The 57,671-nt window shown below is 45.9% G+C and carries 41 protein-coding genes (1 of these 41 cut by a window edge); 11 read left to right on the top strand and 30 right to left on the bottom strand.

From position 1 onward, the window contains the following. From AB4138_RS19350 to AB4138_RS19340, 3 genes are all read right to left on the bottom strand, one after another. Nucleotides 1–133 carry the beginning of a TRAP transporter large permease gene (locus AB4138_RS19350; RefSeq protein WP_136981877.1) on the bottom strand. Its footprint begins 1,229 nt before the window's first position, so only the first 133 of its 1,362 coding nucleotides appear in the window; its start codon is at nucleotides 131–133; the stop codon falls past the left edge of the window. Nucleotides 134–135: 2 nt separating this feature from the next. Then, on the bottom strand, nucleotides 136–891 hold the full coding sequence (locus AB4138_RS19345; protein WP_372307324.1) for a TRAP transporter small permease: 756 nt from the start codon (nucleotides 889–891) through the stop codon (nucleotides 136–138). A gap of 64 nt (nucleotides 892–955) precedes the next feature. Further along, complete coding sequence (locus AB4138_RS19340) at nucleotides 956–1,951, bottom strand: TRAP transporter substrate-binding protein (protein WP_372307321.1); 996 nt, start codon at nucleotides 1,949–1,951, stop codon at nucleotides 956–958. Nucleotides 1,952–2,307: 356 nt separating this feature from the next. Between AB4138_RS19340 and AB4138_RS19335 the strand changes: the two genes are divergently transcribed. Then, entirely contained in the window at nucleotides 2,308–2,715 is a 408-nt protein-coding gene (locus AB4138_RS19335) for a thioesterase family protein (protein WP_121603497.1), read from the top strand. A gap of 30 nt (nucleotides 2,716–2,745) precedes the next feature. Here AB4138_RS19335 and AB4138_RS19330 read toward each other — a convergent pair whose 3' ends face one another. Continuing rightward, on the bottom strand, nucleotides 2,746–3,555 hold the full coding sequence (locus tag AB4138_RS19330) for a 4'-phosphopantetheinyl transferase superfamily protein (protein WP_372307318.1): 810 nt from the start codon (nucleotides 3,553–3,555) through the stop codon (nucleotides 2,746–2,748). Between the two features lie 721 nt (nucleotides 3,556–4,276). On the opposite strand from AB4138_RS19330, the gene AB4138_RS19325 reads away from it, so the two are divergent. From AB4138_RS19325 to pfaD, 4 genes are read left to right on the top strand one after another with little or no spacing between them, the layout of a single operon-like run. Further along, nucleotides 4,277–12,124 carry a phosphopantetheine-binding protein gene (locus AB4138_RS19325; RefSeq protein ID WP_372307316.1) on the top strand — a complete coding sequence of 2,616 codons (7,848 nt, stop codon included), beginning with the start codon at nucleotides 4,277–4,279 and terminating at the stop codon, nucleotides 12,122–12,124. Then, nucleotides 12,124–14,181, top strand: coding sequence for a PfaB family protein (locus tag AB4138_RS19320; RefSeq protein ID WP_372307312.1), 2,058 nt, complete (start codon nucleotides 12,124–12,126; stop codon nucleotides 14,179–14,181). Before AB4138_RS19325 ends, AB4138_RS19320 begins: the two co-directional genes overlap by 1 nt. Then, nucleotides 14,178–20,126 carry a beta-ketoacyl synthase N-terminal-like domain-containing protein gene (locus AB4138_RS19315; protein ID WP_372307309.1) on the top strand — a complete coding sequence of 1,983 codons (5,949 nt, stop codon included), beginning with the start codon at nucleotides 14,178–14,180 and terminating at the stop codon, nucleotides 20,124–20,126. The genes AB4138_RS19320 and AB4138_RS19315 overlap by 4 nt, the downstream gene beginning before the upstream one ends. Before the next feature lie 30 nt (nucleotides 20,127–20,156). Further along, complete coding sequence (gene pfaD, locus AB4138_RS19310) at nucleotides 20,157–21,794, top strand: eicosapentaenoate synthase subunit PfaD (protein WP_372307305.1); 1,638 nt, start codon at nucleotides 20,157–20,159, stop codon at nucleotides 21,792–21,794. A gap of 97 nt (nucleotides 21,795–21,891) precedes the next feature. Here the strand turns inward: pfaD and hflX are convergent, their stop codons facing one another. The 10 genes from hflX to prmB all read right to left on the bottom strand — a co-directional run bounded on the left by hflX (nucleotide 21,892) and on the right by prmB (nucleotide 34,204). Then, the gene (gene hflX / locus AB4138_RS19305) at nucleotides 21,892–23,259 is read right to left on the bottom strand and encodes a GTPase HflX (protein ID WP_017080345.1); all 1,368 of its coding nucleotides are present in this window, start codon (nucleotides 23,257–23,259) and stop codon (nucleotides 21,892–21,894) included. A gap of 293 nt (nucleotides 23,260–23,552) precedes the next feature. Beyond that, on the bottom strand, nucleotides 23,553–24,665 hold the full coding sequence (locus AB4138_RS19300) for an ABC transporter ATP-binding protein (protein ID WP_102384921.1): 1,113 nt from the start codon (nucleotides 24,663–24,665) through the stop codon (nucleotides 23,553–23,555). Nucleotides 24,666–24,671: 6 nt separating this feature from the next. Then, nucleotides 24,672–25,529, bottom strand: a complete 858-nt coding sequence (locus tag AB4138_RS19295) for a carbohydrate ABC transporter permease (protein ID WP_004736059.1) — start codon at nucleotides 25,527–25,529, stop codon at nucleotides 24,672–24,674. Beyond that, entirely contained in the window at nucleotides 25,526–26,464 is a 939-nt protein-coding gene (locus AB4138_RS19290; RefSeq protein WP_010439457.1) for a carbohydrate ABC transporter permease, read from the bottom strand. The genes AB4138_RS19295 and AB4138_RS19290 overlap by 4 nt, the downstream gene beginning before the upstream one ends. Before the next feature lie 181 nt (nucleotides 26,465–26,645). Then, nucleotides 26,646–27,893 (bottom strand): ABC transporter substrate-binding protein, encoded by a 1,248-nt coding sequence (locus AB4138_RS19285; protein WP_017066147.1) that lies wholly within the window; start codon nucleotides 27,891–27,893, stop codon nucleotides 26,646–26,648. A gap of 111 nt (nucleotides 27,894–28,004) precedes the next feature. Continuing rightward, nucleotides 28,005–29,450: an ATP-binding protein gene (locus tag AB4138_RS19280; protein WP_372307302.1), complete on the bottom strand. Its 1,446-nt coding sequence runs from the start codon at nucleotides 29,448–29,450 to the stop codon at nucleotides 28,005–28,007. Nucleotides 29,451–29,495: 45 nt separating this feature from the next. Next, nucleotides 29,496–30,224, bottom strand: a complete 729-nt coding sequence (locus AB4138_RS19275; protein ID WP_017060637.1) for a response regulator — start codon at nucleotides 30,222–30,224, stop codon at nucleotides 29,496–29,498. A gap of 159 nt (nucleotides 30,225–30,383) precedes the next feature. Then, nucleotides 30,384–31,841 carry a protein adenylyltransferase SelO gene (locus tag AB4138_RS19270; protein ID WP_065583674.1) on the bottom strand — a complete coding sequence of 486 codons (1,458 nt, stop codon included), beginning with the start codon at nucleotides 31,839–31,841 and terminating at the stop codon, nucleotides 30,384–30,386. A gap of 535 nt (nucleotides 31,842–32,376) precedes the next feature. Further along, nucleotides 32,377–33,018, bottom strand: coding sequence for a LysE family translocator (locus AB4138_RS19265; RefSeq protein ID WP_017060639.1), 642 nt, complete (start codon nucleotides 33,016–33,018; stop codon nucleotides 32,377–32,379). Nucleotides 33,019–33,271: 253 nt separating this feature from the next. Then, on the bottom strand, nucleotides 33,272–34,204 hold the full coding sequence (prmB, locus tag AB4138_RS19260; protein ID WP_017060640.1) for a 50S ribosomal protein L3 N(5)-glutamine methyltransferase: 933 nt from the start codon (nucleotides 34,202–34,204) through the stop codon (nucleotides 33,272–33,274). 62 nt (nucleotides 34,205–34,266) lie between these two features. On the opposite strand from prmB, the gene smrB reads away from it, so the two are divergent. Continuing rightward, nucleotides 34,267–34,797, top strand: a complete 531-nt coding sequence (gene smrB, locus AB4138_RS19255; protein ID WP_017064096.1) for an endonuclease SmrB — start codon at nucleotides 34,267–34,269, stop codon at nucleotides 34,795–34,797. 111 nt (nucleotides 34,798–34,908) lie between these two features. Here smrB and sixA read toward each other — a convergent pair whose 3' ends face one another. Then, the gene (gene sixA / locus AB4138_RS19250) at nucleotides 34,909–35,373 is read right to left on the bottom strand and encodes a phosphohistidine phosphatase SixA (RefSeq protein ID WP_017064097.1); all 465 of its coding nucleotides are present in this window, start codon (nucleotides 35,371–35,373) and stop codon (nucleotides 34,909–34,911) included. Nucleotides 35,374–35,678: 305 nt separating this feature from the next. On the opposite strand from sixA, the gene AB4138_RS19245 reads away from it, so the two are divergent. Further along, nucleotides 35,679–38,456: an insulinase family protein gene (locus AB4138_RS19245; RefSeq protein ID WP_372307299.1), complete on the top strand. Its 2,778-nt coding sequence runs from the start codon at nucleotides 35,679–35,681 to the stop codon at nucleotides 38,454–38,456. A gap of 303 nt (nucleotides 38,457–38,759) precedes the next feature. On the opposite strand, the gene fadJ is transcribed toward AB4138_RS19245, so the two are convergent. After that, entirely contained in the window at nucleotides 38,760–40,976 is a 2,217-nt protein-coding gene (gene fadJ, locus AB4138_RS19240) for a fatty acid oxidation complex subunit alpha FadJ (protein ID WP_372307296.1), read from the bottom strand. After that, a complete protein-coding gene (gene fadI / locus AB4138_RS19235) occupies nucleotides 40,976–42,283 on the bottom strand; it encodes an acetyl-CoA C-acyltransferase FadI (RefSeq protein WP_017060645.1) in 1,308 nt (435 codons plus the stop codon). Before fadI ends, fadJ begins: the two co-directional genes overlap by 1 nt. Before the next feature lie 552 nt (nucleotides 42,284–42,835). Here fadI and AB4138_RS19230 point away from each other — a divergent pair. The 4 genes from AB4138_RS19230 (at nucleotide 42,836) to AB4138_RS19215 (ending at nucleotide 47,281) form a co-directional block, all read left to right on the top strand. Beyond that, on the top strand, nucleotides 42,836–43,384 hold the full coding sequence (locus tag AB4138_RS19230) for a sigma-70 family RNA polymerase sigma factor (protein ID WP_017060646.1): 549 nt from the start codon (nucleotides 42,836–42,838) through the stop codon (nucleotides 43,382–43,384). Then, on the top strand, nucleotides 43,377–44,105 hold the full coding sequence (locus tag AB4138_RS19225; protein ID WP_017060647.1) for a DUF3379 domain-containing protein: 729 nt from the start codon (nucleotides 43,377–43,379) through the stop codon (nucleotides 44,103–44,105). Before AB4138_RS19230 ends, AB4138_RS19225 begins: the two co-directional genes overlap by 8 nt. Nucleotides 44,106–44,402: 297 nt before the next feature. Beyond that, nucleotides 44,403–45,668: an outer membrane protein transport protein gene (locus AB4138_RS19220; protein ID WP_102503978.1), complete on the top strand. Its 1,266-nt coding sequence runs from the start codon at nucleotides 44,403–44,405 to the stop codon at nucleotides 45,666–45,668. Nucleotides 45,669–45,976: 308 nt separating this feature from the next. Beyond that, on the top strand, nucleotides 45,977–47,281 hold the full coding sequence (locus AB4138_RS19215; protein WP_372307293.1) for an outer membrane protein transport protein: 1,305 nt from the start codon (nucleotides 45,977–45,979) through the stop codon (nucleotides 47,279–47,281). Nucleotides 47,282–47,370: 89 nt separating this feature from the next. Here AB4138_RS19215 and AB4138_RS19210 read toward each other — a convergent pair whose 3' ends face one another. The 13 genes from AB4138_RS19210 to AB4138_RS19150 all read right to left on the bottom strand — a co-directional run. Further along, nucleotides 47,371–48,156: a VacJ family lipoprotein gene (locus AB4138_RS19210; RefSeq protein WP_372146271.1), complete on the bottom strand. Its 786-nt coding sequence runs from the start codon at nucleotides 48,154–48,156 to the stop codon at nucleotides 47,371–47,373. Nucleotides 48,157–48,280: 124 nt separating this feature from the next. After that, complete coding sequence (gene ccmI / locus AB4138_RS19205; protein ID WP_017066363.1) at nucleotides 48,281–49,501, bottom strand: c-type cytochrome biogenesis protein CcmI; 1,221 nt, start codon at nucleotides 49,499–49,501, stop codon at nucleotides 48,281–48,283. Then, nucleotides 49,501–49,992 carry a cytochrome c-type biogenesis protein gene (locus AB4138_RS19200; RefSeq protein ID WP_017066364.1) on the bottom strand — a complete coding sequence of 164 codons (492 nt, stop codon included), beginning with the start codon at nucleotides 49,990–49,992 and terminating at the stop codon, nucleotides 49,501–49,503. The genes ccmI and AB4138_RS19200 overlap by 1 nt, the downstream gene beginning before the upstream one ends. After that, on the bottom strand, nucleotides 49,989–50,540 hold the full coding sequence (locus tag AB4138_RS19195) for a DsbE family thiol:disulfide interchange protein (protein ID WP_017066365.1): 552 nt from the start codon (nucleotides 50,538–50,540) through the stop codon (nucleotides 49,989–49,991). The genes AB4138_RS19200 and AB4138_RS19195 overlap by 4 nt, the downstream gene beginning before the upstream one ends. A 5-nt stretch (nucleotides 50,541–50,545) precedes the next feature. Further along, nucleotides 50,546–52,516 carry a heme lyase CcmF/NrfE family subunit gene (locus AB4138_RS19190; protein WP_017060654.1) on the bottom strand — a complete coding sequence of 657 codons (1,971 nt, stop codon included), beginning with the start codon at nucleotides 52,514–52,516 and terminating at the stop codon, nucleotides 50,546–50,548. Then, nucleotides 52,513–52,995 carry a cytochrome c maturation protein CcmE gene (gene ccmE / locus AB4138_RS19185; protein ID WP_017064106.1) on the bottom strand — a complete coding sequence of 161 codons (483 nt, stop codon included), beginning with the start codon at nucleotides 52,993–52,995 and terminating at the stop codon, nucleotides 52,513–52,515. The genes AB4138_RS19190 and ccmE overlap by 4 nt, the downstream gene beginning before the upstream one ends. Continuing rightward, complete coding sequence (ccmD, locus tag AB4138_RS19180; RefSeq protein ID WP_017060656.1) at nucleotides 52,992–53,198, bottom strand: heme exporter protein CcmD; 207 nt, start codon at nucleotides 53,196–53,198, stop codon at nucleotides 52,992–52,994. Before ccmD ends, ccmE begins: the two co-directional genes overlap by 4 nt. A gap of 14 nt (nucleotides 53,199–53,212) precedes the next feature. Next, nucleotides 53,213–53,953 (bottom strand): heme ABC transporter permease, encoded by a 741-nt coding sequence (locus tag AB4138_RS19175; protein ID WP_102332830.1) that lies wholly within the window; start codon nucleotides 53,951–53,953, stop codon nucleotides 53,213–53,215. Between the two features lie 148 nt (nucleotides 53,954–54,101). After that, nucleotides 54,102–54,770: a heme exporter protein CcmB gene (gene ccmB, locus AB4138_RS19170; protein ID WP_017060658.1), complete on the bottom strand. Its 669-nt coding sequence runs from the start codon at nucleotides 54,768–54,770 to the stop codon at nucleotides 54,102–54,104. A gap of 1 nt (nucleotide 54,771) precedes the next feature. Continuing rightward, complete coding sequence (gene ccmA / locus AB4138_RS19165; RefSeq protein ID WP_017060659.1) at nucleotides 54,772–55,389, bottom strand: cytochrome c biogenesis heme-transporting ATPase CcmA; 618 nt, start codon at nucleotides 55,387–55,389, stop codon at nucleotides 54,772–54,774. 278 nt (nucleotides 55,390–55,667) lie between these two features. Then, on the bottom strand, nucleotides 55,668–56,180 hold the full coding sequence (locus AB4138_RS19160; RefSeq protein WP_017060660.1) for a DUF2802 domain-containing protein: 513 nt from the start codon (nucleotides 56,178–56,180) through the stop codon (nucleotides 55,668–55,670). After that, nucleotides 56,180–56,674: a chemotaxis protein CheW gene (locus tag AB4138_RS19155; protein ID WP_017064109.1), complete on the bottom strand. Its 495-nt coding sequence runs from the start codon at nucleotides 56,672–56,674 to the stop codon at nucleotides 56,180–56,182. Before AB4138_RS19155 ends, AB4138_RS19160 begins: the two co-directional genes overlap by 1 nt. A 72-nt stretch (nucleotides 56,675–56,746) precedes the next feature. Further along, nucleotides 56,747–57,671: chemotaxis protein CheW (locus AB4138_RS19150; protein ID WP_372082571.1), on the bottom strand; the 925-nt coding region annotated here is incomplete at its 5' end.

Here is a 57,671-nt window from a genome sequence, read left to right as displayed (position 1 = left end):
GTGCGACTGAAGCTAATGACGCATCTGAGTGCATCAATAAGAATATTACGCTCGATAAACCGAGGGAAATTGCAATTGGTACACCGACCAACATGAAAGCAATTACCATTAAAAATAGAAATAACATTGCCATGATTAGTCTTCCTTAACGTTAGATTTTGTACTCGACTCATTCGCTTTGTTCTGCGGAGTCGAATTCAATACCGCTGTCGCATCTTCGTCAGAGCCCGCTAGCACGTCTGCTTTCAACGCATCCAGCTCTTCTTCGGCTTCGTGTCCTGCAATCATGCGGTCAAGCTTGCCTGTTACGACTTGGTAAGCAACTTGAGCAAAACGGAACGTCAGCATTGCCATGCCAATCGGCAGCGCCATATAAGGAATAAAACGTGGTAGTTTCTCGTATCGCTCGCCTTCATTCAGCCAGTCAGCAAGAAACTGAAGCATCTCTGGCATTGGAATATCGTCGGTCTCGTACCATGCGCGATCGGTCGCGAATGGGTACCAATAATTCCAAGAGCCGATAAGCAGTAAGATTGAAAATGCTAGGCAGCTTGTCACGGCGATGAGCGCATACACTTTGCGTAGCTTTTCTGGGGCAAGGTTGATGATCACATCAACACCAATGTGGAAGTGTTTTTTAACGCCATAAGATGCGCCCACTAACACCATCCAAGCAAACATGAACACGGTCAGTTCCAGTGCCCATAAGATGTTGTCATTGAATGCGTATCGAAATACCACGTTGGCAAAAGTAAGTAGCGTCATTGCGCCAAGGAAAAATGCGATTAGTGACTCTTCAATCACATCCGTAACTCTTCCGACTTTGGAAAAAAGAGAGGTTTCCAGTGCTGATTCGCTAGAATTTGGTTGTTCCATTTGAGGCTTTTCCATAATTGACTCCGCTTATAATTGTTTTAATAAGGAGTGACGAATACTCGCCACTCCCTTAGCGGTGTTATTGGTTTGAAGCTAACGCTGCATCGATAAGGTCTGAACCGATGTCTTTTTCAAACTTCTTCCATACTGGTTGAAGTGCAGCTACCCATGCTTCACGCTGTTCAGGCGTAAGTGTACGAACCTCACCACCCGCTTCGATGATGTTGTTTTTGTTCGCTAGGTTAACTTTTGAAGATTCTGCGTTACGCGTCTCAGACACTTCTTGAACGATAGTGTCAAGCTGTGTGCGTACATCTTCAGGTAGGTCTTTCCAGAAGTCGTTTGACGTTACAACTAGGTAATCCAAGATACCGTGATTAGTTTCGGTCACGCCGTCTTGTACTTCAAAGAACTTCTTACCGTAGATGTTTGACCATGTGTTCTCTTGACCATCGATAACTTTAGTTTGCAAGCCACCGTACACTTCTTTGAAAGACATCTTCTGTGGGTTAGCGCCTAGTTGTTCAAACTGAGCCACCAATACATCCGATGCTTGAACACGGAATTTCAAACCTTTTGCATCTTCAGGGCTGATAAGAGGTTTGTTCGCCGACATCTGTTTCATGCCATTGTGCCAAAACGCAAGACCTTGCAGGCCACGACGCTTCATCGCGTTCTTCAGCTTTTCACCAGATTCTGAGTTTTGGAAACGGTCAACGGCTTCTACGTCTTCAAATAGGAAAGGAAGGTCAAAAATGCGGTATTTCTTAGTGAACTTCTCAAATTTTGACAGCGATGGCGCCGCCATTTGAACATCACCATTTAACAGGGCTTCCAGTACCTTATTATCATCGTAAAGTGTTGAGTTAGGGAAAACTTGCATACAAGCTTTTCCATTCATTTCTGTGTTTACTCGCTCTTCCAGTAAAGAAGCGGCGATGCCTTTCGGGTGCTTATCGGTATTGGTTACATGACTGAATTTAATCACGATTTCACCAGGGTCACAGTTTGCAGCAGCATTAAAACTTGTGAGCGCCAGAGCAGAGACAGACAGCAGGGTAAGAGGCTTAAACATTATTATTCTCCTTAGTAAACAAAACAGCCCTTCAATGGGAACTGCGTGCTTTCACTAAGGCAATTAGCGCGCCACATTAACACAAACCATTAACAACCCTTTAACCATAAGGCTTCATAATATCTGCCTGCTGCAATCACCAACTCGCTGCAAAAATCAATGGGTGGGAAATGACACATAGAATATTTGTAAATGGGTGGGAGTTGACCAACGCATCACTAATGGATACGGCCGAATGAGGTCTGACCAAGAGCCACATTGCCGATGATGCCTTGAAGTAATTTCGACCTATCCTGTAGAGTGCTGCACAACTTAGTCAGATTTACAGCCCCACTACTTACCAAGAGTTGATACTAATGAGTCAGATCTACCATCACCCAGTACAAATTTACTATGAAGATACCGATCACTCAGGTGTGGTTTATCACCCTAACTTTCTAAAATACTTTGAGCGTGCGCGCGAACATGTCTTGGGTAGCGATAAACTGGCTGAATTATGGAACGAGCACGGACTAGGTTTTGCGGTCTATAAAGCCAACATGACTTTTCAAGATGGTGTTGAATTCGCTGAGATCTGCGACATCCGAACCTCTTTTGAACTCGATGGCAAATACAAAACGCTATGGCGACAAGAAGTGTGGCGTAAAGATGCAACCAAACCTGCGGTGATTGGTGATATCGAAATGGTCTGTTTAGATAAAGACAAGCAACTACAACCCGTGCCTGCTGAAGTATTAAAAGCGATGCTTGGCGAAACGAACTAACCTCATCTTACCTCACCTCACCAAACTCGCTTAAAAGAGATGAGACAACGAAAAGGTTCTCATCTCTATCTGCATGGGTAGCAAATTTCCACCAAGCGTCACGGCAAATCGAAACTGGTTATCCAGCCTTCCTAAACTGCATTGCCAATCTGTTGAAGTATTGTCATTTTCAGCAGCATCCAACCCTACACCGTTATGGACAATGATTCCTCCATGTAACTCTGGTCGTAAACCCGACGAATGAACTGGCAGCGTTTGTTGAGTTAGATTGGAAAAATCGAACGAAAAACTTTTCAATGATGTGGCCAACCCCTTACCTGTCGCTTTGATGTACGACTCTTTCAGTGCCCACAAATCAAAAAAACGTTCTCTTTGAGATACCTCATCCAGCTCGAGTAAATCGTTAATCTCAAATTCCGAAAAGTAATGCTTCATGATCGCCGCGATGTTGGTCGAGCTTCTTGCATGTTCTATATCCACCCCAAGCTGTAGTGGTTGCCCTTTCGTTCGGCAGACAGCAATCAGTAAATGATCTTGACTGTGGCTAATATTGAAATTCAGTCCGGTTTTGTGTTGCTGCTCTGCAATCAAGCTTGGTTTGCCTTTTTCACCATACTCAAATCGCCACTCTTCAGCCGTCAAATCAGAGTAGATCGACAGAACCTCTCGTAAGTAGTTACGAACATAGAGCGCTTGGATCTGAGATGAAGGCATTCGATAACGCTCAACCTTAGCGACTTCATCGTCGGTCAGTTTCTGTTTAAGGCACGACACATGATCAGTACCTTCATCCAAATTGCTTAGAGAACAAAGCCACAAATCAACGACTGGTGTTTCCATCTTTTGAGCACTCACTTCTTAAAAATCACTATTCATAAAGCCATCAATAAAACATCAAAACGAACAAATTTAACTCACCTATGTTTTGAGAGAAACATAGAGAATTTGGGCAGGAAACACCCTTCATATGCGGACTTAAAACTAATTTTTCAAATAATAACAAATTAAAACACAGATCACACTCAGCCTTACGGAACAGTCATCTATTAAATGTTACTTACAAAAATCTGACATAGATCTCACCAAGTCAAAAAATAGAGCATAAACACTAAAAAACTACTCATATCCATTAATTATCAATAAGTTAATTGCATTAAAAATACAAAAAACAAAAGTTCAGTAAAATCATCTGGTCTGAACAGATCATAGTGGCCTCTGGGAGCATTGTATCGGCCACTCACCTCGGGTAGCCTGCTCAACCATTAAACAAATTCACACGTTTTTATTGCGGATACCTGCTTTGCATAAAGCAGTACTTTGGACAGGATTTAAATGGACATTAACCTCACATTCGAATACCCCCTTCACGCATGAAACACGTTCTCAACGTCTGCAAGTCAATGAACTTCGCACCCCCTATTTCAGTCAGGTGGCCAACTTTCGGCAGCCTTACTCTTCAGCTGCGTTTGCCCAAATCTGTTTCAGATTTATTTTCGATTCAATTAAAAGCGCAGCCTCAAAACACGACATCGCCCTCAGTGATTTCAAGTGGAGACTCATAATGAGCCAACCCGAAAAAAATACACCGGAATCAGTCGACGACACTCGACTTAATAAACGTCTTAAAGACATGCCTATTGCTATCGTTGGTATGGCAAGCATGTTTGCGAACTCTCGCTACCTAAACAAATTCTGGGATTTGATCAGCGAAAAGATCGATGCAATTACCGAAGTGCCTGATACACACTGGCGCCCAGAAGATTACTACGATTCAGATCGTACTACGCCAGACAAATCTTACTGTAAGCGCGGTGGCTTCATCCCAGAAGTTGACTTCAACCCTATGGAATTCGGCCTTCCGCCAAATATCCTAGAACTGACTGATACGTCACAGCTGCTATCTCTGATCGTGGCAAAAGAAGTACTTGAAGATGCGAAACTTCCTGAAGGTTACGATCGCGATAAGATCGGTATTACACTCGGTGTAGGCGGTGGTCAGAAGATCGCTCAAAGCTTGAATGCTCGTCTTCAATACCCTGTTTTGAAAAAAGTCTTCAAGAGCAGTGGCATCAACGACGAAGACAGCGAAATGCTGATCAAAAAATTCCAAGACCAATACATCCACTGGGAAGAGAACTCATTCCCTGGTTCATTAGGTAACGTAATTTCAGGTCGTATTGCTAACCGCTTTGACCTTGGTGGCATCAACTGTGTAGTAGATGCTGCGTGTGCAGGTTCTCTAGCCGCAATGCGCATGGCACTGAGCGAGCTGGTTGAAGGCCGCAGTGAAATGATGATCACTGGTGGTGTGTGTACTGATAACTCACCAACCATGTACATGAGCTTCTCTAAAACCCCAGCATTCACTACAAACGAAACCATTCAACCTTTCGACATCGATTCAAAAGGCATGATGATTGGTGAAGGCATCGGCATGGTTGCTCTTAAGCGCCTTGAAGATGCTGAACGTGACGGCGACAGAATCTACTCAGTGATTAAAGGTGTCGGTTCTTCTTCGGATGGTAAGTTCAAGAGTATTTACGCGCCTCGCCCTGAAGGACAAGCAAAAGCACTCAAACGTGCTTATGATGATGCAGGTTTCGCACCGCACACGCTTGGCCTACTAGAAGCGCACGGCACAGGTACTGCAGCAGGCGATGTTGCTGAATTTGGTGGCTTAAACTCGGTATTCAGTGAGAACAATGAAGAGAAGCAACACATTGCGTTAGGCTCTGTGAAATCTCAAATTGGTCACACTAAATCAACCGCGGGTACTGCAGGTTTAATCAAAGCTGCCTTAGCACTGCACCACAAAGTACTGCCGCCAACGATTAACGTATCGGCTCCGAATCCTAAACTGGATATCGAAAACTCGCCGTTCTACCTAAACACACAAACGCGTCCTTGGATGCAACGTGTCGACGGCACACCACGCCGTGCAGGTATCAGCTCATTCGGTTTTGGTGGCACTAACTTCCACGTGGTATTGGAAGAGTACACACCAGAGCACACTCGCGGTGACAAATACCGTCAACGCCAAGTGCCGCAAACTCTGTTATTCAGCGCAGAATCTCGTCAAGCACTGATCAATGAACTTAAACAGGTTTCAACTCAAACTGCAGATGCAGCGTTCAAACTGGAAGCGCTTGCTGAACAACATAATTTGCGTGAAGTTGACGCTAAGCATGCTCGTCTTGGTTTAGTTGTCACTGACCAAGCAGACCTTCAAGCGCAACTGACTCAAGCGATTCCTATGCTTGAGAGCCAAACCAAAGCACATTGGCAGATGCCAAACGGTACTAGCTACCGTGAGTCAGCACTGATTGCTGAAAACGGCACTAGTAAAGTAGCAGCGCTATTTGCAGGTCAAGGTTCGCAATATCTCAACATGGGTCGCGAGCTTGCTTGTCATTACCCAGAGATGCGCCAACAGCTTGCTCAAGCGGACCAAGTATTTGGTCAGCACAAGAAGACGGCTCTGTCCCAAATTCTATTCCCCATTCCAACCTTCACACCAGAAGCAACCAAAGCTCAAGAAGCGGTGTTAACCAACACGGCCAATGCGCAAAGTGCAATTGGTACTGTGTCTATGGGTCAGTTCGACATCATGACTCAAGCTGGCTTCAAAGCAGACATGGTTGCAGGCCACAGCTTTGGTGAACTAAGCGCACTATGTGCTTCGGGTGTTATCTCGCAAGACGATTACTACCAGCTAGCTTTCGCTCGTGGCGATGCAATGGCTGCAACACCTGAACAAGGTGACAGCGGTACTATGTTTGCGGTCATCTTAGACGCAGACAAACTTCCAGCCGTTGAAAGCTGCATCAGCCAATTCGAAGGCGTGAGCATTGCCAACTACAACGCTCCGACTCAACTGGTTATTGCAGGTCCAACTGCGACGGTTCAACAAGCAGCACAAGCGCTAACTGAACAAGGCTTCAAAGCGATTGCTCTGCCAGTATCTGGTGCTTTCCACACACCGCTTGTTGCTCACGCTCAAAAACCATTTGCTGCGGCAATTGATAAAGCTTCATTCAGCGCTCCAACGCTGCCGCTTTACTCAAACGCAACGGGCAAGCTGCACAGCAAAGACGCTAAAGCGATTAAGAAAGCGTTCAAGCAACACATGCTGCAATCGGTTCGTTTTAGCGAGCAAATTGAAGCGATGTATGAAGCCGGTGCACGCGTATTCGTAGAGTTCGGTCCTAAGAACATTCTTCAAAAGCTGGTTGAGAAAACATTGGCTGATAAGAACGAAGAACTTTACGCAATCAGCATCAACCCAAGCCCTAAAGGCGACAGTGACCAACAACTTCGCTTAGCTGCGGTTCAACTGTGCGTGGCTGGTGTTTCATTAGACAACATTGACCCTTACCAAGCTGACATTGCTGAACCTGCGAAGGCATCACCAATGAACATCAAGCTAAATGCAACCAACTACATCAGCCCTGCTACTCGTAAGAAAATGGATCAATCATTGGCTTCGGGCAACGTCACCGAAAAGACTGAGATTGTTGAAGTGAAAGTTGAAGTCGAGAAAATCGTGGAAAAAGAAGTGATTAAAACAGAAATCGTTGAAGTACCTGTGGCTGCTCCTCAAGCTTCAAATGTACAACCGTCAGTTGCTCCAGCACCAAGTGCACAAGTAGTAACAGCAGCTCAGCAGCCACAAGTGGCGCAACCTGCACCAGCGACTATCCAGCCAGCAGCTCAAGTAACGGTTGATGAGTCTTCACTGCAATCGTTCTTCGATGCTCAACAACAAGCAGCAGAAGTACATCAGCAGTTCCTTGCAATTCCTCAGCAATACGGTGACACGTTCAACACCCTAATGTCTGAGCAAGCGAAAATGGCAACAGCAGGCGTAGCAATTCCAGAGAACCTGCAACGTTCTATGGAAATGTTCCACCAGCACCAAGCTGAAACGCTAAAAGCTCACGCTCATTACCTAGAGATGCAAGCACACAGCAACAACTCAGCACTTAATATGCTGACGCAAGGTTCAGTACAAACGGTACAACCAACCTTCGTTGCGCCAGTAAATGCTCAGCCAGTGATTCAAGCTCCAGCTACTCAAACTACTCCAGCAGCTATCGTTCAACAGCCTGTAGCTCAAGTGCAAACAGCTCCTGTACAAGCTGCGCCGGTTCAAAATACAACAGTTCAGAAAGCTCCAGTACAGAAAGCAGCTCCTGCACCACAAGTAGCGGCTCAAGCGGCAGCACAGGTTGCAGCTCAGCCTGTGCTAGTTAAAGCACAACCGGCTCCTGTGGCTGCACCAGTAGCAGTACAATCAGCCGATGCTGAAAAAGTGATGCTAGAAGTGGTCGCTGAGAAAACGGGTTACCCAACGGAAATGCTTGATCTAGAAATGGACATGGAAGCAGATCTTGGTATCGACTCAATCAAGCGCGTAGAGATCCTTGGTACCGTTCAAGACGAAATGCCAAACCTACCTGAGCTGAACCCTGAAGATTTAGCTGAGTGTCGTACTCTTGGTGAAATCGTTACCTACATGAACAGCAAGATGCCAGCATCAGCGCCTGTGGCAGCACAACCAAGCGCAACTGCTCCTGTTCAAGCCGCTAACGGTCTTGATGCGAAAGTCGTTCAACAAACCATGCTAGAAGTGGTTGCTGAGAAGACAGGTTACCCAACGGAAATGCTTGATCTAGAAATGGATATGGAAGCAGACCTTGGTATCGATTCAATCAAGCGTGTTGAGATTCTTGGTACGGTTCAAGATGAACTGCCTACTCTTCCAGAGCTAAACCCTGAAGACTTAGCTGAGTGTCGTACTCTTGGCGAAATCGTTGCTTACATGAACAGCAAGCTTCCGGCTTCTGCTCCAGTCTCTTCACAAGCACCAGTAGTTGCTCCGGCAACAGCTAGCAATGGTCTAGATGCGGCTGTCGTTCAAAAAACCATGTTAGAAGTGGTAGCAGAGAAGACGGGCTACCCGACTGAAATGCTAGATCTAGCAATGGATATGGAAGCCGACCTTGGTATCGATTCAATCAAGCGTGTTGAGATTCTTGGTACGGTTCAAGATGAACTACCGACTCTTCCAGAACTAAACCCTGAAGACTTAGCTGAATGTCGCACTCTAGGCGAAATCGTCGACTACATGAACAGTAAGCTTCCGGCTTCTACTCCTGTAGCAGCTCAAGTATCTGCACCAGCGCAAGCAGTATCAAACGGTTTAAACGCAGAACAAGTTCAAAGCACAATGCTGAGCGTAGTGGCTGATAAAACGGGCTACCCAACAGAAATGCTAGACCTAGCAATGGACATGGAAGCAGACCTTGGTATCGACTCAATCAAACGTGTTGAGATCCTTGGTACGGTTCAAGACCAGCTACCAACCTTGCCAGAGCTAAACCCTGAAGATCTAGCTGAGTGTCGTACACTAGGCGAAATCGTTGCTTACATGAACAGCAAGCTAGACGCTAATGAAGTTCCTAACGCAGCACCTGCTCCAGAAGCAGCTACAGCCGCTGCAGAAAGCACGAGCAACGACCTAAACCCTGCTCACGTTCAATCAACAATGATGGAAGTGGTTGCCGACAAAACGGGTTACCCAGCAGAAATGCTCGACCTCGCGATGGACATGGAAGCAGACCTTGGCATCGACTCAATCAAACGTGTTGAGATTCTGGGTACGGTTCAAGACCAGTTACCAACACTGCCAGAGCTAAACCCTGAAGACTTAGCTGAGTGTCGTACGCTTGGTGAAATCGTTACTTATATGCAAAGCAAGCTATCCGCAGCTGCACCCGTAGCGACTCCAAAAGCTGAATCAGTAACGCCTATCGCAGAAACAGCGACAGCGGAACTTCCTCCACACAATGAGGTGGCGCTAAAAAAGCTACCAGCGGCAGATAAACTCGTCGATTGTTTCTCAAAAGACGCTTGTGTCGTGATCACAGATGATGGTCACAACGCCGGTGTTCTAGCAGAAAAGTTGACCGCTAACGGCATTCAAGTTGCTGTAGTGCGTAGTGCTCTTTCTGTCGCGTCACCTTTAAACAGTGAAATCGCAAGCTACACCCTCAACAGTATCGATGATGCTGGTGTGACTGCAGTTATTAACGACATCGAAGCAGACCTTAAAACGTCGAACAAAGTGATTGCTGGCTTCATTCATTTACAAGCTATCGTTGATACGAAACAAAGCAACGAGCAAGCAGTTAACTTGAATGCAGACTCAAGAGCTTCACTGACGACAGCGTTCTTATTCGCCAAGCACCTAAATGGCCAATTGAATGCCGTTTCTGGTCGCAGTGTGTTCTTCACGCTAAGCCGTATCGATGGTGGCTTTGGTTACCTAGATACTAAGCAATTAGCGAATGCAGAACTTAACCAAGCGGCTCTATCTGGTCTAACTAAGACACTGAGCCATGAATGGTCAAACGTGTTCTGCCGCGCATTGGATGCTGACGCTTCGATTGATGCTCATCATCTTGCTGAAGCAATCACAGGCGAACTGTTCGATATCGATACCAACACGGTTGAAATCGGCCTTAGCCATGCGGAAAACGGTGAATCTGGTCGTGCAACACTGATTGCGACAACACCAGGTGCTGCACAAACCAAAAACACAGGCGCTCAGCTCACCAAGAGCGACAAAGTTCTGGTGACGGGTGGCGCTAAAGGCGTGACGTTTGAATGTGCACTGACACTTGCTAAGCAATGTAAGTCTCACTTCATTCTTGCAGGTCGTAGTAAGCATATTACTTCAGCTGAGCTACCTCAGTGGGCACAAGGCAAGCAAGAGAAAGAGCTAAAACCAGCGGCTATTGCTCACCTACAAGCAACAGGTGACAAACCAACGCCAAAGAAAGTTGATACCTTGCTAAAACCTGTATTGAGCAGCCTTGAAATCAACGCAGCACTTGCCGCTTTCAACGAGATTGGCGCGAGCGCTGAATACCTAAGTCTAGATGTATCGAACCATGAGTCAGTAGCGAAAACGCTGGCGAATTTCGAAGGCATCACAGGTCTGATCCACGGTGCAGGCGTACTGGCTGACAAGCACATTCAAGATAAAACACTTGATGAACTGAACATGGTTTACGGCACGAAAGTGGGCGGGCTAGAAGCGGTTCTTGGTGGTCTTGATAGCAGCAAGCTAAAACTGATTGCGATGTTCTCTTCGGCGGCGGGTTTCTACGGAAACACTGGCCAAAGTGATTACTCGATGTCTAACGAGATCCTAAACAAAGCGGCTCTACAACTGTCTGCGCGTAACCCTCAAGCGAAAGTGATGAGCTTCAACTGGGGACCATGGGACGGTGGCATGGTCAACGCAGCACTGAAACGTATGTTCACAGAGCGCGGCGTGTACGTAATTCCTCTTCAGGCAGGTGCAGAGCTGTTTAGTTCTCAACTACTGAACGAAACTGGCATTCAACTGCTGGTTGGTACGAGCATGCAAGGTTCTGACAACAAGGAAGCTGCTGTAAAAAAGCTTAATGCGGAGTCTGTGCATCTTGCAAAGAGTCCGCTGAATACAAGCATCACTGTGGCACGTCATCTTGATCCAAAGGCATTGCCTTTCATTCAAGATCACTGCATTGCCGGTAACCCTGTATTACCGACAGTGTGTGCCATCCAATGGATGCGTGAAGTCGCAGAGCAACTGTTAGGGGTGAACGTTAGCGTTCACAACTACAAACTGCTTAAGGGTGTGATTTTTGATACTGATGAAGTGCAAGAGCTGAAACTGGTTCTTTCTTCTGATGCTAAATCAAAAGATCAGCTAAAAGCGGTGATCAGTTGCCAAGGGCGACCACAGTATCAAGCTCAGTTGCAAGTTGCCTCTGTGCAAGTATCTGAAGATGTTCAACAAGCGTCAGTAGAACGCTTTGAGGCCAACACTTCAGCACCTGTAACAACGGCACAAGCTCTATACAGTGACGGCACTCTGTTTCATGGACCAAGATTGCAAGGTATTACTTCAGTCGAACGCTTTGACGACTTAGGCTTATTGGCTCAGTGCCAACTACCTCAGATTGAAAACAGCGACTGCGGATCATTTATTCCGAAGCAAGGTTTTGGTGATAGCCAGCCATTCGCGGAAGATTATTTACTGCAAGCCATGCTGGTATGGGCTCGATTGAAATACGGCGCGGCAAGCCTACCGTCTGCAATCGGTGAGTTTGTTTGTTACGCACCGATGCACAATGGCGACCAAGGTTGGCTAGAGCTGAGCGTGATAAAAAGCACGGCTCGTTCGCTGCAAGCTGATATCTCGCTTTACCACCAAGATGGTCGTTTAAGCGCGGTAATGAAAGGTGCAAAAGTCACCATCAGCAAGAGCTTAAATGACGCATTTTTGCCGAAATCTAGCTCAGCAGTATCGAAGAAAGAGGCGACTAAGAACGCAGAAAAGGAGCAATTGTCATAGTGACGGTTCCTTCTAATAAAGCGATGCCATTGCGCATCGCTCTTTTAGCTCAGCCAGCAAACGCGGCTGAGCTTTCTGCCGACTTATTCCTCTCGTTCCCAGACATGATAACTGTTGTGGTTGATGGCAATTTTAATCAAGCACTTAGCCGTGCGATTGAGACTGTAAATCTAGGCACTGCTGTTAAACTCTGTTTGGGTTCTCACTCACCATCATTGTTGATGTTAAGTGCGCTGAATGCTGCTCAGAATAAGATTCACCCACACGCGAATTTAGCGGGCTTTGCCGAAACTCTCGATCTAGATAATGGAGATAGCGTTCAGCTTGCTCTAGAGATGTCACGCCGCCCCGCTTCAGATTTAAGCCATCAACAACAATACTCAACCCTATCTGCTTCGCAGCAGTTTAATGAGTTGTTGAATATGATTGAGGCGATATCGAGCCGTTCATTGCCGAGCTATTCATTACCCAGCCACTATTGGTTCACTGAGCCGAACAAAGCACGTGTTGCTGCGTTAACTTTCAGTGACGATAGCCAAAAAGCCACCAGCCTGATATTGACTCAAGCGACCGGTTTGCAAGAACCAAAGCCACTGCTATCGAGCGAGCGTTTGATGTTTGTGGTTTCTGGCTACGACCAAGCCGAATTGGTTTCTCAGTTAACCTCGTTAAGAGTGGAGCTTCAATGCGTTAGTGATTCGGCAGACAGAGAACTTGCTATCGCCACCCTGATGCATTCAAACCTAAGTCACTTCCAAAGCATTCAACACAATGCTGGCCTTAGCGCGAACATAGTGATTCAAGCGGCTTCAATTGATGCTGCATTGCAAGAAATCACAGCGCTAGAAAATGCGCTGCCAAAAGTAATGGCTGACAATAGCCAATACAAAACTCCGGCAGGCAGTTGTTTCTCTCCAAAGCCTCAAAGCAAAGGTGGTGTTGCATTTGTTTACCCTGGTGTTGGCACGGTTTATCCCGGCATGTTGCGCGAGTTTCACCAACATTTCCCACAGTTATTTGCCCGCTTAGAGCGAGAAGGTGACTTGAAAGAAATGCTGCAGGCTGAAAAAACCTACGCTGAAGACTCGCAAGAAATGTCGCTCAGTGAATTAGCCATTGCAGGTGTGGGCAGTAGTTATCTGTTAACACAACTGCTGTGTGATGAATTCAAAGTGCAGCCAGATTTCGCCTTGGGTTACTCCAAGGGTGAAGCTTCCATGTGGGCTAGCTTGAATGTTTGGAAAAACCCACATGCGCTGATTGAGATGACTCAAACCAGTCCTATCTTCACTACGGCTATTTCTGGCGAACTCACCGCAGTACGTCAAGATTGGCAGCTGAACGGCGACGAAAGCATCCAATGGAATAGCTTTGTGGTTCGCAGTGATGCGCAAGCGATTGAAGCTCTGTTACCAGAGTTCCCACGCGCTTATCTCGCTATCATCCAAGGTGATACTTGCGTGCTAGCAGGTTGTGAAAGCACATGTCGTGCACTACTCAAGAAACTGGGTAAACGTGGTATTGCCGCTAACCGTGTTACTGCGATGCACACCACACCAGCGCTGAGTCAGCATAGCCAAGTGCGTGAGTTTTACACTCAACCACTGTTCGACGATTTGCCAAAGCATATCCGCTTTATCAGCGCAGCAGGTCTACCGACTGGCGCACCAATCAATATAGACAGCGACAGCATCGCCCTTTCGATTGCCGACACTTTCTGTTCGACGTTAGATTTCACCGCGTTGATCCAAAGTGCGCGTCAGCAAGGTGCTCGCCTGTTTGTCGAAGTAGGTGCCGATCGTCAAACCAGCACATTGATCGACAAGATCAATCGTAGCGACGACGTAGCCGACCAGTACTGCACAATCGCTTCCAATGCCAAAGGCGGTGACGATGTTGTCACGCTCATCAAGTGCATTGGTCAGCTCATTACTCATCAAATCCCACTGTCTGTCGAGACTCTTATCCAAGGGCTAGAACAACAGATCACCGCCGCTAAACAATTACGTGGTGTGTCTCAAGGCAGCGCAGTGAATCATCAAGGAGAGCTAGTATGAGTTCTCAATCGAAACCATCTCAATATAAATATCAGGCTCAAAACAAACAGCAAGTGAAGTGCAATAAGATCGCGATTGTCGGTATTGCTAACCAATACCCAGAAGCTGATACGCCAAAAGATTTTTGGCAAAACTTGCTAAACAAAAAAGATTCTCGAACCACATTAAGCGCTGAAAAATTAGGTGCTAAACCTGAAAGCTATCAGGGCGTGCAAGGCGAATCAGACCGCTTTTACTGTGATAAAGGCGGCTACATCGAAAACTTCAATTTCGATAGCAATGGCTACCGCTTAACAGCAGAATCGTTCAACGGTGTTGACCAGAGTTTCCTATGGGCTTTGGACACCAGTCGTAAGGCGTTAGTCGACGCAGGCATTAATTTAAATGCCGGTGTTTTAGAGCGCACAGGCGTGATCATGGGTGCCCTTTCGTTCCCAACCACACGCTCAAACGACTTGTTTCTGCCGATGTATCACTCGGTGGTCGAGAAAGCACTTAAAGATAAATTGGCTAATGACCAGTTTTCACTGCTACCAACCAATGAAACCGCGCAAAACCTCAACCCGATCAATGGTGCTGCAGCGCATAACGCCTCTAAGTTAGTGGCTGATGCGCTAGGTCTAGGCAACGTGCAACTTAGCCTAGATGCAGCATGTGCAAGTTCAGTGTATTCATTGAAGTTAGCGTGTGATTACTTGAACACAGGTAAAGCCGACATGATGTTGGCAGGTGCGGTATCCGGTGCTGACCCATTCTTTATCAACATGGGTTTTTCCATCTTCCACGCTTACCCTGATCACGGTGTGTCGGTTCCGTTTGATAGCAACAGTAAAGGTCTGTTTGCTGGCGAAGGTGCGGGTGTTTTAGTCCTAAAACGCTTAGCTGATGCAGAGCGTGATGGCGACAACATCTACGCAGTCGTCAGCGGTATTGGCTTGTCGAACGATGGCCGAGGCCAGTTCGTATTAAGCCCAAACAGCAAAGGACAAGTCCAAGCCTTTGAACGCGCTTACGAGGCTTCGAACTTATCACCAGACAGCATCGAAGTGATTGAGTGTCACGCAACCGGCACACCATTAGGTGACAAGGTTGAGTTAACCTCAATGGAGCGTTTCTTTGCTGACAAATTGAATGGTTCTAACCCGCCATTGATTGGCTCTGCCAAGTCCAACCTCGGTCACTTGCTGACTGCGGCAGGTATGCCAGGGATCATGAAAATGATCTTTGCGATGAAAGAAGGTGTGCTTCCTCCAAGTATTAATTTGGATAAGCCACTATCGTCGCCAGAAGGTTTATTTGGCTCACAGACTCTGCCAACACAGGTTCAACCTTGGCCAAGTAAAGCGGGCAACTCAGAGCGCTGCGCGGGTGTTTCTGTCTTTGGTTTCGGTGGCTGTAACGCTCACTTACTGCTTGAAGCGTATTCAGACACCAGTCATGTAAACCAGACTTTAGAGTCGGCTTCTCCAAGCCTACAACCGTCTAATTTAAGTATTACTGGTCTCGCGTCTCACTTCGGTTCTCTGCAAAGCATCAATGCGCTAAGCACTGCGATTGAAACCAACGACGATGCTTTCATTGCCTTGCCTAAGAAACGCTGGAAAGGCTTAGACCAACATCCAGAACTACTGAATCAGTTTGGTTTACATGGTATTCCAAATGGCGCGTACATCGATCAATTCGATCTCGATTTCCTGCGCTTCAAAGTGCCGCCAAATGAAGATGACCGTTTGATCTCTCAGCAGTTGCTACTGATGAAAGTTGCAGACGAAGCCATCAAAGATGCCAAGCTTGTTGCAGGCCAAAAGGTTGCGGTTTTAGTTGCGATGGAAACAGAGCTTGAGATGCACCAATTCCGTGGGCGCGTAAACCTGCATAGCCAACTGGCTGACAGCTTTGCCAACATGGGTATTGAGCTAACACAAGATGAATACCAATCGCTAGAAACCATCGCGATGGACAGTGTGATGGACGCAGCCAAGCTGAACCAATACACCAGTTTCATCGGCAACATCATGGCTTCGCGTATCTCTTCATTGTGGGACTTTAACGGCCCTGCCTTTACGATTTCAGCCGCTGAACAATCAGTTGCTCGTTGTATAGACGTCGCGCAAAACCTAATGTCGCAAGAATCGATGGATGCCGTCGTGATTGCAGCCGTCGACCTAAGCGGCAGTGCGGAACATGTGATTCTGAAGAACAGCGTCAGCCCAGTGTCACTTTCTCCAAAATTCGGACAACCACAAGACGGCGGTTGGAATGTGGGCGAAGGCGCAGGTGCAATTGTTCTTGTGGAAGAAGGTCAAGTAGCGAGCAACCAAGAGACAGCTTACGGCAGCATCAACGCCTTGGCCTTTGGCTCAAGCGAGCGTAACAACGCCGTTATTGATGAGTTACTGACTCAAGTCGGTATGAGCTCGAACGATGTTTCTCTGCTTGAGCTTAACCATGCACCAGAATCTTCATCTCATCAGTTTTCGTCTCTAAGTTTAGGGAACACAAAGACTACTCAAGCGAGTCAGCGTGTTGGTCATTGCTCTGCTGCTTCTGGCATGGCAAGCCTGCTACACGGTCTGCTCAACCTTAACCTTGCACCTCTGAATCCGAATATCAGCTCTAAAAATGCGATTGTTGCCAACATCAGCGAAGGACAATGTTCACAGCTGCTACTAAGCCAATCGAGTGTTGAATCTCAATCACTTTCCGTTCGTTTAAGCAGTGAACTGGCAAGTGATGCTAAACGCCAATTGGTTAAGCAAGTGACTCTTGGTGGTCGCGATATTTATCAACATATTGCCCAAACCCCAGTGACCAACTTGGCAACGATTCAACAGAAAGCTTCTGGTAAACAAGCGACAAGAGTAGCGTCGGTTCCAACGACAGCAAGCATTCAAGCAGCCCTTGTGCAAAAAGAGTTAGAGAAGAATGCATTAGCGCAGAACGCGGTAGAGCCAGTCATCGAAACTCCTACATCAGTATCCCCTACTCTGGCGCCAACTCGCCACAGTCAGCTAACAGGTAACCACAGCAATATGACTCATGTCCTATCCGCTAAAAATGGCGCGTCTCAAATCGACGCTAATACGGATGCAGCATCACAGCCGTCTGTAACATCATACAACCAAGCTTTTGCTCAAAATCAGCAAGCAGCACAGCAAGTACACAAAGCATTCCTGCACACTCGTGCCCAAGGCATGCAAATGGCTGATGCACTATTGAAAGCACAGCTAAACGCAGTGACATCTGGTTTAGATAGCAATACCCTTTCTCAACAAACGACTGGTCAACAAACGACTGGTCAGCAAACATCAGCTCAGCCTGTTCAAGCTCAACCGACTCAGGTTCAGTCAGTGCCAGTAAACGTACTTGCGACGCCAGCATCAGTAAAACCTATCCGTAAGCCATGTATCTGGGATTACGATGATCTGGTTGAATACGCTGAAGGCGACATCGCTAACGTATTTGGTCCTGATTACGCGATCATCGATAGCTACTCGCGCCGCGTTCGTTTGCCAACCACCGACTACCTACTGGTATCTCGTGTCACTAAGCTCAACGCGACAATGAACGAGTACAAGCCAAGCACAATGACCACCGAATACGACATCCCAGTTGATGCGCCGTATCTTGTTGATGGTCAGATCCCTTGGGCTGTTGCAGTTGAATCTGGTCAGTGTGACCTAATGCTGATCAGCTACTTAGGCATTGATTTTGAAAACAAAGGCGAGCGTGTTTATCGCCTGCTTGATTGTACGCTGACCTTCCTTGGCGACTTGCCTCGTGGTGGCGATACACTGCGTTACGATATCTCAATCAACAACTTTGCTCGCAATGGCGACACATTACTGTTCTTCTTCTCGTACGAGTGTTTCGTTGGCGACAAGATGATCCTGAAAATGGATAACGGTTGTGCGGGCTTCTTCACTGATGAAGAGCTAGCAGACGGCAAGGGTGTGATTCACACTGAAGACGAAATCAAGGCTCGTAAACTTGCAACTAAGCAACGCTTCGACCCTATGCTGCACTGTCCTAAAACGCAGTTTAACCACCAAGAACTGCGCCACCTGCTGACTGCAAACATTGCAGAGTGTTTTGGCCCAACTCACCAATCCAATAGCCACCAGCCTTCTTTGTGCTTCAGCTCAGAGAAGTTCATGATGATCGAAAAGGTTAGCCGTGTTGAACCGCAAGGCGGAACATGGGGACTTGGTCTGATTGAAGGTCACAAGCAACTAGAGCCTGAACACTGGTACTTCCCTTGTCACTTCAAAGATGACTCAGTAATGGCTGGCTCTTTGATGGCCGAAGGTTGTGGTCAACTGCTGCAATTCTTCATGATGCACCTGGGCATGCACACACTTGTTCAAAATGGTCGTTTCCAACCGCTTGAAAATGCCCCTCAACAAGTACGTTGTCGTGGTCAAGTGCTACCACAATCGGCAGAGCTGACTTACCGTATGGAAGTGACTGAGATTGGTCTAAGCCCTCGCCCATACGCGAAAGCCAACATCGATATTTTGCTGAACGGCAAAGTGATTGTTGATTTCCAAAACTTGGGTGTGATGATCAAAGAAGACGACGAATGTACTCGTTACCTACCTTCTTTAGAAACAGCTGTCGCGACTCCTGTTATCGAAAACTTGGGCCATACGCCAGCAGTGAACCAACAAGCTTCAGCAAATGCGCCACTTATGGCTCAAATTGAAGACCTAGAAACTGCACCAAACAAAGGTGTGATTCCACTTCAACACGTTGAAGCTCCGGTGACTCCAGATTACCCAAATCGCACTCCAGATACGGTTCCGTTCACGCCTTACCACATGTTCGAATTCGCAACGGGCGATATCGAGAAATGTTTCGGCCCTGACTTCTCTATCTACCGTGGAATGATTCCACCACGTACTCCGTGTGGCGACTTGCAGTTAACCACTCGTGTCGTAGAAATCGACGGTAAGCGTGGCGACTTCAAGAAACCGTCATCGTGTATCGCAGAATACGAAGTGCCAGAAAATGCATGGTACTTTGATGAAAACAGCCATCACACCTTGATGCCTTATTCGGTATTGATGGAGATTTCACTGCAGCCAAACGGCTTTATCTCTGGCTACATGGGCACCACGCTTGGCTTCCCAGGTGAAGAACTGTTTTTCCGTAACCTAGATGGCAGCGGTAAAATGCTGCGTAACGTCGACTTGCGTGGCAAAACGATTACCAACGATTCTCGTCTGCTTTCAACGGTAATGATGGGCACTAACATCGTACAGAGCTTCAGCTTCGAACTGAGTACTGACGGCGTGCCTTTTTACCAAGGTACGGCGGTATTTGGTTACTTCAAAGGCGCAGCACTGAAAGACCAACTTGGTTTGGACAACGGTAAAGTGACTCACCCTTGGCACGTTGATAACAACCGCACACCGGATGTAAACATCAACCTGCTAGACAAAACGACGCGTTACTTCAATGCACCTATTTCTGCTACTGGTGAAGTGCAAGAGCACTACCAGCTGGCTGGCGGTCGTTTGAACTTTATCGATACTGTGCAGATCACCAGCGATGGTGGTAAAGATGGCCTTGGTTACCTATACGCTGAGCGTACGATTGACCCAAGCGATTGGTTCTTCCAGTTCCACTTCCATCAAGATCCGGTAATGCCAGGCTCTCTAGGTGTCGAAGCGATCATCGAGTTAATGCAAACCTATGCGCTAAACAAAGACCTTGGCGCTGGTTTCCGCAATCCTAAGTTTGGTCAAATTCAATCTGAAGTGAAGTGGAAATACCGTGGTCAGATTAACCCTCTGAACAAACAGATGTCACTGGATGTACACATCACTGCAATCAAAGACGAAGACGGCAAACGCATCATCGTTGGCGACGCAAACCTGAGCAAAGATGGTCTGCGTATTTACGAAGTGAAAGACATCGCGATTTGTATCGAAGAAGCATAAGCCTGACAGAGAACTAGGAAAGAATTTAGTATGACAACCCAAACTACAATCAATAACGAAAAGCTATCTCCGTGGCCTTGGCAGATCGAAGAGAGCACAACTCGCTTTGATAACGCAGCAATGTCGACAATATTGAAAGACTTAAGCCTTGCTTGTTACGTCGTGAACCACCCAGAAAAAGGTTTAGGCGTAAGCCAAAAATCTGAGATTGCATCGGGCGATTCAGCAAGCTCGGCGAACAGCCAGCCTGTTAGCGCCTTTGCTCCCGCTCTTGGTACACAAAGCCTAGGCGACGAAGAGTTTCGTCGCTGCCACGGCGTGAAATACGCTTACTACGCGGGTGCAATGGCAAATGGCATTTCATCTGAAGAGTTGGTGATTGCGCTTGGCCAAGCTGGCATTCTTTGTTCATTTGGCGCGGCGGGTTTAATCCCGTCTCGCGTTGAGCAAGCGATTAACCGCATTCAAGCAGCACTGCCAAACGGTCCTTACGCGTTTAACCTGATTCACAGCCCAAGCGAACCCGCACTAGAACGCGGCAGTGTTGAGCTATTTTTGAAGCACAAAGTGAAAACAGTTGAAGCTTCAGCATTCTTAGGTTTAACACCGCAAATCGTTCACTACCGTGCCGCTGGCCTTAGCCGCGATGCACAAGGTGAGATTCAGATTGGCAACAAGGTTATTGCTAAGGTAAGCCGTACTGAAGTCGCGAGTAAGTTCATGCAACCAGCTCCAGCTAAAATGCTGCAAGCTCTAGTTGATGAAGGTCGAATCACAGCAGAACAGATGGAACTAGCACAGCTAGTTCCTATAGCTGATGACATTACTGCAGAAGCTGACTCTGGTGGTCACACGGATAACCGTCCGCTAGTAACACTGCTACCAACGATTCTAGCGCTGAAAGAGCAAATCCAAGCACAGTACCAGTTCAAAACACCACTGCGTGTTGGCTGTGGTGGTGGTGTAGGCACGCCTGACGCTGCGCTAGCGACGTTTAACATGGGTGCGGCATACATTGTTACTGGTTCAATCAACCAAGCGTGTGTTGAGGCTGGCGCGAGCGAACACACTCGTAAGCTGCTTTCGACAACTGAAATGGCTGACGTGACGATGGCTCCGGCGGCAGACATGTTCGAAATGGGCGTGAAACTGCAAGTGGTTAAGCGTGGCACCTTGTTCCCAATGCGTGCCAACAAACTGTATGAGCTATACACACGTTACGACTCGATTGAAGCGATTCCAGTTGAAGAGCGCCAAAAGCTAGAGAAGCAGGTATTCCGTTCAACACTGGATGATATTTGGGCAGGGACTGTGGCTCACTTTAACGAGCGCGACCCTAAACAGATCGAACGAGCGGAAGGCAACCCGAAGCGTAAAATGGCGTTGATCTTCCGTTGGTACTTGGGTCTTTCGAGCCGTTGGTCAAACACCGGCGAACAAGGTCGTGAAATGGATTACCAAGTATGGGCAGGCCCGGCACTTGGCGCATTCAACGCCTGGGCAAAAGACAGCTATCTAGATGATTACCAACAGCGTAATGCCGTTGATCTTGCTAAGCATCTGATGCACGGTGCTGCGTACTTAGCTCGTGTTAACCTGCTGACCTCACAAGGTATCAAGCTTGCTCCGGAACTAGCACGCTGGAAGCCGACGCAAAGAATGGCATAGGCATTTCAATACAGCGTTAATTAAGCTCAACGAATAAAAAAAGCGACCTTAACGGGTCGCTTTTCTTTTGGTCATTTTTCTTAAGCTAGCTAAAAGATTAAGACTTCTGCATACGCTTTTTCAGTCGCGCTAAATCAATGGCGCTTGAACGAACCGTTAATTTGATGTGTTCGTAGTCGTACTCTTCTTTAACCACACTCATGTTTGAGCGAATCTCGCCGATGATGCCTTGTCCAGAATAAGGGATAGTGATCTCTTCTTCGATCATGCCTTCTTCAGCAACACCAACGATGTACTTGTGCAGCTTCGTAATATCTAGCGGATCACGAGTCGACGTTAGCATCGCATCTGGGAATTCTTCGATCAGCTCTAATTGCTGTTCTTCAGTCAATCTATCGCACTTATTCAGCACTAATAGTTTTTCGCTACCTTCAACGCCCACTTGTGCTAATACGTCGTGTACGACATCAAGCTGAGCTCGGAACGAAACGTCAGAAGCATCAACCACATACAAAAGCAATGAAGCATCATGCGCTTCTGCTAGCGTTGAGTGGAATGAAGCAACCAGATCGTGTGGCAGTTTCTTGATGAAACCAACGGTGTCTGAAACCAAGATACGTGGCTGAGTAATCGGCTGAAGTGCACGAACCGTAGTATCTAGCGTTGCGAACAGTTTATCTTCACCCACCACTTCGGTTGCGGTCATTGCACGCATCATCGAAGACTTACCGGCATTGGTGTAGCCAACTAAAGCAACAGTGAAAAGCTCCGCGCGCCTTGTGCGTCGGGTCTTCATTTCATCTTGTACGCTTACTAGCTCACGCTTAAGCGCAGCAATTTGGTCACGTACGTTACGACGGTCTAGCTCTAGTGATGTTTCACCTGCGCCCTGACCCATTTGACGCTCTTTATCACCCTCAGCCGTTTCACGAAGTCGTGGCACTAAGTAGTTTAGACGAGCGATATCAACTTGCAAACGAGCGGTACGAGTACGAGCGTGACGGCTGAAGATTTCGATGATGATGCCAGTACGGTCAAATACTTCCACACCCAAACTCGCCTCAACAGTACGCATTTGAGATGGGCTTAAATCACAGTCAAATACCACAACATCAGCGGCACCGTATTGGAAGTTGCCCGTTGGAAGATCATCAAAATCTAGCTCATCGATTTCAGTATTAAAATCAAACGACTCATCAATAAAGTCTTCATCTTCTGCTTCTTCAATAGAGCCTTGATAACCAGTTAGATGTGCAATTTCAGCAAGCTTACCGGCACCCAACACGTTTTGTCGTTGTGATGAGCTGTGATGTTGCGATTGCGTACCTACGACTTTAAACCCTAGGGTTGTCACTAAGCGAGCAAGTTCGGCAAGAGACTCTTTTGCTTCGTCACCTTTAAAATCCGGTGTCGTAATAGAAATAAGTAAAGCGTTATTCGCCGCTGGTTTTGCTGTTAGTTTCATGTATTCTTCTGTTTATGCACCAAGGTGCAACCTAGTTTTTGGTCTAAAGTAGTGTGATCCTACGCGTTTCTACGTCAGCTTTATAGAGCTAAGGGATACTAAATCAAGATATTATTGCAGTAGAAGCATATATATCGTTTATCCCTCTGTTTTTATAAGGGATAAAAAGCAAGTATAGACAACGAAAAAGACAGCATCACATTACTTATTACTAGTTGGTGATACTGCCTTTGATTTAGACATGAACTTTGATTGTTAAACTAACTCAGCAACTAGAAGTTAGAAGTTAGAAGTTAGAAATCGATTCTCGCTTCGGTTTGAGCATCGAAGAATACCGCTTTGGATAGGTCAAAATGCAGCGGTGCCATTTGCCCAACGGACACTTCAAATTCTGGCGATAAACGACACGCGACTTCTTGGTCGTTCACTTTAACCATCGCAATAGTATCTGGCCCTGTCGGTTCCAATACCTCTAGTTGTAAGTCTAGCTTTGTAGAGGCAGAAACATCATCACCCTGCTGCTCAGTAATGTGCTCAGGACGTAGCCCTATCACCAACTCTTTGCCATCTTGGTCGCGCATACTCTTTGGCAAACGAATGTGGTGTTCTTGCTCCGCCGTGCCAGTTACTTTGATGATCGGATTCTGTTCCTCATCCAAATCCACCATGGTCTTAATGAAGTTCATGGATGGTGAGCCCATAAAGCCCGCCACGAACATGTTATTTGGCTTGGTGTAGATCTCTTGTGGTGTGCCTAACTGCTGCAGTTCACCATCTTTCATTACTGCGATGCGATCAGCGAGTGTCATAGCTTCAATCTGATCATGGGTTACATAAACAATCGTGGTATTCAGCTTCTGGTGCAGACGCTTTATCTGATGACGCATCTCAACACGCAACTTGGCATCCAAGTTTGAAAGCGGCTCATCAAATAGATACAGCTTAGGACGACGAGCTAGAGCGCGTCCCATCGCGACACGTTGACGCTGACCACCAGAAAGTTGCGATGGTTTACGATCAAGCAACTGTTCGATTTGCAGCATTTCAGCCACTCGATTTACCTCTGCATCAATATCTTGCTGCGGCATCTTGCGGATCTTCAAACCGAAAGCGATATTGCCGCGTACCGTCATGTTTGGATAAAGCGCGTACGACTGGAATACCATCGCGATATCGCGATCTTTAGGTTCAACCTGCGCCACGTCTATGCCATCAATTACAATCTCACCCGAGCTAATATTCTCTAGCCCAGCGATGGTGTTCATCAAGGTGGATTTCCCACACCCCGAAGGGCCGACAAGTATCAAAAATTCCCCCGAATCGATACTGATGTCGATGCCCTTTAACGTTTCGTTGTCCGCGTTGCGATAGGTTTTACGGATCTGTTTTAAATCTAATGTTGCCATGGGTAATTATCCTTTTACTGATCCTGCCGTTAGGCCACGAACAAAATATTTTCCTGCGAAGACATACACCAACAGCGTTGGCAGTGCGGCGATGATCGCGGCAGCCATGTCGACGTTATATTCTTTAACGCCAGTGCTGGTGTTGACTAGGTTGTTTAATGCCACGGTGATCGGCTGAGTATCTGAGCCGGAATAGACCACTCCAAACAAGAAGTCATTCCAAATCGCGGTGAACTGCCAGATCACCGTCACCATAATGATTGGTGTCGAGATCGGTAATAAGATCTTGAAGAAAATCGTAAAGAAGCCAGCACCATCGAGCTTTGCCGCCTTGATCAATTCATCAGGAATCGAGATATAGAAGTTACGGAAAAACAGTGTGGTAAATGCCATACCGTAGATAACGTGCACAATCACCAAGCCGATGGTTGTGTTCGCTAGCCCCATCTTGCCGAGCATGGTTGCCATTGGTAGTAGCACCACTTGGAATGGAATGAAGCAGCCAAATAACAACAAACTAAAGAACAGGTTTGAACCTCTGAATTGCCATTTCGTCACGACATAGCCATTGAATGCACCGAGCAATGTTGAAATCGCAACCGCAGGAATCACCATTTGGAACGAGTTCCAGAAGTAGCCTTTGATGCCTTCACATTTCACGCCTGTACAAGCGGTGTCCCACGCTTTATACCAAGCGTCGAACACCCACTCTTTTGGCAAGCTCATCAGGTTGCCCGCCTTGATATCAGGCAGAGTTTTGAATGACGTCAGCGCCATTACGAACAATGGCATTAGGTACACTAAACAGAAGAAAAGCAGTGCTGAATAAATAAAGATTCGAGCAAAATTGATGTTATTCATCATGACTTTTTCTCCCTAAGTTCAGAGTAAAGATAAGGCACGAGAATCGCTAAAATGCCGGCAAGCATCATCATGGCACTGGCAGCACCAAGGCCGATTTGTCCACGAGTAAAGGAGTGGGCGTACATGAATAGCGCAGGAAGATCCGATGAATAACCCGGGCCGCCTGCCGTCATTGCCGTCACAAGGTCAAAGCTCTTAATTGCAATATGAGAAGTAATGATCACCGCACTGAAAACCACAGGGCGCAAGCAAGGTAAAATGATTTTGAGATAGATAGTGGGTAAGCTTGCCCCATCGATTTGAGCCGCTTTGATGATTGAAGAATCGATGCCACGCAGACCTGCTAAGAACATCGCCATCACGAATCCAGAAGACTGCCAAAGTGCCGCGATAACCAAGGTGTAAACCGACATTTCAGAATTGACGAGCCAATCGAATTTGAAGTCAGTAAAGCCCCAGTCTTGCATCAGCTTTTCAATGCCAAGACCCGGGTTAAGAATCCATTTCCAAGCCGTACCTGTCACGATGAATGACAACGCCATTGGGTAGAGATAGATAGTGCGAATCGCGCCTTCTTGACGGATGTTCTGGTCAAGTAATACCGCTAAACCAACACCTAGCAAGATAGCAATCGCCATGAATAGAAAACCAAACACACCGAGGTTGGTGATAGAGGTGATCCAACGATCGTTATCCATCAGCTTTTCATATTGGGTTAAACCAACGAAGTTGAAGCTCGGAAGAAATCGAGAATTCGTAAACGACAGCGCCGCCGTCCAGAATATATAGCCGTAGATACACACCACGGTCACTAACGCGGTCGGCGCCAGTACAATCTTGGGTAACCAATGTTGCAACCTGTCAGCAAAGCTAGGCTTGGGCGCAGGCTGGCTCCTTGTGGGTTTTGGAGTCGACTCAGTCAAAACATGCTCCATAACTTATCCTTGTTGCACAATCGAGCCAATGGCTTACCTTTCGGCACCACATCAGCATCACGCATATCAGAATTGGGAGTGAAGAGTAGATAGGCTCCCTACGAGCCTACCCACCCTGGGGGTTTGGTAAAGCAACACAACCCGTCACTCACGTGCGTTGTGTGTCGCTTATCAAGTTATATTAGATAGCCGCTTTCACAGCTTTCGCTAACTTAGCCGCCGCTTGTTTTGGATCGGCATCTTTTTCGTTGAAGAAGTTGGTTACCACGTCGTAAATCGCGCCTTGAGCGTAGCTTGTTGTCGCTAGGCCGTGAGCCATACTCGGAACAAGATCGCCAGATTTCGCACTCGCTTTGAAGGTTGCCATTGAATCCAACGCACATTGGTCGAACTTAGACATGTCCATATCTAGACGTACAGGGATAGAACCCTTGTTAAGGTTGAAGACTTCTTGGAAATCTTTGGTAAGAATGGTTTTCGCTAGGTCTTGCTGCGCTTTTTGGTTCTCTTTGTCACTCAGCTCAAAGAACGCAAAGCTATCGATGTTGAAAGTGAATTGGCCATCAGTGCCCGGTGCTGGTGCACAGATGTAATCTTTACCCGGTACTTTGCCTGCCGCAGTAAATTCACCTTTCGCCCAGTCACCCATGATCTGCATTGCCGCTTCGCCATTGATAACCATCGAAGTTGCTACGTTCCAATCACGACCCGGAGAGTTGCTGTCGATGTAATCACGCATCTTTTTGAACTTGGTGAACACTTCCACCATTTTGTCGCCAGATAACACGTCCATATCCAGATCAACGAACGCTTTGTTGTAATCTTCACTGCCTAGTACATCAAGTGCTACAGCTTCGAAGACTGTCGCGTCTTGCCAAGGTTGACCACCGTGAGCCAGTGGAATGAAGCCAGCCGCTTTAATCTTGTCTGCGGCAACAAAGAACTCATCTAACGTAGTTGGAACCGTCACGCCTGATTTTTCTAAAACAACAGGGTTCGCCCAAAGCCAGTTAACACGGTGAACGTTGACAGGAACTGCGACATATTCGCCATCCCACTTCATCACTTTAGTGACCACTTCTGGCAGTAGCTCATCCCATTTTTCTTGTTTCGCAGTTGCATCGAGAGACGTTAGAAAACCTAAACCACCCCACTCTTGAATATCATGACCTTTAATCTGCGCCGCAGATGGAGGATTGCCCGACACTGCTCGAGTTTTCAAAACAGTCATCGCACTTTCACCGCCGCCACCAGCAACAGCGAAATCTTTCCAAGTATGGCCTTGTTCTTCAATCATCTCTTTCAGTACAGCTGCGGATTTCGCTTCGCCACCGGCAGTCCACCAGTGAAGCACTTCCACTTCACCAGCTTGAGAAAATGTTGAGGCAGCAAGAAGAGATAGAGTAAGTAGGGTTTTATTGATTTTCATTATTATCTTCCATGTTTTAGCGGACTCGACGTCCGGTTCAATACAGAGTCTACTTATTCTGATTTGTAAGATTGAAACAAAAGGTAAGCTCAATGTAACACAATTGTTACATTAAACTTCTAGGCCGCGTGGAATATAGACTTTAGCTTCTAAGCCGCCTTGAGGGGAGTTACGAATAATGAGATCTCCGCCGTGTCCATGCAGGATATTTCGGCAGATCCCGAGGCCAAGACCGTGTCCTTGATCATCCGTTGCTAACCTAAAGTAAGGTTCAAAAACTAACTCTAGCTTGTCTTCTGGAATACCGAGACCACGGTCTTGAATGGTCACGACCACCCAAAGATCATCACCGCTGATTTCAACAACTGCTGAGGAACCATACTTAACCGCGTTGTCGATTAAGTTGGTGAGTACACGCTTTATCGCCAGTGGTTTAGCGACCAATGGCTCAATGACGACCGGCTCGAACTCAACCTTTGTCTGATACTGGTTATGAGATTCAATCACTGCAAGTACCATTTCGTTGAGGTCAATAATGGCATTATTCTCGTGTAGATCGGTGTCTCTTACCGCTTGCAAAGCACCTTTAACCATCATCTCAAGCTCATCGAGATCTTTGTTGAATTTGTCTTTCTTTACTTCACTCTCCAACAACTCTGCACGCAATCTAAGCCGTGTTATTGGTGTCTTTAAATCATGTGAGATTGCAGAGAAAAGGTGCTCACGGTCGGCAACATAGCGACGAATCCGTTGCTGCATTCGATTAAACGCTCGGGTCGCCGTCACCAGCTCAGTAGCCCCCTCTTCGTTAAGTGGCGGCTGCTGAATATCCATACTCATCTCATTGGCCGCTCTTGCTAATTTTTTAAGAGGGCGTACTTGCCGACGAATCATCAAGTAAGTCAAAACCAAAAGAATGAGGGTCGAGGAAACTAAGAAGATCACCTGTTCTCTGCCGAGAATCGTATCGTCGAGTTTGACGTAAGGCGCAGGCAACAACGCGGCGATATACACCCATTCATGACTGGCTAATTCTATCTGAACAACCAGAATAGGAGGGTTAAGAGGTTCTAAGGTTAAAGTATGATGTGCCCACGATCGTGGGAGATCGCTCAAGTAGATGTCATTTTTAAGCAAACGAAGATGTTCAGGGCGAGAGAAATCAACCCGCACTGATTCGACTTTATTGAGCTTGCTACTCAAAACACTTTCGATCGCTTCAATCGAGGCGGTTTTTAAACGGGTATCAGGGATCTGTTCGACAATCAACGCCTCTTTATTGAAAGAAACGAAGAAGCGCGTACCGCCCATATTGCGGATTTGATCCAACACGATATGGCGATATTTAACGGGCAGAGACTGGAAGAAAGTCACCGTCGAGGCAAACATATTGGCCATGCTTGAAGAGGCAGAACGAATCCCCTCCAGTTCTTTGTGTTTGGATTCGCTATACCAAATAGACGTTGCGATACCTTGAGCTATCACCACAGCTAACAAGGTCAGTAACAATGTTCTGGCAACCAAAGAGTTTGGCTTTAACCGACTCAACCCGTTCATAGGAAATACTTCATTGCCGAGGTGCTCATTAACATCACTTGATTATCAGTGTTCATACTGAACAGGCACAGCGAGGATATAGCCATTACCGCGCATGGTTTTGATGTAGTGAGGATACTTGCCACTGTCGCCCAATCGGCTTCTCAGACGACTAAGCTGCACATCAATGCCTCGCTCAAAAGGCAACGCTTCACGGCCTCTGGTCGCGAATGAGATAGTGTCACGGTCGAGAACTTCGTTAGGGCGAGTTAAGAACAACATCAACAGAGAAAAATCACTGCCCGACAAATCCATCTCTTCCGAGTTTTCATTGTGGGAAATTCGATGCGCTAACGTATCAAGCGTCCAATCACCAAAAACAATCTGTTTTGGCAATGCATCACTTGTCTTGTCATCCACCACTTGAACGCGGCGCAACAACGCTTTGATACGCGCCATTAACTGACGAGGGCTAAACGGCTTGGCAATGTAATCATCAGCACCAATTTCTAAGCCGATAATTTGGTCGGTTTCATCCGATACGGCAGTCAGCATGATGATAGGCACATTCGATTGCTTACGGACGCGTTGACACAAGGTAAAACCATCGTCACCGGGTAGCATCACATCAAGCAGAATCAGATCTGGATAACCTTGGTTTTGCAGATGAGCTTCTAGTTCAACACCATCTCCCACAGAAGAAACATCGAAACCAGATTTTGTGAGGTACTCTTCCAGCAGCTCGCGGATTTCTTGATCATCATCCACTACGAGAATTCGAGTATTTGTTGGCATCGCCCAAACCTATTAAATTTACAACTTATTCACATAGTGTATAGGCTGGCCGATTGTTTGATTATTGACATGTTTGTAAAGTTAGAAGAACAAACAGATAAAGATCACAACTTAGTGACCTCTATCTGAATCTTTAGGGCTTAATCCGCTATTGGTTGGTTATGAAGAGCAGCTGATCTCCATGGCTTTACCCCACTCAGGAGGTAGAGCCGCAAGGTATTCATAATCCGGGTGTTCCGCATAAGGGTCTGCCAGTACCACCATCAAAGCGTCAATATCGCTGCTATCACCGCGCTCTGCTTTGTCTATCGCTAGCTGAGCTAGGTAGTTTCTGAGGATGTATTTCGGGTTTACCTGTCTCATATTTTCGCAGCGCTCGACCACTGAGCTATCTTCCAATTCGCAGCGTTGTAAGTAGTTATCTACCCACAGTTTTGCTGCCTCTCGATCAATTATCAGATCAATCACTTCTTGTGGCGACAAGGTGTCTAGGTTCGATAGCGTTCTAAAGAACCTTGGGTAGTCGACTTTGTTTTGCGACATCAGCTCGAACATAGATTCAAACAAACGACTGTCGCCTTCTTGTTTCGAAAGTAGCCCCAACTTACGACGCATCATCTGACTAAAGTAACCGTTCATTTGCGGTTCGTACTGCTCTAAAGCCGCCTCTAAGTCGGCCTTATCCACCAGCGGAGAAAGTGAGTGAGCCAGTGCCGACAGGTTCCAAAGCCCTATTCTTGGCTGCTGGTTAAAAGCATAACGACCTTGGTAATCCGAGTGATTACAGATCAATCTTGGGTCATATTCATCAAGAAACGCGAACGGACCATAATCGAAAGTTTGCCCGATGATCGACATGTTATCGGTGTTCATCACGCCATGAGCAAAACCATTCGCTTGCCACAACGCAATCATCTCCGCGGTACGGTCAACAATCTGATTAAACATAGCAGCGTAGGGTTTCTCTTCATCGAGACACTCAGGGAAGTGCCATTCAATGACTTTATCGGCCAGCAACTTATGCTCAGCCAACTGATTGGTATAAAACAGATGTTCAAAGTGACCGAAACGGATGTGTGATTCGGCAGCACGCACCAACAATGCGCCCCACTCTTGCTTCTCTCGATATACCGGTGTGTCGCTGGTCATCATAGCCAACGCGCGAGTGGTTGGGATATTGAGCCCTGCCATCGCTTCGCTACATAAGTACTCACGAACGGTTGATCGAATAACAGCGCGTCCATCGCCCATACGTGAATAGGGCGTTTTACCGGCACCTTTAAGGTGTAAATCGAACGTTTCGCCACTTTTCGCGACAATTTGAGCTAATAACAGCCCTCTTCCATCACCTAAATCCGGGTTATAAGAACCAAACTGGTGGCCTGCGTATTTCATTGCTACAGGCGAAAACTGCTCAGGTTCAACATTGCCAGATAACGTTTCAAGCAATTCCTCGGAAGCATCATCAAATGACAAAAAACCGAGTTCATCCGCAAGCTTATGGTTCCATGCGAGCCATTGGACATTGCTGAGCGGTGTAGGTTGAATTGGGGTATAGAACAGTCGAGGTAATGCAGTAAATCGATTGTTAAATGAAATAGAATCCCAGACAGACATGAGAGATACACTGTAGATAAAAGATAACTTAAGATTATCACAGTTTCGTAACAACTTCAGAAGTGCGATGGCGCTTGTTTATAGAGGTAAGGTGATAAACCATTCCACAGGAAGAAAGTGGTGACTAGGAATAAATTACTGGGGGATGCTTGCTAGAAGAAGATGACTAAGAAAAAGTTAAGTGGCTAGCCTGATGAGAAAAGCCACATTTATAAGAGAAAGAGTTCTGACTTTGAAGACTTTTTAACAAGTGATTTCATAATAAAAACTAAAACTATAGAGCCATGAAGCTGACTACATTAGAGCAAGAATACCCACTAGAGAAAGGGTAGAGAAAATCCAAGTACGACTGATTACGCCAAAGTTACTGTGTTGAATCATTTCTTGATGCTGCATATGTCTCTCCTTGAGAACGTGATGGTGTAACTACAATATATCGGCTTTTCGCCAAAAGCGGCAAGCACATTAATATTAACCTTTTATGACAGCATCAAGAATATTCTGTAATCATTCACCTCTCTGATAAAACAGAAAGTTATGCTCGACTGGTCGTCGAAAGCAGTGCGCCAGCCCCAATAAAGACACCTCCAGTGACACGATTAAAGACCTTGGCTCGACCTTTCGCAAACAACCAATTTGACGACTTCGCCCCCAAGTAGGCATACACCAATAACCAAGACAATTCCATCACTGCGAAGGTAAAAGCAAACACGGTAAACTGTGGTAATAGCGCAATTGAGGGATCAATAAACTGTGGGAAAAGTGCAGTAAAAAACAAGATAGCTTTGGGGTTACTCGCGCCAACAATAAAGCCACTTAAGTAATGCTGCGCAGCGCTTTCTTTGACAGATTGAGCACCGCCTTGTTGATCCGATAACTTGTCATAATCTTGTTGGCTAGAGCGCAGAGACTTCCAACCGAGGAAGATCAGATAAGCTGCACCAGTCCATTTTATGACATTAAATACCACTTCAGACGAAGCAATAATTACCCCTAGCCCGGTAAACGATAAAGTTAAAATACCAGTAATCGCAGTTAAGCTCCCCAAGGCAGTAAATATCGATAATTTAAAGCCAGATTGCACACCTTTGGTCATGCACAATAAAGAACTTGGGCCTGGTGATGCCGTTAAAATTAGCACCGCTAATAAATAATAAATCCATGTATCAAAGCTCATCGTGAATCCTCCTTAACTCACTAAAACGACTAAATATTAAACACCAATATGTAATAAGCCCTCATATTAATCAACTAAATATTGCGCTTAACGTCTTCGATATAAATGCAAACATCTTTAATCTAGGCAATAAAAAACGCCATGCATTGCTGCATGGCGTTTAAATAAAAACGTTTCAAATCGAACGTCTTACTAGATGTCAGGTTCTAAGCTTACAGCCCTAAGATAGGGGCACTAACCTAATAATTGAAACCTAGTCTTTGTAGATAGAGAACTCATCAGCGCAAGCAACAAGCTGCTCACGAGTGATCATGAATACGCCATGACCACCGTTAGAGAATTCAATCCAAGTGAATGGAATCTCTGGGTACTGATCCATCATATGAACCATTGAGTTACCAACTTCACAGATAAGAATACCGTCGTCAGTTAGGTAGTCTGGTGCATTAGCTAAGATGCGACGAACCAATTTCAGACCGTCTGTACCCGCTGCTAGGCCAAGTTCTGGCTCGTGAGTAAACTCATCTGGCAGGCTGTTCATATCTTCTTCGTCCACGTAAGGTGGGTTAGATACGATCAGGTTGTATTTCTCTTTTGGCAAATCACGGAAAAGATCTGAACGGATTGGGAACACTTGCTGCTCCATGCCGTGATCTTGAACGTTCTGCTCTGCAACTTGCAATGCGTCAGTAGAGATATCAATCGCATCTACTTCAGCGTCTGGGAATGCGTGAGCACAAGCAATAGCGATACAACCACTACCCGTACACATATCCATGATGCGAGTTGGCTCTTCAGTTAACCAAGGTTGGAATTGAGCTTCGATCAGCTCACCAATTGGAGAACGAGGCACAAGAACGCGCTCATCAACGAAGAACTCAAGACCACAGAACCAAGCTTTGTTGGTTAGGTAAGCCGTTGGTGTACGATCATTAATACGCTTGATTACGCGCTCAACAATACGTAGACGTTCGCTGCTCGTTAGACGAGAGTTCATCACATGCGAAGGAACATCAATCGGCAGATAAAGAGTAGGTAAGATAAGTTGTACTGCCTCATCCCACGCGTTATCAGTGCCGTGACCATAAAATAGGCCCGCTGCGTTAAAGCGGCTAACAGTCCAACGAATCACATCTTGAAGCGTGTGTAGTTCTGATACCGCTTCTTCTACAAAAATCTTATCCAAAATTGTCTCCGAAAAGCGCTACAATACTGCTAATTACGTTTCTAATTAGAATTCATAACCTGATGAGCAAAAAAGACACCGACTTCGATGACGATTTCGCCCTGTTCAACGATGCAGTAAAGGGCGTTAAAAAGTTGCAACAGGATACCATAGTCCAGCAGCCAAAAAGAAATGCCAAGCAAAAAGAAATTACTCGAACGGCAAGACAAGCCAGTGATAGCGAGTTTTATTTCTCGGATGAGTTCATTCCGCATCTTAGCGAAGACGGTCCGACGCGTTATGCGCGTGATGATGTCTCTAAATATGAGGTCAAGCGCCTCCGTCGTGGTGTCTACGTGCCTGACGTGTATCTCGATATGCATGGTATGACTCAACAAGAAGCCAAACGTGAGCTTGGCGCGATGATTGCGCACTGCGTGAAAGAGAGCGTGGCGTGTGCTTGCGTTCAACACGGTATCGGTAAACACATCCTTAAACAGAAGGTGCCTTTGTGGTTAGCACAGCACCCAGACGTGATGGCTTTCCACCAAGCGCCGTTAGAGTTTGGCGGCAATGGCGCGCTGTTAGTCTTGCTTTCGGTTCCTGAGAAGTAATTCTGGTTAACAAACTCTCTCTCACCAAAAAACAACAAAGGGCATCCCAATCATATTGAGATGCCCTTTCTAATTGTCTGCAACTTTGTCATCAAACAGAGCTCAACGAGCTTATGGATTGATGTTCCAAAGCAACTCACCTTTTTGTGTCTCAAGGTTGAAGTCGATACACGCTAGGCCCGAAGTGGGAAACATAGGCGGCGCCATGCCTGTTGCAAACTCTGCAGTTAGGTAGCCAACTAGAGGTAAATGAGAAACAAATAAAATGGTCTCTAGTTTTTCTACTTCAGCCATTGCTAAGGTCAAATCAAACACATCGTCGGACATTCCATAAGGCGTAATATCATCACAGGTTTCTACTTTCTTTCCAGAAAACGCCTGAGAGATCTCTAACCACGTTTCTTGTGCCCTTAAATATGGGCTCACCAGCACTTTATCGAATTGACTAATCCCCTGCTCATTTGCAGCTTGTGCCACGGCAAGAGAAGCCATTTTCCCGCGCTTGGTCAACGCTCTTTCTGCATCCGAGTTGGCAAAATGTTCTGCTTCACCGTGGCGCATAATGAATATTTTCATGTTCAATCCTGTCTTCGTAACATGTCGAAAGTCGATATATCCCATATATCAGCGAAACGCTACTTAGGTTTGGCTCTCAATCCAGAGAAACCGCAGTCAATATAAATAATTATATCAAGTCACTTGCCAAAGAGTTCGACTTTCTTAACAATCTTGTTAAAAGAAAATAAATTACTGATAAAAATCGATAAAAGTGATTTAGAAATCGCCAAAAAGCACTTCATATCCCAAAATATGATCACAAGGTTTGCACGCCGAATCATCGGGTACATAATTTAAAAACCACCTTCTCTGGAGATGCTCCTGTGCACTTAAGCCCAAATGATGAACATCAATACCGCTACATAACCTTAAATAACGGGTTACGTGTACTGTTAGTTCAGGATCAAAATGCTCAAAAAGCAGCAGCCGCATTAGCCGTCAATGTGGGACATTTTGATGACCCTACAGACCGAGAGGGTTTAGCTCACTACTTAGAGCATATGCTATTTTTGGGAACTGAAAAGTATCCAAAGGTCGGAGAGTTCCAAAGTTTTATCAGCCAGCATGGCGGTAGCAACAACGCTTGGACAGGAACAGAGCACACCTGCTTCTTTTTTGATGTTGAATTGAATGCCTTTGAAACCGCACTCGATCGCTTCAGCCAATTTTTTACCGCTCCCCTTTTCAACGAAGAAGCGTTAGACAAAGAACGCCAAGCCGTTGACTCCGAATACAAGATGAAACTCAACGACGACTCACGACGCTTGTACCAAGTTACCAAAGAACTGGTGAATCACAATCACCCATTCTCGAAGTTTTCTGTCGGTAATATCGATACGTTGGGTGACAGAAACGGCGAGACGATTCGACAAGAGATCTTGGCTTTCCACCAGCAACAATACTCTGCTGACTTGATGACACTGACACTGTCTGGCAATCAGTCGTTAGATGAGATGCAAAGCTGGGTTGAGGATCGCTTTAGCTCAATCACCAATCACAACCTACAAGGCAAAAAGGTTGAAGTTCCGATTGTCGGCGAGTTAAGTACGGGTGTACAAGTCCGCGTTGAGCCGATTAAAGAAGTGCGCAAACTGATCTTAACCTTCCCGATGCCAAGCATGGACGAACACTACGGCGTTAAGCCTTTGTCGTTCTTTGCCCACCTTTTAGGTTACGAAGGTGAAGGCAGTTTGATGATGCAACTCAAAGAGAAAGGCTGGATAACATCTCTCTCTGCAGGTGGTGGCGCGAGTGGCAGTAACTACCGTGATTTCACAGTCAGTTGCTCATTGACCATAGAAGGTTTAACCAAAACCGATAACATCATCCAAGCGATATTTCAGTACATCAAGTTAGTCGAACAACAAGGCATAGAAGAGTGGCGCTACCTAGAAAAACGCGCCGTTTTAGAGTCTGCTTTCCGCTTTCAAGAGCCAGCAAGACCGCTTGATGTCGTCAGCCACCTCGTCATCAACATGCAGCACTACCAAGAGCAAGATGTGGTGTATGGCGATTACAAAATGTCGCATTTCGATGACGAATTACAGCGTTCTTTGCTGCCTTACTTAACCGTAGACAACATGCGAGCGACCATTGTTGCTCAGGGATTCGAGTATGACAGGGAAGCGAAGTGGTACTTTACTCCCTACTCGGTCACACCTTTTAGCGCTGAACAAGTTCAATGCTTTACGTGCATTAACCCCGGTTGGCAGTTTGAACTCCCAAGCAAAAACCCGTTTATTTGCTACGATCTAGACCCGACTGAACTGGAAGGTGACGCTAAGTTCCCACAACTGTTAGAAGAGCTCGACGGCTTTAAGCTGTGGCACCTGCAAGACCATCAATTTCGAGTTCCTAAAGGTGTGGTGTATGTCGCTATCGATAGCCCGCACTCAGTTGCTAGCCCAAGAAATATCGTTAAAACACGCTTGTGCGTAGAGATGTTCTTAGACTCACTCGAAAAAGATACGTATCAGGCTGAAATCGCCGGAATGGGCTACAACATGTACACCCATCAGGGCGGTGTAACGCTCACTCTGTCCGGGTTTAGCGAGAAACAGCCACAACTGCTCAATATGATTCTTGAACGTTTCCAAGCACGCGACTTTAGTCCAACACGCTTCGAAACCATCAAACATCAATTGCTCAGAAACTGGAACAACGCGTCGCAAGATCGCCCTATTTCGCAGTTGTTTAATGCAATGACTGGGATACTTCAACCAAATAACCCGCCTTATTCCGTGTTAATTGAAGCCCTAGAAACGATAGAGGTCGATGAGCTATCCTCTTTTGTTCAAGCAATCTTGGCGGAACTTCATGTTGAGATGTTTGTGTATGGCGACTGGAAAAAAGCCGATGCACACAAGATGGCTGAAACGCTAAAAGATGCACTGCGTGTTCAAGATCAGGCTTACGAAGAATCACTGCGTCCGCTCATCATGCTCGGTGAAAACGGCAGCTTCCAACGTGAAGTGGTGTGTAACCAAGATGATTCAGCAATTGTGGTTTATTACCAATGCCCTGATATTTCACCTAAAAATATCGCGCTGTATTCATTGGCAAACCATTTGATGTCGGCCACTTTCTTCCATGAGATACGAACCAAGCAGCAGCTAGGTTACATGGTCGGTACTGGCAATATGCCGCTCAACCGACACCCTGGTATTGTGTTGTATGTGCAATCACCGAATGCCGCCCCTGCTGACTTGTTAGCTTCAATAGATGAGTTCCTCAATGCCTTTTACATGGTGCTGTTGGAGCTTAACGACTATCAATGGCACAGCAGTAAGCGCGGTCTCTGGAATCAGATTTCGGCACCAGATACGACTTTGCGAGGGCGAGCTCAGCGCTTATGGGTTGCGATAGGCAATAAGGATGTTGAGTTCAACCAGAGAGAGCGCGTATTGGAAGACCTTAAGGGGTTAACTCGCTCAGACATGATGCGTTTTGTGGTTAGCCAGCTAAAACCACGCACGGCAAATCGCCTGATTATGCATGCTCAGGGTAATGCTCATAATGAGGAAGAGAAGCTGTCAGCAGGTGTTGAAATTGGCTCTATTGATGAGTTTCAGTTACGCCCGAAAGATACTGAGCTAGGCTGATAAAGCTGGAATGAAAATCATAAGGTTGATGTGAAAGCATCAACCTTTTTTATTGGATGCAGCCCAAAAGCAGATCTCCTATTACGCTCCTTCGTCGCTTTAGGAGATGACGGTAGTTTTGATTGACGTGTGTTTGACCACCTTTCTAATCAACGCAATAACTTACTTTTTATCTCTCAATCATCATTCCCGAGAAGGAGGAACGACTGAGTCGGGAATCTCATTCCTTTCACACTCGTTCATAAAACAGAAAAGCCCGCATCAATTGCTTGATACGGGCTTATTAATCAATGAGTTAGAGAGTTACTTGTAGAAAGACTCACCCAATCCAGCACGTGTCAGTAGGCCATCACATGGCGCGAAACGATCACCGTACTTCTTAGCGAAATCGTTCATCATCTCAACCAGTGACTTAATGCCGATTTGATCCATATAACGGAACGGACCACCTAGGAATGGCGGGAAACCGATACCGAAAATCGCACCGATATCACCATCACGAGGGCTGCGGATAATGCCGTCGTCTAGACAACGAACCGCTTCGTTTAGCATAGGTAACACACAGCGCATCGCGATATCGTTATCGCTCAACTTAGGATCTGGTTGCAGCTTAAGCAGCTTGTAAACTGACTTATCCACTTCCTTCTTCTTGCCTTTGTAAGTGTAGAAACCTTTACCACTCTTGCGGCCTTTACGATTGTCATTCAAAAGAATATCGAACACATCAGGACCTTGGAAACGATCGCCAAGCTCATTCACTAAAATCGGAATGATCTTCGCACCGATATCAACACCCACCTCATCTAATAAAGTGATAGGACCAACCGGGAAACCGAAGTCCAATAACGTGCTGTCGAGCTTTTCAATCGGCTCGTTCGCTAGCAGTAAATGCGCTGCTTCGTTCATGTACGGAGCAAGAATACGGTTCACATAAAAACCAGCCGTGTCTTTCACAACAATCGGCGTTTTACCTTGCTTCTTCGCTAATGCAACAACCGTAGAAATCGTCTCTTCTGACGTAGTTTCATGAGGGATAACTTCTACTAGCGGCATTTTTTCGGCTGGGCTGAAGTAGTGAAGACCGACCACGTTTTCTGGTCGCTGCGCCTTCTCCGCAATCTTATGGATCGGCAATGAAGACGTATTCGTCGCGAAAATAGTCTCTGGCTTGGCATTGGCTTCGATGTCCGCAACCATTGACTGCTTAAGGTCGAGGTCTTCAAATACCGCTTCAATCACCACATCGGTGTGATTAAAGCTCGTAAAGTCGATACCACCAGACAGTTGAAGCATCTTACTTTCAAGGCCCGCTCGGCTCAGAATGCGACGCTTACGCTGCTTATCGAACAACTTGAAGTTGTAGTTAAGCGCGTTCAGTACACCTTCATTTGATACGTCTTTAATGCGTACAGGCACTTTCGCCTTAGCAACACTGACATGGCTGATGCCTGCGCCCATAAGACCACCGCCTAGCACACCAACACGCTTAACCGCTTTGGGTTCTGCGTCTGCGCCGTGTTCTTTTTTCATTTCCGTGGTTGCAAAGAAAATCGAACGAAGGGCTTTAGACTCTGAAGTCATAACCAGTTCTGAGAAACGCTTCGCTTCGTACTGAAGGCCTTTATCAAAGCCGTTCTCTAGGCCATAACGAATCACGTCTAAAATCGCATCTGCTGCTGGGTAATTGCCGCGTGTTTTCTGATTCGTCTTCTTTGAAGCCTGTTCAAAAATCACTTTGCGACCAAGGCCCGTGCGTGAAATCAGCTTTTCTTTAGTCGACGCTTGGCTTTTCGACGCCAGACGCTTACCTTTTTTACTGCCCGTATTCTTTTCAACAAAGCTTTTAGCGACTTCAAGCAGGATAGTTTCAGGCACACAAGCATCGACAACACCGAGCGATTTCGCTTTCTTAGCGCGCAGTTGCTTACCCGTAAGGATTAGGTCAAGAGATGGCAGCAAACCAATAAGGCGAGGTAGACGCTGTGTACCGCCAGAGCCTGGTAACAGACCTAACTGTACTTCTGGCAGACCAACGCGAGTCTTATCTGAATCGGTACATACACGGTAATCACACGCCAGTGCAAGCTCTAAACCACCACCTAAACATGGGCCGTGAATCGCTGCGACTACTGGGTACGGTAGTTCAGAAAGCGTTTGGAACATCTCCTGCCCTTGGCGAGCCAGAGACTGTGCTTCGTCAGCCGTTTTACACGCATCAAGCATTCTTACATCAGCACCAGCGATAAAGTTATCTGGCTTAAGAGAATGAACGATTAGGCCCTTAACTCGGCTTTGCTTTTCTTTGAGTTGCTCGAAGATGGCTTTCATTTCTTCAGCAAAAGCCGCTTGCAGCGTGTTCATTTTCTCGTTTGGTACATCAATCGCTAACCAAGCAATATCTTGCTCATCGATATTGAGAGTAAATGCTGTCGCTTTCTTTTTGGTTGATTCAGTCGCAGAGGTTGAATCTGGTTGAGCGACTGTTTCTTTTTCTGTTGTTGCATCAAGAGTCGTAGACATTATTCTACCTCCAAGATCATTGCTGCACCTAAACCACCAGCCGCACACGCTGTGTTCAGTGCCAAGCCGCCACCGCGACGTTTCAGTTCACGTAATGTTTGAGTCATCATGCGTGCGCCAGTCGCTGCAAACGGATGTCCGTAAGCAATCGAGCTACCCAGCACGTTGAACTTCTCCATATCAATCTCACCGATCGCTTTATCGCGGCCAAGATTCTTCTGTGCAAACTCATCGCTTGCGAACATTTTCACGTTAGCCAAAACTTGGGCAGCGAATGCTTCGTGCATTTCGATCAGTGTTAGGTCTGACAACTCTAAACCGGTGTTCTTTAATACTTGTGAGGTCGCGTAAGTCGGGCCCATCAGCATATCTGTTTCAACACCAATCGCTGAGAACGCATAACCACGAATATAACCAAGCACTTCTAAGCCTAGTTCTTTCGCTTTACCTTCGCGCATCAACATCACTGCTGCACCGCCATCGGTAAGAGGCGTAGCATTGGCTGCCGTTACACTGCCGTACTTTCTATCAAAAGCAGGACGTAGCTTGGCGTATCCTTCAACCGTTGAGTCGTGGCGAATGTTGTTGTCTTCCGCTAGATACTTTTTGTAAGGTGCCGGGAATGCCGTCATCACTTCGTCTTTAATCTTGCCTTCTTTCCATGCCTGAGAAGCCAAAGAGTGAGAACGGTGAGCAAGTGCATCTTGAGCTTCGCGAGTAATACCATGCGTCTTAGCCATTTGCTCAGCCGTTTGTCCCATGGATAAACCGGTCGAGTATTCAGCAACTGCAGGTGGTACTGGCATCAAATCTTTTACGGAAAGTGTTTTAAGAATTTTCAGCTTTTGACCCATAGTTTTCGTTTTACTCAGCGCTAATAGATTTGCCGCTAACTTTTTCGAAACACCGATAGGCAATACAGAAGAAGAGTCCGCACCGCCCGCAATACCGATATCAATCGTGCCAGCCATAATGCTTTCGGTCACGTTAACTGCCGCTTGGAAGCTGGTCGCACATGCTCGTGTGACACTGTAGGCATCGGTATTGATGTTCATGCCTGTGCCCAACACGATTTCACGCGCAATGTTCGGCGCTTCTGGCATTTGCACTACTTGGCCGAACACAACTTGTTCGATAAGCGCAGGATCGACATCCGTTCTTGCAAGCATTTCGCTCACAACCATTTTGCCTAGGTCAACCGCAGGCACTTGGCTAAATTCTGTGCTCTGACGAGCAAATGGGGTTCGTAATCCAGCGACAACGGCAACACGTTCTCCAGAACGCGTTTTGACTTCCTGTTTGCCCATGGTTTCTCCTTAAAGTTAAGAGGTCTGACCTGAAGCATTGTAAAGAAGTTGTTAATTAAATCAAACGAGCGTTTAAATAAACGTGATACGAGTATCTCACTGTTTGAAAATATAACTGCGCATTCAGGCGAACCTTTTTGGGGGAAAGGTTGTCGTAAGAGACTAAACTATTGTAAGCAAAGACTGTTATCGCTGTGTAGGGAATGGTTTTCTTGAGGCAAAAAAAAACCACACAAAGCTGTGTGGTCGGAATGTATATAAAGCAATTAACTTAGCGCCAATTGAAATAATCAGTTTCCTGATTAGGAGAAAGTAAAGTCAGCCTTCAAAAGGAAGTGTCGTCTTGCTCAACATGCTAGCCACGAATGACTAACTAGACGACAAGGTGTACTATAACGAGTTCGAGGCCTTAGATTTTGAAGTAGATCAATTTTAATGTGATTTTACGATTTCCTGCCGATCGTTAGCTCTAAAAATATAAAAACGAAGCACAACGTATAGAGGACAGCTATACGCAGAGCAATTATGGAGGCTCGTGTGTCAATAATAAAAATGTTTGGAAAGAAAACAGCCAAGCGTCCGGTCAACTCTGATATGGACAAACAAAGAAAATACGAAGCACTTGTGCGCGCCTATCATCGTGACCTCTTTCGCTACGCCTATTGGTTATGCAAAGACAAAAGCATTGCCGAAGACTTAGTTCAAGAAACTTGCCTTCGTGCATGGAAGTCACTCGATAGCCTTCAAGATGAAAAAGCCGCCAAATCTTGGCTGATTACCATCTTGAGACGCGAGAACGCTCGACGTTTTGAACGCAAACAGTTTGATCTGGTTGATATCGACGATCACGGTAACGATGCTAGTGTCAGTGATGACCCGCACCATCAGCATCAGTGGTTGCAAGCCCAGATCATGAAACTTGAAATTGATTACCGTGAACCTCTCTTCTTGCAAGTGATTGGTGGTTTTAGTGGTGATGAGATTGCCGATATTCTCGATCTCAACAAAAACACGGTGATGACACGTTTATTCAGAGCTCGAAATCAGTTGAAAGAGCTGTTGGATACAGAAGAGGCAGAGAGGGGGCAACATAATGGATGATTTGGAATTTCGTCGTCGTGTATTGTCGGAACCTAAACAACGTACACAAGATATTGTTGATGCGACCGCGAATAGCGAAGCCAATAGTAACTTCTTAGACGATGTACTAGCGCTTGATAAACAGATCCACTCTGCGATGAATGTGGATGTGCCAGACGATCTTGCTGATCGTATTCTGTTCAATCAGACCTCAAGCGAAGAAAGCAAAGTAGTAAGGCCAACGTTTGCGAGACGAGCAATGGCAATGGCCGCCTCAGTAGCATTCGTTGCAGGTTTATTAGTTGGCCAAGTGAATTGGGGAAATGCATTCGTTTCACCTGCGCAAGCTAGTTTAGTTGATACAGCGATGAAGCATGTTGTTGATGAGAAGAGCTTTGTTAGTAGCATCGATGAACAGGTTACATCGCAGCAGATCAACGCAAAAATGAACCCATTTGCTTTTCAGTTTGATGACGCTTTCCCTTACCATGTTTATTACCTAAACCACTGTGGCTTTGGTAAATCCAACGCAGTACATATGGTCTTCCAAGGCGCAAAAGGAAAAGTAACACTGTTTTTAACCGGTATTCCAACAGACAAACCTATCGATTTTGATGAAAAAGGCATGTCCGGCTCGGTAACACCCGTAGATGGCAGCAGCTTAATCCTTGTGGGTGAAAATGGTGAGGATGTTTCCAAAATCGCCGAAAAGCTGACAAAAATGATCAAACCAATGAGCTGATTCGCTCTTAAAGCCCCGTCACAAAAGGCCCAGCAATTATATTACTGATATTGATGGGCTTTATTTATAAATAAACCACAAAACCATTCACACCACCAATACCTCTAGAGTTAAAACTCTAAAAAACAGCATTTCACACCATTTTCGTGCCAGATAGGCGTCATTTCCATAATTTTCCACTCAAAATTCCCAATGGTCGGATTTGTATATCGTATACTTGCGAATAGGATCAGCCACCATTGAGCAATTGCTCAAATTAATCGCCCTGTAGAGGCGGATATATAAAGGAATAAATGAATGACTACCAACAACACGCGTCTGTTTAAAAAGTCTCTTTTAGCAGTAACAATTACACTGGCGTCTTCGCAAGCGATGGCAGCAGGTTTCCAACTTAACTCACAATCAGCAACCGGCCTTGGTCGTGCTTTTGCTGGTGATGCGGTAATCGCAGATAATGCTTCTGTTATGGCTCGTAACTCAGCAGCAATGGCTTTGTTTGATTCATCTCAGTTCTCTGCTGGTATCAACTATATCGAGACTGACATCGATGTAACAAATGTAACCGCTGGCGGTGCAGTGCCTGTAGATAGTGCGAATAATAGCAGTGGTACTCCGGTTCCTAATATCTACTATATCCACCGACTAAATGACCAATGGGCATTTGGTGCTGGTATATATTCAAATTTTGGTACAACCAATAATTTTGATAGCAACTTTGGTTCAAGCAGCGCTTTAGGTGGTGCACACACAGGTCTATCAGCATATGGCGGTACTACTGAAATCAAAAGCATCAACTATGCATTATCAGCTTCGTACCGTGTAAATGAGCAATTCTCTGTTGGTGCTGGTTTAGATATCATTCAAGGTAGCGGTAAACTAGAGAGAAATCTAACAACCACTAACCCTGCTACTGGTGTTACTAGTACAACTAACTTAGCATCTATCGATGCTGATGGTATTGGTTTGGGTTGGAACATTGGTGCAGTATATGAAGTAGACTCAGCAAACCGCTTCGGATTTTCTTACCACTACAGTCCTGAAATTGAAGCAGACGGGGACATGACGTTAGGTGGAGCTCTTCCGCTAGACACATTATACCTATCGTTACCAAGCATGGCTGAGTTCTCTGGTTACCATGAGATTAAAGATACTAAATTTGCGGTTCACTACTCTGTACAATGGATTGGTTGGAACACATTTGACACCCTTGAAGCGGATTCTGTTGCTGGTAAGCAAGAAATTGGTAACTACCAGTGGCAAGACGGTTGGCACTACGCTATTGGTGGTACTTACTTCCTAAATGATGCTTGGACTCTACGAGCTGGTTACATGTACGACACAGCAGCTCAAGATAAAGTAACTTCGATTTCTGTACCTGATTCAGATCGTCAATGGTTCTCTGCAGGTTTCACATACGCATTCCAACAACAGCATACAGTTGACTTCGGCTTTACTTACCTGCTAGGTGAGGATGTAGATGTAAACGAGGGTAATGGTGCTCTAACAGCAACTACTCACGCAGACGCAATCCTAGCTGGTATTCAATACAGCTATAGCTTCTAGCTTCTAGCTTCTAGCTTCTGCTAAAACTAGTCTAAAAGGGTCGCATTATGCGACCCTTTTTTATTGCCTAAACCACTGACTCAAATCAATTTAAGCTTACAACTGTAGCCTGCAAGGTCAATATATGACTACAAGTGTACGCTCAAACTTCGCAACACAGCAGAAACATTTAGATTATTTCTCTAATAATTAAACACATTTACTCATTAAATCCCTAAAACACTGTTTTATTCGAATTTCATTTTTAAAGTAATGACTCTAAACGTAGAATCACGCCACTAAATACTTATGATTCAGCGAACATAATAATGAAAATGAATAAGACTCTTCTATCTGCTGCAGTGGCAGTTGGACTACTTTCGACTTCTACCGTCACTCACGCGGCAGGTTTTCAACTAGCAGAATACTCAGCAACAGGCCTTGGCCGCGCATACGCTGGTGAAGCTGCAATGGCTGACGGCGCAGACGCACAATGGCGTAACCCTGCCATGCTGACTTACCTAGAAGGTACTCAGGTTTCTGTTGGTGCTATCTATGTTGACCCTAACATCGATATCGACGGTACTTCTACGTCCATGATGGGACAATCTACTTCGTCAAATTCTAGCGATTTTGCGCACAGTGCAGTAATTCCAAACTTTTATGTTTCTCATAAGTACAACGACAAATTTGCATTAGGTTTTGCAGCTGGTACCAACTACGGTATGGAAACAGACCTAGGCACAGACTTTGGTGGTGCGAACCACGGTAACGAAGCAAGTGTTACCACAATGGAGCTAAACCTAAACGCGGCTTACCAAGTACTTGAAAGCGTATCTATTGGTGGTGGTATTCGTTACATCATGGCTGAAGGTAGCTTTGGAGCGGTATCTACAGTTAACTCTCTAGTTCCTATGCCTCAAGGTACAGCTTTAAAATACATGGAAGGTGATGACACAGCGTGGGGCTGGCAAGTTGGTACCGCTTGGCAGATCAATGAAAACAACCGCCTTGGTTTTACCTACAAGTCAGAAGTAGACCTAACGCTTGAAGGCCACGCAAATGGTGTCGCTTTTGATGCTGTTGCTGGCGCTTTAGGTACTCCTGTGAAGTCAAAATATAACGGCTCAATGCAACTTGCATTGCCAGCTACCGCCGAGCTAGCAAGCTTCCATCAACTATCAGATAAGGTCGCTGTACATGCGAGCGTTAACTGGACTAACTGGAGCAGCTTTAAAGAACTAGTAGCTGACATCCCTGAATTCGGTCCTGCTCGAACTCAAGATATCAAGCAAGAGAACTGGGAAGATAACTACCGCTTTGCTCTTGGTACTACTTACCAAATGACGCCTAAGTTAGCTCTACGCTCTGGTATCGCATACGATACTTCAGCGGTAAGCGATGAGCACCGTACGGCAACGATCCCAGAAACAGACCGCACTTGGTTAAGCATTGGTGCTGGATATCAATGGTCTGAGCAACTAACTCTAGATGCTGGCTTCACTTACATTCTAGCTAAAGACGCAAAAATGGTTGAAGATGACGCAAGTTCTGCACCATTTGGTGGTGACTTCGAAGGTGAAGTAACAGGTAGCATCTGGCTAGTAGGTATCCAAGCTAACTACCGCTTCTAATCTACCTCCCTAAAAGTAGAAAGCATTAAAAAGGCTCGATGTTGCATCAACATCGAGCCTTTCTTTTATCGATTTTCTAAATCATGTTTCTAGTAATCTTCTAGATAACCATCGATCAAATCTTCTTCTTCAAGGTCGACCTCTTCAGGCTCGATCTCGGCTTTAAAGTCACGACGTTGAATATAAACATCTCGCGTTAACGCATATGGATCTGGCGAGTCATCCAACAGCGCTTCTTGTGACACTAACTGAGCACGTGTTTCCATGCCTTCGAATGCCCACTTGCCTAAGCTAGCCCAGAAGTTCAAGAAAGACAGAGGCACATACATACCATCAACGGTTTCAGTCACTTCGCGCGTTGTTATTGGGCCATAACCCGGCACCATGAAGTAAGGACCATTCCCTACCCCGTAATGACCAATCGCATCAGAGAACGACTTATCATCGTACTTGGTGATCCCTGCTTCGCTGGCAATATCGATCAAGCCTAACAAACCAATCGTTGAGTTAATCCAAAAACGATTGAAATGGTCGAGTGCTTTTTCACCATTGCCCATAATAAGGTTATTCACCATGCTTGATGGTTCGTCTAAGTTGGCTAGAAAATTGGATATACCAGAACGTACTGGCACAGGGGTGTAGTCAACATAAGCGAGGGAAACAGGGCGAACTAAGTAAGGATCTAGATATTCGTAGTTGATATCCCACATCGCTCGGTTGAAACCTTCAAAAGGATCATTGGAGTGGGACTCTTCGACGTATTCAGAGGTTTCGAGGTTATCATCGTTAACACTTTCGTCCGGCGCACTTGAACACCCAACCGTTAAGCTTGCGATAAAAAGTAAACTCGAGAGTCTTAAAACACTGACAGACATATCACCTTTTCCATAAGGAATTCAAATAATAAAAAAGGCCAGCAATCGCTGGCCTCAATTGTTTGGCTAAGTCTATACCGTTTATCTGCAAATCGGAATAGATAACACCTATGCAAAGTGATGATTAATATTGCTTATTGATATCAATGGTAACTGGAGCGCCCAATTCAACCACTTCACTTTCACCGTACCAATCACCTTCGCGAGTTGAAACGTTGCCGTCTGTATCAAGCCTAGCTCTAACCATCAGTGTTTCAAGGCTAGACAGCTCTTGCCCTTCCAGCATGCTGTTGCCGTCATCTAGCACAACCGTACGAGGGAAAGTCCCTAGTGGGTAGCGTGCCGCTGCGATAGGCATTGGAGAACCATCAGCTCTGTGTACTGACACAATTAACACTGAGTTAGGGTCAGCATTCACGTCTGCAGATAGATCGAGCGTTACAGCAACAGTCTTACCTTGGTCGACACCCATAGTGTCGCCCATTTTCTTCTGAGCACTTTCAATACTGCGCGAAAGCATTTCATAGCGACTGTCTTGTGGACCAATCATCTGTTGCATGATGCTCCAGTACTTCACAGCACCCGGGTAGTCTTGACGCTCAAATGCATCGAACGCTAGCAGTGAGAACACACGAAGGTCGACGTAATCGTTTTGAATCAAACGGCTCAAAATCAAACGAGCTTGGTTTTGATCCGCTTCATCAGGTGAAAGCATCAGTGCTTGTGCGAAACCTAACTGAACATCTTCATTCTTAGGTTCAAGCTTGTAAGCTCGCTCCATAGAATCTTTTGCTGTTTCAGCATCACGGTTAGCCAGTGCAATACGACCGAGTAGCAACCAACCTGTTGAATCTTTTGGTTGGTAATGCAGACGAGTACGAAGCGCTAGAGTCAAATCTTCCAACTCATCATCCGTTAGTGCACCACCTTCCGATGACATTAGCTTTTTAGACAATTCAGGAAGGTTCGAGCTCACTTCTTGCCAGTGTTGAACTTTGTCCAACGCACCGAACTTAAAGTACATACCATAAGTCACAACGACGACAAGGATGATCGACGGTACAACCACACCAAGCGTAGAGATTTGAGTCTTCTTCATCTCTTCTTGTGCAGGAACATCATCAAGCAGAGACTGTTTCAAATCATCGATCAGTTCTTGTTGGTTATCAACAAGACCTTCCTCTGCTTCTACTTCTAACTCGACAAGACGGTCTTTATAGAATGCTTTGTTCAACTCGTCGCGAAGCATTTCGTCATTGTTTGCCTTCTTGTTAATGAAAGGCAGAACAATTAAGAAAATTGCCGCTAGCGAAAGGATAATGGTAGAAATCCAAAATAGAGTCATTACTTCTTATCTCCGTCGTTCTCTTCATCGAGTAACGCTTTTAAGCGAGCTTCTTTGTCTGCATCCCAGTCTTTATCTGACTCTACTGCCGCTTTCGATTTTGACTTTCTGCTTCGCAAAATGATCAAGCCAAATCCAAACACAACCACCGCAAACGGACCAATCCAAAGGATCGATGTTGCTAGTGTCAGTGGTGGATTGTAAGTCACAAAGTTACCGTAGCGAGCAATCATGTAATCAATGATATCTTGCTTCGACTTACCGTCTTTTGTCATCTCGTACACTTTTTGACGTAAGTCGACCGCTAACTCAGCGTTCGAATCACCAATCGTGTTGTTCTGACATTTAGGGCAGCGTAATGTATTGCTTAGCTCTTTGAACTGCTGCTCTTGATCTACGGTATCAAATTCATGAAATTCGATAGGTGCAGCAGAAACCGTCGCTGAGATTGCGAACGTAGCAAATAGAGTAATCAATGCCTTTCTAATCATTTCGATTCCTCCAACAACTCTTGATACATCGGCTCAAGCGTCGATGCCCAGTTGGTCGGGTTCACATCACCAACATGGCGGTAACGAACCACACCGTTAGCATCAATTAGGAAAGTTTCAGGTGCGCCATACACGCCGAGGTCAAGACCTAGCATGCCATTACCATCAAACAGGCTGATTAGGTACGGGTTACCCAGCTCTTTTAACCAACCAACCGCTTTATTGCGATCATCTTTGTAATTAAGACCAATGATCTTAACCCCTTGACCAGCAAGTTTGTTCAGGTAAGAGTGCTCTGCATAACAAGTAGGGCACCAAGTCGCCCATACGTTAAGAAGCAACGGCTCACCTTTAAAGATAGCTTGATCATGCAGCTTACCTGGTTGCTCTAAATCTTCTAGGTCAAACTCAGGCACAGGCTTACCAATCAATACGGATTCAAGCTTAGTTGGGTCATCACCCGACTGGTTGCGCATTAATTGCGTTGCAAAGATTCCAGCTAGAACCATGAACGCAATCAATGGAATGAATAAAATCTTCTTGTTCATTCGGATTAAGCCTCCTGCTCTTCAGCCGACTTTTTGGTTGGCTTACGGAAACGGTAACGACGGTCACTGATAGCAATAGCGCCACCAATCGACATGATCAAAGAGCCTGCCCAGATCCAACGTACAAATGGTTTGTAGTAGATACGTACAGCCCAAGATTTGTTGTCGTCTAAACGTTCACCCATCGCGATGTAAAGATCGCGCGTTACACCACGGTCAATCGCTGCTTCCGTCATCATAGACTTAGCTGTGGTGTAGAAACGTTTTTCAGCGTGAAGCGTGTTGATGTATTTGCCTTCTTTAGTAATTTCAAAGTCAGCAATGTAACCATCGTAGTTAGGACCATCTTTGTCACGAACCCCTGTAAACAGGAAGCTGTATTCTTCAAGCTGGTAGCTTTCACCTGGCGCCAGACGCACATCACGTTCGATGCTGTAGTTTTGCACCATCGCGATACCAATCACTGTCACGGCTAAACCAATGTGACCACACATCATTGCCCAGTGGCTTCGAGGTAGCTTAGTTAGACCTTTCAGGAATGTGTGACGGTGAGTCGCACGTTCATGCAACTCAAAGCCGTGCATGAAGATAATCCAGAACGCCATTACCCAACCAGCAAACGCAGTACCACTGAAGCGGTCGGCCAATAGAGCAACCATTAGCGCACTCAAGCCCAGTGAGAATGCACCTGAAATCAGCATTGGTTTAACAAGCTTAGACAGGTTGTCACGTTTCCAGCGGATCAGAGGACCGATACCAAGCAAGAACGAGAACGGAATCATTAACCAAAAGAACAGCATGTCAAAGAATGGAGCACCGATAGATACCGAGCCCAAGCCTAACTGTTTGTGAACTAATGGCAGTAGCGTACCGACTAATACAACGACAAGCGCTGCAATCAATAAGATGTTGTTACCAAGCAGTGCGTTTTCACGAGAAACCAAATCGAAGTTACCGCGAACACGAACCGATGCGCCTTTAACCGCGAACAACAGCAGTGAACCACCAATAACAAAGACTAGGAAACCTAGAATAAACATACCACGAGCAGGATCCGACGCGAATGCGTGAACAGATACCAAGATGCCCGAACGAACTAAGAATGTACCTAGTAAGCTTAGCGAGAATGCAGAGATAGCCAGCAATACTGTCCAAGCTTTAAATGTGCCACGCTTTTCAGTTACCGCTAGTGAGTGCATTAGAGCAGTACCAGCCAACCAAGGCATGAATGAAGCGTTTTCTACTGGATCCCAGAACCACCAGCCACCCCAGCCAAGTTCGTAGTAAGCCCACCATGAACCTAGTGCGATACCTACCGTTAGGAATAACCAAGCTGCGATTGTCCAAGGACGTGACCAACGAGCCCATGCCGTATCAAGACGACCACTCATTAGAGAAGCGATTGCGAAAGAGAACGCAACAGAGAAACCTACATAACCCATGTAAAGCATTGGCGGGTGAATAATCAAACCCGGGTCTTGCAGTAGTGGGTTCAAGTCACGGCCATCTACAGGGAAGAAAGGCAATGTACGTAGGAACGGGTTAGACGTTACGATAATGAACAGCAAGAAGCCGACAGTAATCAAACCCATGATAGCCAGTACGCGAGCCACAGACTCTTGAGGCATACCACGACTAAACGTCGCTACAGCAACCGTCCAACCCGCTTGGATAAGAACCCAAAGCAGTAATGAACCTTCGTGAGCGCCCCAAACCGCCGTAATTCGGTAGTACCAAGGCAGTTGGCTATTCGAGTTACTTGCTACGTATTGAATCGTAAAATCATTTGTGTAGAACGCGTAACACAGGATAAAGAACGAAATCGCTAAGAATCCGAACATACCCCACGACAACGGTCGTGCGCTGTTCATCAATAATGTGTTATTTCGAGCGGCTCCATACAGTGGGAGCACGCTTAGCAGCAATGCAAGTCCCAAGGACAGGATCATCGCAAAATGGCCGATCTCGGCTATCATTGAGCATTTCCTTCTTTTTGTTCAGTCGTGTATTGCAAAGGCTCATGGGTTTTCTTCATTGCTTCCGCAACTTCAGAAGGCATGTACTCTTCATCGTGCTTTGCCAACACCTCAAACGCTTCGATTGTCGTTGCATTTTTAAGAACACCCTGAGCAACAATACCTTGGCCTTCACGGAAAAGATCAGGAAGGATGCCATCGTATAGAATTGTTACTTTAGGGCCTACATCTTGCAAATCAAAGCTTACACGTAGTGATTCATTGTCACGGCTTACAGAGCCGACTACGACCATGCCACCAATACGTAGGCGTTGACCAACTTCAGGTTTCTTACCATCTTTGCCGTTGACCAGCTCAGTTGGTGTGTAGAACAGATCCATGTTCTGGTTAAGTGCGTAAACCATCAATCCAACAGTCGCACTGATACCAAAAAAGATCGCTAAGACAATGCCCAGCCTCTTTTTACGTCTTGGGTTCATAGAGTGTTCTCCATATTTTTTGCTGCATCGATACGAGCTTGACGATCAATCTTAGCTTGTACTTCATTTAGTAATTGCTTACCACGACGAACGCTTACGACCAGTAAAATGATCATCGCGAGGAATGTGATTCCAAATGCACTCCAGACATACGAGGCATAACCTCCCATGGCTAAGAAATCACTCAAAGATTCAAAATACATAATTACCTACCCTACTACGCTTTTTCAGCCGCAAGCTTGCGAACCCATGGACGGTGACTCTCTTTACTGATGATTTCGTTACGGAAACGAACCATAGTCACAGCACCAAAGAAAAAGGCGAAGCCGAAGATGTTAAGAAGAAGCGGCCATAGCATGTCACTTGAGATCGAAGGTTTTGCGAACTTAGTAATGGTCGCGCCTTGATGAAGTGTATTCCACCACTCTACAGAGAAGTGAATGATAGGGAGGTTAATCACGCCTACGATAGCCAAGATACCCGCCGCTTTCGCTGCTGTTTTTTGGTCGTCAAAAGCGTGGTGTAGTGCGATCACACCCAAGTATAGGAATAGAAGAATCAGCTCTGAGGTTAAACGCGCATCCCAAACCCACCAAGCACCCCACATTGGTTTACCCCAAACTGCGCCAGTTAGTAACGCAATGAAGGTAAACACAGCGCCAATCGGTGCCATCGCCAGTGCGGCCATGTCTGATAGCCTTACCTGCCATACCAAACCGATAAAGGCAGCAATCGCCATCGACATGTAAACGCCCATCGACCAGATTGCAGACGGAACATGGATGTAGATGATACGGAAGCTATCGCCTTGTTGGTAATCAGAAGGCGCAAATGCAAGCCCCCACACGGTACCGACGGATAGACACAATAGCGCTAGGATCGAAAACCATGGCAAAAGTTTACCAGCAAGCTGATAAGAGGTTTCTGCTTTGGCATAGGGATGGAGCCATTTCCACATGTTGTAATCTCACTCTTACTTCATATTGCTTACAGCTATTAAAGCTATAATTATAATAATTTTATTTGTCTTGCTTTCAGTTTTATTGACTCTATGAGTCCAATCGACACATTTGGTTCACATTGGCTATACGATAACGGAACCCCAATCAGTTCACACTTACTCTAAGTGCGGCACTGATCGCAAAAGGCGTCATAGTCATCGCACCCATTAACATTGCCCCAAGCACCGCCAATTGACCGTTGTATGCAACGCCCAAAGCCGCAGCGTCAATTGCTGACGTCGCGAAGATTAAAATGGGGATGTAAAGCGGCAAGATTAACAGGCTTAACAGGACTCCGCCCTTCTGTAACCCAACGGTTAACGCAACACCAATCGCACCAATAAAACTCAATGCGGGTGTTCCTACCAGCAAGGTCAACACAACTGAGAGCCATGTATCAAAATCTAAAGACAACAAAACAGCCAATAATGGGCTGATTAAAATCAATGGTAACCCGGTCAACAACCAGTGTGCTATGACTTTGGACAATACTACCAACTGCAACGGGATTGGCATCAGCATCATCTGTTCAAGGGCGCCATCTTGAAAATCATCACGGAAAAGACGCTCTAAAGAGAGCAATGCAGAGAGCAAAGCGGCCACCCAAACAATACCCGCAGCAATACGCGCAAGTAGGTTTGGCTCTGGGCCAATACTCAAAGGGAAAAGCGTGATAACAATGATGAAGAACCACAAAGGGTTAAAGATATCCGCTTGACGTCGAAACGCGATAAGCAGTTCGCGTCGGATAATCGTGGTCATTGAAGAGATCATATTACTCACCCAACTTTATTTTTCTTAGTTTCGGGCTATCAGCAAACATATCTTGGTGTGTGGTTAACAACACAATGCCACCGTTGTCTGCATGCTGAGAAAAAAGAGATTCGAGAACTTTCACGCCCTGCTTATCAATGGCAGTCAGCGGCTCATCAAGAATCCACAACATTTGCTTGCTCAACCAAAGGCGAGCCAACGCAACTCGGCGTTGTTGGCCTGCTGAAAGTTGCCCCGCAGGTACGTCTTCTCTGCCCGCAAGCCCGACTTGAGCCAGCGCGTGATAAAGCTCTTCTTTGCTGGTACCGCCACTGTGAATCGACTGATAAAAGCTCAGATTCTCATAAGCACTAAGCTCGCGCTTTACGCCTGTTTGGTGACCAAGAAAAAGTAAATTTTGATGATAAACATCTCGACTCGATTCAATAGACTCACCGTCCCAAGAGATAGTGCCGTCATCGCGATCGCCTAAGCCAGTAATAATCCTAAGGAGTGTCGTTTTCCCGGTACCGTTACGACCTTCAACTTGAACCAGCTCACCTGGTTTCAATTGAAAAGACAACGATTCAAACAGAATCCTGTCGTCACGAATAGCAGTTAAATTTGAGACTTCTAGCATAGGTAAATTTAGTCGAGTAATGAGAGCACTATAGTAGCACACCAACATGGTGACAAAACAGGACTAGGCGTTTTCGATAGAACAAAGTCGGTAAGAAACTGTTACCACCTCATCACAATTTACACATTTTCATCAACAAACAAGATATTGTCGTAGATACAAGCACTTATAAACATCGTTCTATATAGATCGGACAGGCATAAAAAAAGAAGCCGAAGCTTCTTTTAAGAGGAATACGTAATAAACATCAATTGCTCAATACGAATTAAGCGCTCAATTTAACGACGTCGAGGCGGGTCTCTGCGATCGCGAGAGGCATCGGGTTGCTGATCGTACGATGAAGGGTCGCTTCGTAATGAAGGAATTTTCTCTTTACCAGCAAGCTTGTTCTGCAGAGACATCATCAGCTCAGCTTCTGCTTTGGGTAATTCACATTCTTCAATTAACTCGTTAATCCCAGCGCCAAGCTGAACCATTTTCGTTGCACGTGTGTACAAACGTCCATCGGTATCCGCATGTTCCAGCTCAACAATACGTTCATTCAAATGTTTGATAAGATCTTGTTGTTCAGTCACTTTCTGGCCAAGGCCAACCACAACAGAGCGAACCTCAAGTAATTGCTTACTCGATTTTTGAAGCTCTTTGTCCAAGTTACGAACTTGCAGGCGTGACTGATCGAGCTGCTTTTGAATCGCACGTTTTACTTTGCTAATCAAAATCAGGATAAATAACGTAAAAACCCCAACGCCTGATATCAGAGCGACAGGGCTTAAAGGAAGCGCTTCAAACATTACAGGTGAGCCATCTCATCCCATTCGTCTTCGCTTAGTAGTTTGTTTAGATCTACTAAGATAAGTAGCTTGCCATCTCGGTTACTTACACCTTGGATGAACTTAGCACTTTCATCAGTACCAACACTTGGCGTTGTGTCGATTTCAGAAGAACGCAGGTAAACCACTTCAGCAACGCTATCTACTAGAATGCCAATTACTTGACGCTCAGATTCAATAACGATGATACGAGTGTTGTCTGTGATTTCACCTTGCATCAAACCAAAGCGAGAACGAGTGTCGATAACAGTAACAACGTTACCACGTAGGTTAATAATACCTAGAACGTAATCTGGAGCACCCGGTACTGGAGCAATTTCGCTGTAACGTAGTACTTCACGTACTTGCATTACGTTGATGCCGTAAGTTTCTTCTTCTAGCTGGAAAGTCACCCATTGAAGTACTTCATCATTCGTTTGCTCTTTTCTTACTTCAACTTCACTCATATGAGACATAGATAATCCTCTTGCCGTCGTTACCGACCACTATTATTAACTTGATGCTTATTGTTAGCCCAATGCTTATTACTAGCTTAATGCTTTTACATCTAGCCCTGCGTTTAGCATGGCGATTAATGCTTCAACATGAATCAAAGCACACATTTTTTCTTTTACCATACCAGCGAGCCATGGGCGTTTCCCTGCCATTTCTCGCCAACGTACTTTGTCTGTATTAAGTAGCTCGGTGCCTTTGAGCTCTGTGCCCGCCAGGCCCCACAAGCTCTCTCCAAGCATCACTATATATTGATAGTTTTCTTTGTATTCGTCACCTGATAGTTTCTCAGACATCACCCATTTTGCGGTGTCGACCACATCTAGCTGACTATCACGGTTGGTTTGTAAACCCAAATACCAAGCTGGCTTACCAATGATATGACTTAACTCTTCAAGGCGATGGATGCCGCCAAGCTCATCAAGTGGCACCGCAAAGGTCACGCCGTTTACATCAAAATACAAGACTTGAAAGTCTTCTTTGCGAACCGTACTTTCCCAAGAGGTAAACTGGTCAGCACCTCCTGCTTGAGTTTCGGGTTCAATAACTGTCTCGGGATCAGGAACGTCAAGTTCAGGCTCAACAGCCTTAACTTCTACTTGTTCCGTCTCCAACGATTCAGCTTGTAACTCTTCAATTTGCTGCGATTCAACAGGTGGCTCTACAACAATTGATAAATCGGGTTCTGGAAGATTCCAATCCTGAATCTCTGGCTCTTCGAACACTTGAACAGACTCAACCGCGGCATCAAACATTTGCATGTCTGCTTGCTGGGCGATTTTCTGGGTGTTCTGATCCATCAACTCATCAAGGTTCAGTTCATCAACAACATTGGTCGCCTCTAAACGGCTGAGTAGTTTCTGAACATCTTCAAGGTTAGGAACCTCAAACTCAGCCGCGCGTATTTCTGCGTAGCTAGAGTGGTGACTCGAAAATTGGCGCTCTGGCTCTGGCTCTGGC

The organism is Vibrio sp. 10N.286.52.C3 (assembly GCF_041468865.1).
In the GTDB taxonomy this organism is placed as follows: Bacteria; Pseudomonadota; Gammaproteobacteria; order Enterobacterales; family Vibrionaceae; genus Vibrio; species Vibrio crassostreae_C.
The sequence above is the reverse complement of the archived record's forward strand: the minus strand, read 5'-3'. Positions and strand labels throughout refer to the sequence as shown.

Bases quoted from the DNA above. Each gene is read 5' to 3' on its own strand.
- AB4138_RS19290 (WP_010439457.1), bottom strand. From the start codon at position 26,464: ATGGAGCATGTTTTGACTGAGTCGACTCCAAAACCCACAAGGAGCCAG.
- AB4138_RS19280 (WP_372307302.1), bottom strand. From the start codon at position 29,450: ATGAACGGGTTGAGTCGGTTAAAGCCAAACTCTTTGGTTGCCAGAACA.
- AB4138_RS19195 (WP_017066365.1), bottom strand. From the start codon at position 50,540: ATGAACAAGAAGATTTTATTCATTCCATTGATTGCGTTCATGGTTCTA.
- hflX (WP_017080345.1), bottom strand. From the start codon at position 23,259: ATGAAACTAACAGCAAAACCAGCGGCGAATAACGCTTTACTTATTTCT.
- ccmD (WP_017060656.1), bottom strand. From the start codon at position 53,198: ATGTATTTTGAATCTTTGAGTGATTTCTTAGCCATGGGAGGTTATGCC.
- AB4138_RS19265 (WP_017060639.1), bottom strand. From the start codon at position 33,018: ATGAGCTTTGATACATGGATTTATTATTTATTAGCGGTGCTAATTTTA.
- AB4138_RS19230 (WP_017060646.1), top strand. From the start codon at position 42,836: ATGTTTGGAAAGAAAACAGCCAAGCGTCCGGTCAACTCTGATATGGAC.
- ccmA (WP_017060659.1), bottom strand. From the start codon at position 55,389: ATGCTAGAAGTCTCAAATTTAACTGCTATTCGTGACGACAGGATTCTG.
- ccmE (WP_017064106.1), bottom strand. From the start codon at position 52,995: ATGAACCCAAGACGTAAAAAGAGGCTGGGCATTGTCTTAGCGATCTTT.
- AB4138_RS19215 (WP_372307293.1), top strand. From the start codon at position 45,977: ATGAAAATGAATAAGACTCTTCTATCTGCTGCAGTGGCAGTTGGACTA.
- fadI (WP_017060645.1), bottom strand. From the start codon at position 42,283: ATGGGCAAACAGGAAGTCAAAACGCGTTCTGGAGAACGTGTTGCCGTT.
- AB4138_RS19325 (WP_372307316.1), top strand. From the start codon at position 4,277: ATGAGCCAACCCGAAAAAAATACACCGGAATCAGTCGACGACACTCGA.
- AB4138_RS19160 (WP_017060660.1), bottom strand. From the start codon at position 56,180: ATGTTTGAAGCGCTTCCTTTAAGCCCTGTCGCTCTGATATCAGGCGTT.
- sixA (WP_017064097.1), bottom strand. From the start codon at position 35,373: ATGAAAATATTCATTATGCGCCACGGTGAAGCAGAACATTTTGCCAAC.
- AB4138_RS19200 (WP_017066364.1), bottom strand. From the start codon at position 49,992: ATGATTAGAAAGGCATTGATTACTCTATTTGCTACGTTCGCAATCTCA.
- ccmB (WP_017060658.1), bottom strand. From the start codon at position 54,770: ATGATCTCTTCAATGACCACGATTATCCGACGCGAACTGCTTATCGCG.
- AB4138_RS19190 (WP_017060654.1), bottom strand. From the start codon at position 52,516: ATGATAGCCGAGATCGGCCATTTTGCGATGATCCTGTCCTTGGGACTT.
- AB4138_RS19270 (WP_065583674.1), bottom strand. From the start codon at position 31,841: ATGTCTGTCTGGGATTCTATTTCATTTAACAATCGATTTACTGCATTA.
- AB4138_RS19340 (WP_372307321.1), bottom strand. From the start codon at position 1,951: ATGTTTAAGCCTCTTACCCTGCTGTCTGTCTCTGCTCTGGCGCTCACA.
- AB4138_RS19210 (WP_372146271.1), bottom strand. From the start codon at position 48,156: ATGTCTGTCAGTGTTTTAAGACTCTCGAGTTTACTTTTTATCGCAAGC.
- AB4138_RS19295 (WP_004736059.1), bottom strand. From the start codon at position 25,529: ATGATGAATAACATCAATTTTGCTCGAATCTTTATTTATTCAGCACTG.
- fadJ (WP_372307296.1), bottom strand. From the start codon at position 40,976: ATGTCTACGACTCTTGATGCAACAACAGAAAAAGAAACAGTCGCTCAA.
- AB4138_RS19225 (WP_017060647.1), top strand. From the start codon at position 43,377: ATGGATGATTTGGAATTTCGTCGTCGTGTATTGTCGGAACCTAAACAA.
- pfaD (WP_372307305.1), top strand. From the start codon at position 20,157: ATGACAACCCAAACTACAATCAATAACGAAAAGCTATCTCCGTGGCCT.
- ccmI (WP_017066363.1), bottom strand. From the start codon at position 49,501: ATGACTCTATTTTGGATTTCTACCATTATCCTTTCGCTAGCGGCAATT.
- AB4138_RS19300 (WP_102384921.1), bottom strand. From the start codon at position 24,665: ATGGCAACATTAGATTTAAAACAGATCCGTAAAACCTATCGCAACGCG.
- AB4138_RS19335 (WP_121603497.1), top strand. From the start codon at position 2,308: ATGAGTCAGATCTACCATCACCCAGTACAAATTTACTATGAAGATACC.
- AB4138_RS19220 (WP_102503978.1), top strand. From the start codon at position 44,403: ATGACTACCAACAACACGCGTCTGTTTAAAAAGTCTCTTTTAGCAGTA.
- AB4138_RS19275 (WP_017060637.1), bottom strand. From the start codon at position 30,224: ATGCCAACAAATACTCGAATTCTCGTAGTGGATGATGATCAAGAAATC.
- smrB (WP_017064096.1), top strand. From the start codon at position 34,267: ATGAGCAAAAAAGACACCGACTTCGATGACGATTTCGCCCTGTTCAAC.
- AB4138_RS19330 (WP_372307318.1), bottom strand. From the start codon at position 3,555: ATGGAAACACCAGTCGTTGATTTGTGGCTTTGTTCTCTAAGCAATTTG.
- AB4138_RS19285 (WP_017066147.1), bottom strand. From the start codon at position 27,893: ATGAAAATCAATAAAACCCTACTTACTCTATCTCTTCTTGCTGCCTCA.
- AB4138_RS19175 (WP_102332830.1), bottom strand. From the start codon at position 53,953: ATGTGGAAATGGCTCCATCCCTATGCCAAAGCAGAAACCTCTTATCAG.
- AB4138_RS19315 (WP_372307309.1), top strand. From the start codon at position 14,178: ATGAGTTCTCAATCGAAACCATCTCAATATAAATATCAGGCTCAAAAC.
- AB4138_RS19155 (WP_017064109.1), bottom strand. From the start codon at position 56,674: ATGTCTCATATGAGTGAAGTTGAAGTAAGAAAAGAGCAAACGAATGAT.
- AB4138_RS19345 (WP_372307324.1), bottom strand. From the start codon at position 891: ATGGAAAAGCCTCAAATGGAACAACCAAATTCTAGCGAATCAGCACTG.